General features: G+C 59.6%; 57 protein-coding genes and 1 pseudogene (2 of these 58 only partly in view). 34 read left to right on the top strand and 24 right to left on the bottom strand.

What is annotated here, in order from left to right; all coding sequences use genetic code 11:
* Together ACN0X0_RS04270 and trxB are read right to left on the bottom strand one after the other, a co-directional pair.
* On the bottom strand, positions 1-1,171 hold the 5' portion of the coding sequence (locus ACN0X0_RS04270; RefSeq protein ID WP_417278146.1) for a bifunctional sulfate adenylyltransferase/adenylylsulfate kinase. 542 nt of this gene lie to the left of the window's left edge; the window shows 1,171 of its 1,713 coding nt (coding positions 1-1,171); the start codon lies at positions 1,169-1,171; its stop codon lies off the left edge, out of view.
* Positions 1,172-1,391: 220 nt separating this feature from the next.
* Positions 1,392-2,336 carry a thioredoxin-disulfide reductase gene (gene trxB, locus ACN0X0_RS04265; protein ID WP_226549020.1) on the bottom strand — a complete coding sequence of 315 codons (945 nt, stop codon included), beginning with the start codon at positions 2,334-2,336 and terminating at the stop codon, positions 1,392-1,394.
* A gap of 248 nt (positions 2,337-2,584) precedes the next feature.
* Here trxB and ACN0X0_RS04260 point away from each other — a divergent pair, with 248 nt between their 5' ends.
* Positions 2,585-3,085 carry an Lrp/AsnC family transcriptional regulator gene (locus ACN0X0_RS04260; RefSeq protein WP_417262587.1) on the top strand — a complete coding sequence of 167 codons (501 nt, stop codon included), beginning with the start codon at positions 2,585-2,587 and terminating at the stop codon, positions 3,083-3,085.
* 105 nt (positions 3,086-3,190) lie between these two features.
* Here ACN0X0_RS04260 and ACN0X0_RS04255 read toward each other — a convergent pair whose 3' ends face one another.
* The 5 genes from ACN0X0_RS04255 to lgt form a co-directional block, all read right to left on the bottom strand.
* Positions 3,191-4,042, bottom strand: coding sequence for a Hint domain-containing protein (locus ACN0X0_RS04255; RefSeq protein WP_417278145.1), 852 nt, complete (start codon positions 4,040-4,042; stop codon positions 3,191-3,193).
* A 208-nt stretch (positions 4,043-4,250) separates the two neighbouring features.
* Positions 4,251-4,400 carry a hypothetical protein gene (locus ACN0X0_RS04250; protein ID WP_417278144.1) on the bottom strand — a complete coding sequence of 50 codons (150 nt, stop codon included), beginning with the start codon at positions 4,398-4,400 and terminating at the stop codon, positions 4,251-4,253.
* A 305-nt stretch (positions 4,401-4,705) separates the two neighbouring features.
* Positions 4,706-5,464 (bottom strand): peptidoglycan editing factor PgeF, encoded by a 759-nt coding sequence (gene pgeF, locus ACN0X0_RS04245; RefSeq protein ID WP_417278143.1) that lies wholly within the window; start codon positions 5,462-5,464, stop codon positions 4,706-4,708.
* A 5-nt stretch (positions 5,465-5,469) separates the two neighbouring features.
* The gene (locus ACN0X0_RS04240; RefSeq protein WP_417278142.1) at positions 5,470-6,543 is read right to left on the bottom strand and encodes a class I SAM-dependent methyltransferase; all 1,074 of its coding nucleotides are present in this window, start codon (positions 6,541-6,543) and stop codon (positions 5,470-5,472) included.
* The gene (lgt, locus tag ACN0X0_RS04235) at positions 6,540-7,421 is read right to left on the bottom strand and encodes a prolipoprotein diacylglyceryl transferase (RefSeq protein ID WP_417278228.1); all 882 of its coding nucleotides are present in this window, start codon (positions 7,419-7,421) and stop codon (positions 6,540-6,542) included. Before lgt ends, ACN0X0_RS04240 begins: the two co-directional genes overlap by 4 nt.
* Before the next feature lie 101 nt (positions 7,422-7,522).
* Between lgt and ACN0X0_RS04230 the strand changes: the two genes are divergently transcribed.
* The 4 genes from ACN0X0_RS04230 (at position 7,523) to ACN0X0_RS04215 (ending at position 9,820) form a co-directional block, all read left to right on the top strand.
* On the top strand, positions 7,523-7,771 hold the full coding sequence (locus ACN0X0_RS04230; protein WP_417278141.1) for an accessory factor UbiK family protein: 249 nt from the start codon (positions 7,523-7,525) through the stop codon (positions 7,769-7,771).
* A gap of 304 nt (positions 7,772-8,075) precedes the next feature.
* Positions 8,076-8,576, top strand: coding sequence for a YbjN domain-containing protein (locus ACN0X0_RS04225; protein WP_226549033.1), 501 nt, complete (start codon positions 8,076-8,078; stop codon positions 8,574-8,576).
* 84 nt (positions 8,577-8,660) lie between these two features.
* Positions 8,661-9,470 carry a pyrroline-5-carboxylate reductase gene (gene proC, locus ACN0X0_RS04220; protein ID WP_417278227.1) on the top strand — a complete coding sequence of 270 codons (810 nt, stop codon included), beginning with the start codon at positions 8,661-8,663 and terminating at the stop codon, positions 9,468-9,470.
* Entirely contained in the window at positions 9,467-9,820 is a 354-nt protein-coding gene (locus tag ACN0X0_RS04215) for a tRNA-binding protein (RefSeq protein ID WP_417278140.1), read from the top strand. Before proC ends, ACN0X0_RS04215 begins: the two co-directional genes overlap by 4 nt.
* Positions 9,821-9,835: 15 nt before the next feature.
* Here ACN0X0_RS04215 and ACN0X0_RS04210 read toward each other — a convergent pair whose 3' ends face one another.
* Entirely contained in the window at positions 9,836-10,417 is a 582-nt protein-coding gene (locus ACN0X0_RS04210) for a thymidine kinase (RefSeq protein WP_226549037.1), read from the bottom strand.
* A gap of 371 nt (positions 10,418-10,788) precedes the next feature.
* Between ACN0X0_RS04210 and ACN0X0_RS04205 the strand changes: the two genes are divergently transcribed.
* On the top strand, positions 10,789-11,247 hold the full coding sequence (locus tag ACN0X0_RS04205; RefSeq protein WP_417262644.1) for a hypothetical protein: 459 nt from the start codon (positions 10,789-10,791) through the stop codon (positions 11,245-11,247).
* A gap of 62 nt (positions 11,248-11,309) precedes the next feature.
* Here ACN0X0_RS04205 and ACN0X0_RS04200 read toward each other — a convergent pair whose 3' ends face one another.
* From ACN0X0_RS04200 to ACN0X0_RS04190, 3 genes are all read right to left on the bottom strand, one after another.
* Complete coding sequence (locus tag ACN0X0_RS04200; protein WP_417278139.1) at positions 11,310-12,629, bottom strand: DEAD/DEAH box helicase; 1,320 nt, start codon at positions 12,627-12,629, stop codon at positions 11,310-11,312.
* 329 nt (positions 12,630-12,958) lie between these two features.
* A complete protein-coding gene (gene carB, locus ACN0X0_RS04195; RefSeq protein WP_417278138.1) occupies positions 12,959-16,318 on the bottom strand; it encodes a carbamoyl-phosphate synthase large subunit in 3,360 nt (1,119 codons plus the stop codon).
* 133 nt (positions 16,319-16,451) lie between these two features.
* Complete coding sequence (locus ACN0X0_RS04190) at positions 16,452-17,756, bottom strand: glycosyltransferase family 87 protein (protein ID WP_417278137.1); 1,305 nt, start codon at positions 17,754-17,756, stop codon at positions 16,452-16,454.
* Between the two features lie 198 nt (positions 17,757-17,954).
* Between ACN0X0_RS04190 and aspS the strand changes: the two genes are divergently transcribed.
* Positions 17,955-19,748, top strand: a complete 1,794-nt coding sequence (aspS, locus tag ACN0X0_RS04185; RefSeq protein WP_417278136.1) for an aspartate--tRNA ligase — start codon at positions 17,955-17,957, stop codon at positions 19,746-19,748.
* Positions 19,749-19,830: 82 nt separating this feature from the next.
* Here the strand turns inward: aspS and ACN0X0_RS04180 are convergent, their stop codons facing one another.
* Positions 19,831-20,550, bottom strand: a complete 720-nt coding sequence (locus tag ACN0X0_RS04180) for a response regulator (protein ID WP_417278135.1) — start codon at positions 20,548-20,550, stop codon at positions 19,831-19,833.
* A gap of 167 nt (positions 20,551-20,717) precedes the next feature.
* Here ACN0X0_RS04180 and mce point away from each other — a divergent pair, with 167 nt between their 5' ends.
* Both mce and ACN0X0_RS04170 read left to right on the top strand, forming a co-directional pair.
* Positions 20,718-21,122 carry a methylmalonyl-CoA epimerase gene (mce, locus tag ACN0X0_RS04175; protein WP_417278134.1) on the top strand — a complete coding sequence of 135 codons (405 nt, stop codon included), beginning with the start codon at positions 20,718-20,720 and terminating at the stop codon, positions 21,120-21,122.
* A 1-nt stretch (position 21,123) separates the two neighbouring features.
* Positions 21,124-21,420: a DUF1467 family protein gene (locus ACN0X0_RS04170; RefSeq protein ID WP_417278133.1), complete on the top strand. Its 297-nt coding sequence runs from the start codon at positions 21,124-21,126 to the stop codon at positions 21,418-21,420.
* On the opposite strand, the gene ACN0X0_RS04165 is transcribed toward ACN0X0_RS04170, so the two are convergent.
* A complete protein-coding gene (locus ACN0X0_RS04165; RefSeq protein WP_417278132.1) occupies positions 21,403-22,119 on the bottom strand; it encodes an EI24 domain-containing protein in 717 nt (238 codons plus the stop codon). The two genes, ACN0X0_RS04170 and ACN0X0_RS04165, sit on opposite strands and share 18 nt — an antisense overlap.
* Positions 22,119-22,697 carry a nitroreductase gene (locus ACN0X0_RS04160; RefSeq protein WP_417278131.1) on the bottom strand — a complete coding sequence of 193 codons (579 nt, stop codon included), beginning with the start codon at positions 22,695-22,697 and terminating at the stop codon, positions 22,119-22,121. The genes ACN0X0_RS04165 and ACN0X0_RS04160 overlap by 1 nt, the downstream gene beginning before the upstream one ends.
* Before the next feature lie 81 nt (positions 22,698-22,778).
* Here ACN0X0_RS04160 and ACN0X0_RS04155 point away from each other — a divergent pair, with 81 nt between their 5' ends.
* Both ACN0X0_RS04155 and ACN0X0_RS04150 read left to right on the top strand, forming a co-directional pair.
* Positions 22,779-23,045, top strand: a complete 267-nt coding sequence (locus ACN0X0_RS04155) for a DUF167 domain-containing protein (RefSeq protein WP_417278130.1) — start codon at positions 22,779-22,781, stop codon at positions 23,043-23,045.
* 150 nt (positions 23,046-23,195) lie between these two features.
* Positions 23,196-23,555, top strand: coding sequence for a hypothetical protein (locus ACN0X0_RS04150; RefSeq protein WP_417278129.1), 360 nt, complete (start codon positions 23,196-23,198; stop codon positions 23,553-23,555).
* 103 nt (positions 23,556-23,658) lie between these two features.
* On the opposite strand, the gene ACN0X0_RS04145 is transcribed toward ACN0X0_RS04150, so the two are convergent.
* Complete coding sequence (locus ACN0X0_RS04145; RefSeq protein WP_417278128.1) at positions 23,659-23,898, bottom strand: hypothetical protein; 240 nt, start codon at positions 23,896-23,898, stop codon at positions 23,659-23,661.
* Positions 23,899-24,229: 331 nt separating this feature from the next.
* Here ACN0X0_RS04145 and ACN0X0_RS04140 point away from each other — a divergent pair, with 331 nt between their 5' ends.
* The 5 genes from ACN0X0_RS04140 to ACN0X0_RS04120 all read left to right on the top strand — a co-directional run bounded on the left by ACN0X0_RS04140 (position 24,230) and on the right by ACN0X0_RS04120 (position 29,025).
* Positions 24,230-26,269 (top strand): TonB-dependent receptor domain-containing protein, encoded by a 2,040-nt coding sequence (locus ACN0X0_RS04140; protein ID WP_417278127.1) that lies wholly within the window; start codon positions 24,230-24,232, stop codon positions 26,267-26,269.
* A 131-nt stretch (positions 26,270-26,400) separates the two neighbouring features.
* Positions 26,401-27,102, top strand: coding sequence for a M48 family metalloprotease (locus ACN0X0_RS04135; RefSeq protein ID WP_417278126.1), 702 nt, complete (start codon positions 26,401-26,403; stop codon positions 27,100-27,102).
* Between the two features lie 152 nt (positions 27,103-27,254).
* Positions 27,255-28,253 carry a Hint domain-containing protein gene (locus ACN0X0_RS04130; RefSeq protein ID WP_417278125.1) on the top strand — a complete coding sequence of 333 codons (999 nt, stop codon included), beginning with the start codon at positions 27,255-27,257 and terminating at the stop codon, positions 28,251-28,253.
* Positions 28,254-28,418: 165 nt separating this feature from the next.
* A complete protein-coding gene (locus ACN0X0_RS04125) occupies positions 28,419-28,688 on the top strand; it encodes a DUF6455 family protein (RefSeq protein ID WP_417278124.1) in 270 nt (89 codons plus the stop codon).
* Between the two features lie 49 nt (positions 28,689-28,737).
* Entirely contained in the window at positions 28,738-29,025 is a 288-nt protein-coding gene (locus ACN0X0_RS04120; RefSeq protein WP_417278123.1) for a DUF6455 family protein, read from the top strand.
* Positions 29,026-29,091: 66 nt separating this feature from the next.
* On the opposite strand, the gene ACN0X0_RS04115 is transcribed toward ACN0X0_RS04120, so the two are convergent.
* Positions 29,092-29,631: a DUF4405 domain-containing protein gene (locus ACN0X0_RS04115; protein ID WP_417278122.1), complete on the bottom strand. Its 540-nt coding sequence runs from the start codon at positions 29,629-29,631 to the stop codon at positions 29,092-29,094.
* 105 nt (positions 29,632-29,736) lie between these two features.
* On the opposite strand from ACN0X0_RS04115, the gene ACN0X0_RS04110 reads away from it, so the two are divergent.
* Both ACN0X0_RS04110 and ACN0X0_RS04105 read left to right on the top strand, forming a co-directional pair.
* Positions 29,737-30,099, top strand: a complete 363-nt coding sequence (locus ACN0X0_RS04110; RefSeq protein ID WP_417278121.1) for a diacylglycerol kinase — start codon at positions 29,737-29,739, stop codon at positions 30,097-30,099.
* Between the two features lie 15 nt (positions 30,100-30,114).
* Complete coding sequence (locus ACN0X0_RS04105) at positions 30,115-30,465, top strand: YigZ family protein (protein ID WP_417278120.1); 351 nt, start codon at positions 30,115-30,117, stop codon at positions 30,463-30,465.
* Here ACN0X0_RS04105 and ACN0X0_RS04100 read toward each other — a convergent pair.
* Entirely contained in the window at positions 30,462-30,854 is a 393-nt protein-coding gene (locus tag ACN0X0_RS04100) for a rhodanese-like domain-containing protein (protein ID WP_417278119.1), read from the bottom strand. The genes ACN0X0_RS04105 and ACN0X0_RS04100 overlap by 4 nt on opposite strands.
* 147 nt (positions 30,855-31,001) lie before the next feature.
* Between ACN0X0_RS04100 and ACN0X0_RS04095 the strand changes: the two genes are divergently transcribed.
* A complete protein-coding gene (locus ACN0X0_RS04095) occupies positions 31,002-31,757 on the top strand; it encodes a hypothetical protein (protein ID WP_417278118.1) in 756 nt (251 codons plus the stop codon).
* Between the two features lie 110 nt (positions 31,758-31,867).
* Here the strand turns inward: ACN0X0_RS04095 and rimO are convergent, their stop codons facing one another.
* Complete coding sequence (gene rimO / locus ACN0X0_RS04090) at positions 31,868-33,292, bottom strand: 30S ribosomal protein S12 methylthiotransferase RimO (RefSeq protein ID WP_417278117.1); 1,425 nt, start codon at positions 33,290-33,292, stop codon at positions 31,868-31,870.
* 279 nt (positions 33,293-33,571) lie between these two features.
* Between rimO and ACN0X0_RS04085 the strand changes: the two genes are divergently transcribed.
* Complete coding sequence (locus ACN0X0_RS04085) at positions 33,572-34,765, top strand: cytochrome b/b6 domain-containing protein (protein WP_417278116.1); 1,194 nt, start codon at positions 33,572-33,574, stop codon at positions 34,763-34,765.
* Between the two features lie 81 nt (positions 34,766-34,846).
* Here the strand turns inward: ACN0X0_RS04085 and ACN0X0_RS04080 are convergent, their stop codons facing one another.
* Positions 34,847-35,422 (bottom strand): YceI family protein, encoded by a 576-nt coding sequence (locus ACN0X0_RS04080; protein ID WP_417262668.1) that lies wholly within the window; start codon positions 35,420-35,422, stop codon positions 34,847-34,849.
* Positions 35,423-35,678: 256 nt separating this feature from the next.
* Positions 35,679-36,260 carry a GcrA family cell cycle regulator gene (locus ACN0X0_RS04075; protein ID WP_417278115.1) on the bottom strand — a complete coding sequence of 194 codons (582 nt, stop codon included), beginning with the start codon at positions 36,258-36,260 and terminating at the stop codon, positions 35,679-35,681.
* Between the two features lie 249 nt (positions 36,261-36,509).
* Here ACN0X0_RS04075 and ACN0X0_RS04070 point away from each other — a divergent pair, with 249 nt between their 5' ends.
* From ACN0X0_RS04070 to ACN0X0_RS04040, 7 genes and pseudogenes are all read left to right on the top strand, one after another.
* Positions 36,510-37,322 carry an ABC transporter permease gene (locus tag ACN0X0_RS04070; protein ID WP_417262670.1) on the top strand — a complete coding sequence of 271 codons (813 nt, stop codon included), beginning with the start codon at positions 36,510-36,512 and terminating at the stop codon, positions 37,320-37,322.
* 268 nt (positions 37,323-37,590) lie between these two features.
* Positions 37,591-38,628, top strand: a complete 1,038-nt coding sequence (locus tag ACN0X0_RS04065; RefSeq protein ID WP_417278114.1) for a Hint domain-containing protein — start codon at positions 37,591-37,593, stop codon at positions 38,626-38,628.
* Between the two features lie 87 nt (positions 38,629-38,715).
* On the top strand, positions 38,716-39,555 hold the full coding sequence (locus tag ACN0X0_RS04060; RefSeq protein ID WP_417278113.1) for a trypsin-like serine peptidase: 840 nt from the start codon (positions 38,716-38,718) through the stop codon (positions 39,553-39,555).
* Between the two features lie 273 nt (positions 39,556-39,828).
* Positions 39,829-40,995: an aspartate aminotransferase family protein gene (locus ACN0X0_RS04055; protein ID WP_417278112.1), complete on the top strand. Its 1,167-nt coding sequence runs from the start codon at positions 39,829-39,831 to the stop codon at positions 40,993-40,995.
* Between the two features lie 20 nt (positions 40,996-41,015).
* Positions 41,016-41,945 (top strand): ornithine carbamoyltransferase, encoded by a 930-nt coding sequence (argF, locus tag ACN0X0_RS04050; protein WP_417278111.1) that lies wholly within the window; start codon positions 41,016-41,018, stop codon positions 41,943-41,945.
* Positions 41,946-41,991: 46 nt separating this feature from the next.
* Positions 41,992-42,201 (top strand): annotated as a pseudogene (locus tag ACN0X0_RS04045) (hypothetical protein); the annotation flags it as partial.
* 140 nt (positions 42,202-42,341) lie between these two features.
* On the top strand, positions 42,342-42,623 hold the full coding sequence (locus ACN0X0_RS04040) for a hypothetical protein (protein ID WP_417278230.1): 282 nt from the start codon (positions 42,342-42,344) through the stop codon (positions 42,621-42,623).
* 5 nt (positions 42,624-42,628) lie between these two features.
* Here the strand turns inward: ACN0X0_RS04040 and ACN0X0_RS04035 are convergent, their stop codons facing one another.
* Together ACN0X0_RS04035 and ACN0X0_RS04030 are read right to left on the bottom strand one after the other, a co-directional pair.
* Positions 42,629-44,110 (bottom strand): inorganic phosphate transporter, encoded by a 1,482-nt coding sequence (locus ACN0X0_RS04035; protein ID WP_417262676.1) that lies wholly within the window; start codon positions 44,108-44,110, stop codon positions 42,629-42,631.
* A 104-nt stretch (positions 44,111-44,214) separates the two neighbouring features.
* On the bottom strand, positions 44,215-44,673 hold the full coding sequence (locus tag ACN0X0_RS04030) for an NUDIX hydrolase (RefSeq protein ID WP_417262677.1): 459 nt from the start codon (positions 44,671-44,673) through the stop codon (positions 44,215-44,217).
* 249 nt (positions 44,674-44,922) lie between these two features.
* Between ACN0X0_RS04030 and gndA the strand changes: the two genes are divergently transcribed.
* Both gndA and ACN0X0_RS04020 read left to right on the top strand, forming a co-directional pair.
* Positions 44,923-46,341, top strand: coding sequence for an NADP-dependent phosphogluconate dehydrogenase (gene gndA, locus ACN0X0_RS04025; protein WP_417278110.1), 1,419 nt, complete (start codon positions 44,923-44,925; stop codon positions 46,339-46,341).
* 123 nt (positions 46,342-46,464) lie between these two features.
* Positions 46,465-47,892, top strand: a complete 1,428-nt coding sequence (locus ACN0X0_RS04020; protein ID WP_417278109.1) for a TrkH family potassium uptake protein — start codon at positions 46,465-46,467, stop codon at positions 47,890-47,892.
* A gap of 149 nt (positions 47,893-48,041) precedes the next feature.
* On the opposite strand, the gene hrpB is transcribed toward ACN0X0_RS04020, so the two are convergent.
* On the bottom strand, positions 48,042-50,456 hold the full coding sequence (hrpB, locus tag ACN0X0_RS04015) for an ATP-dependent helicase HrpB (RefSeq protein WP_417278108.1): 2,415 nt from the start codon (positions 50,454-50,456) through the stop codon (positions 48,042-48,044).
* Positions 50,457-50,563: 107 nt separating this feature from the next.
* Between hrpB and meaB the strand changes: the two genes are divergently transcribed.
* The 5 genes from meaB to ACN0X0_RS03990 all read left to right on the top strand — a co-directional run bounded on the left by meaB (position 50,564) and on the right by ACN0X0_RS03990 (position 53,758).
* Complete coding sequence (meaB, locus tag ACN0X0_RS04010) at positions 50,564-51,541, top strand: methylmalonyl Co-A mutase-associated GTPase MeaB (RefSeq protein WP_417278107.1); 978 nt, start codon at positions 50,564-50,566, stop codon at positions 51,539-51,541.
* Positions 51,542-51,778: 237 nt separating this feature from the next.
* Entirely contained in the window at positions 51,779-52,066 is a 288-nt protein-coding gene (gene rpmB, locus ACN0X0_RS04005) for a 50S ribosomal protein L28 (RefSeq protein ID WP_167599784.1), read from the top strand.
* Between the two features lie 122 nt (positions 52,067-52,188).
* Positions 52,189-52,536 carry a hypothetical protein gene (locus ACN0X0_RS04000; protein WP_417278106.1) on the top strand — a complete coding sequence of 116 codons (348 nt, stop codon included), beginning with the start codon at positions 52,189-52,191 and terminating at the stop codon, positions 52,534-52,536.
* Between the two features lie 45 nt (positions 52,537-52,581).
* Positions 52,582-53,058, top strand: coding sequence for a copper chaperone PCu(A)C (locus ACN0X0_RS03995; RefSeq protein WP_417278105.1), 477 nt, complete (start codon positions 52,582-52,584; stop codon positions 53,056-53,058).
* A gap of 148 nt (positions 53,059-53,206) precedes the next feature.
* Positions 53,207-53,758, top strand: a complete 552-nt coding sequence (locus tag ACN0X0_RS03990) for a 2OG-Fe(II) oxygenase (RefSeq protein WP_417278104.1) — start codon at positions 53,207-53,209, stop codon at positions 53,756-53,758.
* Between the two features lie 202 nt (positions 53,759-53,960).
* On the opposite strand, the gene ACN0X0_RS03985 is transcribed toward ACN0X0_RS03990, so the two are convergent.
* Positions 53,961-54,071, bottom strand: partial view of an NAD-dependent deacylase gene (locus tag ACN0X0_RS03985; protein WP_417278103.1) — the 3' end only. The gene runs 579 nt beyond the window's last position; only the last 111 of its 690 coding nucleotides appear in the window; the start codon falls outside the window, past its right edge; it ends in the stop codon at positions 53,961-53,963.

The raw sequence follows: 54,071 nt of genomic DNA, 5'->3' as shown, positions 1-54,071 counted from the left end.
TCGAACGCGGCGGCTTGGTCTTGCGCAGCTCTTTCACCACCTCGGGGAAAGAGAACCATTCGGGGATCTCAAGACCTTCGGCCAGACGACGGCGCAGCTCGGTGCCGGAGATGTTGAGGATGGTGATTTTATCCTTGTCCTCGATCTCATCGATGGCTTCGTATTGCGCCCGTTCCTGAACCCAAACCATGTGTTTGAAGTCCACCATTTCGATGCCCATTTCGTCTTGGTGCTTGCGGAAGAGATCCTGCGCATCATAGGGGCCGTAGAAATCTTCGCCCTTGGAATTGGACCCCGGACCAGCGTGGTCGCGGCCAACGATGAAGTGGGAGCAGCCGTAGTTTTTACGGATCAGACCGTGCCACACGGCCTCACGCGGGCCCGCCATCCGCATGGCGAGCGGCAGGAGCGACATGGTGGTCGTGGACTGCGGGTATTTGTCGAGCACGGCCTCGTAGCAGCGCACGCGGGTGAAGTGGTCCACATCGCCCGGTTTGGTCATGCCGACGACCGGATGGATCAAGAGGTTGGCCTGAGCTTCTTTCGCGGCGCGGAAGGTCAGTTCCTGGTGCGCACGGTGCAGCGGGTTGCGGGTCTGGAAGGCCACAACGCGGCGCCAGCCGAGTTTGCGGAAATAGGCGCGCAGCTCATTGGGCGTGTCGCGACGGGCGCGGAAATCGTAGTGCACCGGCTGTTGGATGCCGGTGATCGGACCGCCGAGGTACACTTTGCCCGCCGTGTTGTGCAGGTAGTTGACCGCCGGGTGCTTGTCGTCATCGGCGCCAAATACTTTTTCGGCTTCGAGCGCTTTGTTCGGCACCCAATTGTCGGTGACGGTCATGGTGGCGAGGATCACGCCCTCTTGGTCGCGCAGTGCGATGTCCTGGCCCTCTTTGAGGGAGGCGGCGAAGTCTTCGGAGACATCGAGCGTGATCGGCATCGGCCAGAGCGAGCCGTCGGCGAGGCGCATCTCATTCACGACGCCATTGTAATCGGCCTCGGACAGGAAGCCTTTGAGCGGGTTGAACCCACCGTTCATCAGCAATTCAAGATCGCAAATCTGACGCGGGGAGAGGTCCCAGCTCACGAGGTCCGCCGCCTCGACCTTGAGTTTCTGGGCGCTTTCGTAGGAGACGTAAAGCTCGGGGATCGGGGCTAGATTTTCGGCCATGCAAATCGCCTTTTTGTGGCTGGAACGGTTCAACGGTGTAATCACGATGCTGCAAGGCGGCATCGCACTTACGCCGGAGTAGCCTTTTTTCACGGGCCAATTCAACACTGGTGGCGCTGACGAAACAAAAATGAGGCCCGTGGGCCTCACTTTTGATCGGTATCAGGAACTCTGTTCGTCCAATCGCGACGAAACCGGTCCTTTGTTTCGCCATATGGGCTTATTCTTGAGCCGCCAGCCAATGTTCCGCATCCAAAGCTGCCATACAGCCCATGCCCGCCGAGGTCACCGCCTGACGATATTTGTGATCCGTCAGATCGCCCGCGGCGAAAATGCCGGGAATGGAGGTCTCGGTGGTGCCGGGATTGACCTTGACGTAGCCGCCGTGGTGCATCTCCACCTTGTCTTTCACCAACTCGGTCGCCGGCGCATGGCCGATGGCGATGAACACGCCTTTGGCGGCAATATCGGTGATCTCGCCGGTCTTGACGTTTTTCACCTTCACGCCGTTCACGCCCTTCAGCGGCGCCTCGTCGCCGTAGACCTCGACCAACTCGCTGTCCCAGAGCGGGTGGATTTTCTCGTTCTTCATCAGACGGTCGATCAGGATCTTCTCAGCCCGCAGCTCGTCGCGGCGGTGGATCAGCGTCACTTTCGAGGCAAAGTTGGTCAGGAACAAAGCTTCTTCGACCGCCGTGTTGCCACCGCCGACCACAACGATCTCCATGTTGCGATAGAAGAACCCGTCACAGGTCGCACAGGCCGACACGCCATAGCCCTTGAAGGCTTCCTCGGTCGGCAGGTTCAGCCATTTCGCCCGCGCACCCGTGGCAAGGATCACCGCATCGGCCGTGTAGATCGTGCCGCTGTCGCCTTTGGCCACAAAGGGACGGCTGTCGGTGTCCAACTCGACGATCAGGTCAGAGATGATCTCGGTGCCCATCGCGCGGGCGTGCTCTTCCATCTTCACCATCAACTCGGGGCCCTGCACCTCGGTGAAGCCCGGAAAGTTTTCGACCTCGGTCGTGGTGGTCAATTGCCCGCCCGGCTCCATGCCCTGCACGAGGATCGGAGACAGCATCGCGCGCGCCGCATAGACGCCCGCCGTGTAGCCCGCAGGACCTGAGCCGATGATCAGAACTTTGGTGTGTTTCGTGTCCGCCATGATCCGGGACCCTTTTCATGTTGTCTTTTATGTCGGCACCGATATAGACACGCGGCTCGCGCTTATCAAACCCCCCTGTGCCGCACAGCGGTGGTGAAAAAATGAGCGCGGATTGGCGTAGGGCACCTGACCCGTGCGAAATGCTCTTGAAACTTTCTTGCTAAAATGAGAAAGAATGTTGCGCGCAGAGACCGCTTTGCGCATTTGTTGGAATTTACGCCGTTTCGGCCAAGGCTTCGGGAAAACAGATGCCCTCTCATAAACTCGACGAGATTGATCGCAAAATTTTGGCCGAATTGCAGGCAGACGGTCGCATGACCAACGTGGAGCTGGCGAAACGCGTCGGCATTTCCGCGCCGCCCTGTTTGCGTCGGGTGCGCACCTTGGAAGAGAGCGGCTATATCAAGGGCTATCACGCCGTGGTCGATGCCCGCGCGCTGAACTTTGAAGTGCAGGTCTTCGCCATGGTCGGTCTGCAAAGTCAGGCCGAGGTCGATCTGTCGAAATTCGAGGCGAAATGCCAGGAATGGCCGCTTGTGCGCGAATGCCACATGCTGAATGGCGAGGTGGATTTCATCCTCAAATGCGTGGCGCCGGACCTCTCGACCTTCCAAAGCTTTCTGACCGGCGAGTTGCTGTCGACGGAAAATGTCGCGAGTGTGAAGACCTCTCTGGTGATCCGCGGCGCGAAAGACGAACCCGGCGTGCCCTTCGAGGTGCTCGAAGCGCGGCTGGCGCAAAACGCCTGAACTGAGTGGCTAAAATCATCTCGCAGATATAAAAACGGCCCGCCTTCAGGGCCGTTTTTTTGTGGATGCCCGATGGAGGGACATCTCATCGGTCGGCTGAACAGGTTAGCGGAACGTCAGTTCCAGCATATCCGTGGGCGTCAGGCGCAGCTGCGCCATCGCGCCGAAATCGCCCAGAGTTTCGAGATGCGGGAACATCTCCATGAACCGCCCACGCAGATCGCCATGCAACTGACCGGCGGCCGCGGTGCCCGGATGATAGCTCTCAAGCTCGACGCCATTGACGCGCATAAGGCTGTGGCGGGCAAGGCCGATGTGATAGCTGCGCACAGACGAAATCGGCGTCACCTCGATCACGGACATGCCATCGACGAGGCTTGGCACCGGGGCCATGGCTTGAGAGGTGCCATAGGTAGATTTCAACGCATCCGCCCGCAGCAAAGATCGCGCACCGGCCCCAAGCATCAGATCGGGGGCAGGGCGGCCCAGCCCGAAGGCATCCGCCATGATCCGATAGAGCCGCTCGGGCTTGGCCTCCGGGCTGCGCGTGCCTTTCGGGTCCAACATCATCGCGCCGATCCACTCGACACATTGCACCCCATTGTCCACGGTTTCGATCAGGTCGCCCGGCAACAAATCTTCAATGGCAACAGGCCCTTGCGGCGTCGGGATCAGCGCGCCACGGGCAAAGGCGTTGAACGCCGCCTCGAACAATGGCAGGGCCGGCGCGTTCAACGTGTCGTCGCGAATGTCGCCATTGGGCGCGCGCCAGAGGATTTCATAGCGGCGCAGCGCGTGGTTCTGACGTTCGTGAAGATGATCCTGAGGGCGCGCCCGGCGCACGGTCCATGCCGTTTGAACGGAGGGGCTGGGCTGAAGATAGCCTTGCCCTGTTCTGGGCAGGCCTGCAGCGGCGTTGTTGACGTGCGCGTGCGGGCCGGAAAGGGGCTGCGACATGGAAAAGCCTCGTGACTGTGTCGGCCCCCACCGAAAAACAGTGGATCTTTGATCACAGGAAACGAGGTGGATTGTCAAAAATTTTATCGAATTACGGTTAAGGGCGGAACCAGTCGACCTGTCCGCTCTTGCTTTGTTTCCGGCCTGCGGCGGAATGTGCCGCTATTGTGGCGCTCTCACGTCACGAAGCCTACCAGCTTCGAATCGTTCAGGCCGAGGCGCGCAGTTGGAATTTGGCGGCCGGAGCAGATTTCTTTGCGATGAAGGCGGCACGACGGGCGCCACGGCTCCAAGGCATCTCGACCTCGGTCTTTTTCGCTTCAGAGATCATGGATGTCATCCAACGGCGTTTTTTCATGCTGGCTTTCATGGCGCGGCTCTCACATTTCCTGCACTGTTTCGGTGCCTGTTTCTGACTTGAGAACAATATGCCCCGGGCCTTCGGCGAAAATGCGGCGACTGGGGTGAAAAATCGACGGAGGACGCGTCCGATTTTGTGGGCACCTGTGGGGAGGGCTCTCGGGCACATTAACCTTAAGAAAATTAAGGTTAATTTCTGTTTTCGAAAAACAATGGTGCGCAAGTCGCAGGATTGTTTCTGGCGAAAATGGGGCAGGTTTGCGCCGCATTCCTGCCCAAAACAGCAAGTGCTGCAAACTGGCCTCAGAGGCGGATCAGAGAAATGAGTCGCCCGTAATCGGCCTCTTTGCGATGCACCGAACGACGGTAGGAATAGAACCGCTCCGGGTCGGAATAGGTGCAATGCCGGGTCCATTCAGCCTGACCGACACCCGCCTGACGCAAACGGTGCAGACCGTAAGCCGGCAGGTCGAACTGATAGCGATCCCCCTCACCATTGGCAAAGAAGCGGGCGTTGTCGGGCGTATCCGCGATGAAATCCTCAAGGAATTCAGGCCCCACCTCATAGGCGCGTTGCGAAATCGACGGGCCGATGATGGCGGTGATGTCCGCGCGATGGGCGCCCAAGGCTTCCATCTCTTCAATCGTCGCCTCAAGAACCCCGCCAATCGCACCTTTCCAGCCGGCATGCGCCGCGCCGATGACTCCGGCTTTCGGATCGGCGAAGAGCACCGGCTGGCAATCGGCGGTCAGGATCACAAGCGCCAACCCCGGCTGATCGGTGACCAGCGCGTCGCATTTCGGCGCTGCTCCGTCTTGCGGTCCGGTGACACGGGCGACATCGGCGGAATGCACCTGATGCGCGGCGCAGAGATCGTCATATGTCAGCCCGAGCGCGCTTGCGGCCCGGCTGCGATTGATCTTGACGATGTCGGCTTGATCCGTCGATCCAAGCCCACAGTTGAGCCCGCCAAACACCCCCGACGAGGCGCCGCCCTTGCGGGTGAAGAACCCGTGCTGAATGCCGTCCAGCGCGTCAGAGGTGATGATTTCGAGGTTCATATGTCTTATCCCGCGTCGAATCCTGGGGGCATTTTATCCGGGCTGGGGGCGAGGGCCAGCGCTTTGAAAAGGGTTCCCATTTCTGCGGGCGAGGTCAACCGGTCAAATGCGCGGGCGTGGCTTTCCAAAGCTTCGCCGCTCAGTTTTGTGGCAAGTGCCTCTGCGCGTTCTGAGATGCCCAAGCGCGCCAAAAGCATCCCTTGCGGGATCATCTGAGACGGGACGGCGCCTGCGGTTTGTGCGGTCTGCGCCAGCGCCTCGAAATCCACATGCGCAGTCAGATCGGCCTGACCGGGGCGGGCGAGGGGGTCGACCATCTCATGGGCCTCGAGCGCTTGGAACGTATCGCCCAAAGAGCGCCAGTCACCATAATCGACAAAGATCGCAGCGCCGCCGTGGTCGGCGATCCGCTGGGCGATCTCGGTGACGACGGGCGCTGCACTGGGGCAGGTTTCGACCACATCGCCGTCTGTCGTGTCGTCGAGTCGAGGCGCCAGTTCGGCCAGCGGCGTGGGCGCCGAGAGGCCCAGCGTCAGCGCACCGTCTTTCAGCCCGACCTGCGTTTCGGCCCAGCCCTCCCCCTTGCGGGTGAATTGCCGGATCGGCAGCGCGTCGAAAAACTCGTTGGCGATTACCCACAATGGCGTATCGGGCAGCTCCGCCATATGATCGCACCATGTGACCTCATAACCCGCAAGACGCTCCTTTTGCGCGGCGCGCAGCGTGGGGGAGGCCTCAATCAGATGCACCCGCATCGCATCATGAAACCCCGGCACACGCCTAGTGGCGCGCAGAATGTCGGCCATCAAGGTGCCGCGACCGGGGCCAATCTCGGCCAGCGTAAAGGGCGCGGGCGCGCCTAGGGCCAGCCAGCTTTGCGCCAGACACAGCCCCAAAAGCTCGCCGAACATCTGACTGATTTCCGGCGCGGTGGTGAAATCCCCCGCCGCGCCTAGAGGATCGCGCGTGGTGTAATAGCCGTACTCCGGGTGCAGCAGGCACTCCGACATATAATCGGCAAGCGAGATCGGCCCGGTTTGAGCGATCCGGCGGGTGAGAATGTCTTTGAGCGCGGTCATGCTTTCTTGGCTCTGAGCATGAAGAACAGGCCCAAGAGGATCATCGGCAGGGACAGAAGCTGACCCATCTGCATCCCGAGGAAAACGGATCCGGTGGGGTTGGAGGCGGTGATGAATTGCGCATCCGCTTGGCGAAAGAACTCAACGATGAAACGCGACAGGCCGTAGCCCGCAAAGAACAGCCCCATGACGAAGCCGGGGCGTTTCAAGATGCCGGTGAACCAGACGAGGGCGAGGATCAGCGCGCCGAGAATCAGCCCCTCCATCCCCGCTTCATAAAGCTGCGAGGGGTGGCGGGCGCAGACCGGACCGACATTGGCGCAGGCCTGCGCGTCCATGCCCGGAAAAATCACCGCCCAAGGCCCATCCCAAGGCTTGCCCCAAAGCTCGGCATTGACGAAATTCGCGAGCCGCCCGAGCAAAAGCCCCGGAGGCGTGGCCATCGCCAAGAGATCACCCAGCGACAACAAGGGCTTATTGTGTTTGCGCCCCCAGATCAGAGCCGCAATCACAACGCCCAAGAACCCACCATGAAAGGCCATGCCGCCTTTCCACACCATCGGGATTTCCCACGGGTGGCTGAGATAATAGCCGGGATTATAGAGCAGCACGGAGCCAAGCCGCCCGCCGACAATGACGCCCAGAATGAGCCATGTCAGCAGGTCTTCGAACTCTGCCTTGCTCATCGGCGCGGTGCCATCGGCCCAAAGCCGGGTGGCCTTGAGCGCGCGCAGGATCAGGAACCACCCGACCAGAAAGCCGCCGATATAAGCGAGCGCATACCAATGCAGCGCAAAGTTGATCGGCCCCAGATTGATCTCGAAGATCACCGGGGAGAGGTCGGGAAAATTCAGCACGGCAGGGGTCAAATTCAACATGCGCGCAACTGTCGTCAGGGCGCGGCGGAAGTCAACCTTGCGATTTGCGCTTTCCCGCCCCATATAGATCACAGACATTCACGACTGCGCCGGAGGCCGCCATGCAGACCCGCAACAAGATCCTTGATGACTTCTCGCAACTCATGACCAACGCCATGGGTGTGGCCCAAGGCGCCAAGGACGAGGCGGAAACCGCGATGAAAAGCCTTGTCGACCGCTGGTTGGCGGATCGCGATTTCGTCACCCGCGAAGAATTCGACGCCGTGCGCGGCATGGCGCAAAAGGCGCGCGAAGAGAACGAAGAGCTGAAAAAGCGCCTTGAGGCGCTTGAGGCCAAGATAAAAGCCTGATCGGTCAAGCCGTTTCAAAAGTGCCCGAAAAGCTCCCGTTCAGGGGGCTTTTTTTCTGTCCACAGCTGGCTTTGTGAGGATGTGGAAAAGACAGGCATCCTGTGGATGGCTGTCGATTGATGGGGATAACATAAATATTTCGCTTTACAGATTCGGTGCTTTCGTCACACCATATCTAGTAAGGGAAGGTGCTGCACACGCCGACCCTTAGAGCAGGCACCAAGTCTTAGTGGAAGCCACCGTGATGTCACAAAGGGGGGATGTCGCTGCGCCACGACAGACGCAAAACAGACGAGGCCCGTGTATGTCGCTTATTGAGCAGAGCTTTTCTACCGAAATTCACCCGATCGATCTGTGTGAGCATCTTTGCGAGCACAATGACTGGGAATTCGACCGTGTCGCCGACGATCAGATCGCCATGGCGGTCGAAGGTCAGTGGCGCACCTATTCGATCACGCTGGCCTGGTCCGATTTCGACGAGACCCTGCGGCTGATCTGCACCTTCGAGATGGAACCGCCGGCTGAAAAGTTGCCGCAGATCTACGAAATCCTGAACCGCGCCAACGACCAAATCTGGACCGGCGCTTTCACCTTCTGGCCCGAACAACAGCTCATGGTCTACCGTTACGGCCTCGTGCTGTCGGGCGGTCAAATCGCAGGCGCGGAACAGGTGGATCGCCTGATCGGCTCCGCGGTGGGGGCCGCCGAGCGGTTCTACCCGGCCTTCCAACTGGCTGCCTGGTCTGATCGTTCGCCCGAAGAGGCGATGGATGTTGCGATCCGCGAGGCCTATGGGCGCGCATAATTGCAAGACGCCGCCGCGTTGCACGCAGATGGATGATTGATAAAGTGCCCTCTGATTCAGAGGGCATTTTTCGTGACGAAAGGGATGAGCATGGATGATCTGAAAACACGTGGTCTGGTGCTGTTGGGCTGTGGGAAAATGGGCTCAGCAATGCTCAAGGGCTGGCTCGACGGCGGTCTGCCGCCCAGCTCGGTGACCGTGCTCGATCCGACGCCGTCAGAGTGGCTGCAAGGCACCGGCGTGAATCTGAACGCGGCACTGCCGGACAATCCGGCGATCGTTCTCGTCGCGGTCAAGCCGCAGATGATGGGCGATGCGCTGCCGTCGCTGCAAAAGCTCGGCAATGGCACGACCGTGTTCCTGACCGTCGCCGCCGGGATCACCATGGCGCGCTATGAAGAGATGCTGGGCGATAAAACCCCCATCGTGCGCGCCATGCCCAACACGCCGGCCGCCATCGGGCGCGGCATCACCGGGATCGTCGGCAATGCCATGGCGAGCGAAGCCGATGTCGATTTGGCCGACAGCCTGTTGCAAGCGGTGGGGCAGGTGGTGCGCCTCGAAACGGAGGCGCAAATCCGGCCTCTCATGGCGATCTCCGGCTGCGGTCCGGCCTATGTGTTCCACCTGATCGAGGCGATGGCCGTGGCAGGCGAAAAGGCCGGTTTGACACCAGAGATGGCGATGCAACTGGCCAAGGCCACTGTCGGCGGCGCAGGTCAGCTGGCGGAAACCTCCGATGAAAGCCCGGCACAGCTGCGCATCAATGTGACCTCGCCGGGCGGCGTGACCGCCGAGGCGCTGCGCGTGTTGATGGATGAGGAAACTGGCTTCCCTGTGCTCTTGGAGCGCGCCGTCGAGGCCGCGATCAAGCGTGACGAGGAGTTGGCATGAGCGGTGAGAAAACCGCCGAGATCGGGTTTGACGACTTTTTGAAAGTCGATATTCGCGCGGGCACAGTGGTCCGCGCGGAACCCTATCCGGAGGCCCGCAAACCGGCGATCAAGCTCTGGATCGATTTCGGCCCGGAGATCGGCGAAAAGAAATCCTCGGCCCAGATCACCGTGCATTACACGCCTGAAACCTTGGTCGGGCAACAGGTCATGGCCGTGGTGAATTTCCCGCCACGTCAGATCGGGCGGTTCATGTCGGAGGTGCTGGTTTTGGGCTTCCCTGATGCCGAGGGGGCGATTGTTCTGGCGCAGCCGGGTCTCTCGGTGCCGAATGGCGGGCGAATGCATTAAGGCCTGATTGGGGGCTTAGCAGCCCCCAGTCGCCTCGCGCCAATGCTTGCGGCAAAGTGACACATAACGCTCATTGCCACCAATATCGACCTGCGCGCCCTCGGTCAGCACCATGCCGTTCTCCGACATACGCACCACCATGGTGGCCTTTTTTCCGCAATGACAAATCGTGCGCACTTCGCGCATCTCATCGGCCAGCGCCAAAAGCGCGGCGGATCCCGGGAAGAGGTTGCCCTGAAAATCGACGCGCAACCCGTAGGCCATCACCGGCACCTTCAGATCATCGACCACGCGCGCCAACTGCCAAACCTGGTCCTTGGTCAGAAACTGCGCTTCGTCGATGAAAATACAGGCCAGAGGGCCGTCTTTGAGACGTGCCTCGATCTTGGCGAACATATCTTCGTTTTCTTCAAACGTGTCTGCCTCATCGCCGATGCCAATCCGGCTGGCGATGCGCCCCGCGCCTGCGCGGTCATCAAGTTTCGCGGTAATGAGATAGGTGTCCATCCCGCGTTCACGGTAGTTGTAAGACGCCTGAAGCAGCAGAGTCGATTTGCCCGCGTTCATGGTCGAGTATTGAAAATAGAGCTTTGCCATGCGCCGTTCTGTGCCAGATCACATAGGCTGGGATCAAGCGGGCAATGCGTGCGAAACTCCAGGAATACGAAAAACGTGCCGCTCAGCGGCTGTGTTGCGGGAAACTAACGGGTGGAAGCCTGAGAAAAACTCGTGACCATGGCCGGCGTTTGCCTGACGGCAAAGGGGATGAGGGTGCCGGGACCAAACTATAAACCTGTTTTCTCGAAAAACGCTCCCACCCGACCCGATGCGTGTTTGCATCGAATACTCTCTAACGCCCGCAACAACAGGTATATGCTTGTATGTCATGCGAAAATCGGGAATTTAATGGGAAATGGTTTATGGAATTCCCCATGGGATGGACGACGTAAGGGGTTGGGACACGAATAATGGATGCTGCAGGGAACTATCTTAAGAAACACACCGAAGCGCTGGTGAAAGATGTCGGTTTGGAGGCAGCCTGCGCTCTGACCGGTAAGTCCAAGGCCACGCTCGGGCGCTATTATTCGACGGCGGATGAGCATTCCGACCGCTTTATTCCGGTCGATGCCGTCGCCCAACTGGAAGCGGCGGCGGGCTATCCGCATGTGACCTCTGCTTTGGGAGAATTGAAAGGCATCGCGCTGTCTTATGACGCGACCCGCAACGAGCATCCGAAACAGGGTGGGGTGAACACCGATGTGGTTGCCCTCTCGCAACGTTTCGCCATGCTGATGGCCGAATACACAGATGCGATCGAGGATGGGATCATCACCATCAACGAGGCCAAGCGCTTGCTGCGAGAGACGCTCGAACTGCAACAGGTGCTGATCAACATGAAGCTGCACCTTGAGCAGGAAGCCACCTGATAAGTGATTGATCCAAAAATAGAAAAGGCGGCCTTTAGAGCCGCCTTTTTTATGCTTTCACTTTAGCCGCGGCGTCTTTGCCGGGAGGGGCGGCCTTTTGCGCCACCCGGCTTTCCGGCTGGGTTTCCGCCCTGTTTCGCGCGCGGTTTGCCGCCCGCATTGGCGCCACGCGGAGCGCCGCCACCATTTCCGCCGCCACGACGACGACCGCCTTGCGGTTTGGGTTTCGGCTCCGCCTTCATTCCGTCGGCGGCCCAAGAGGCCGGAGTCGCAATCGGAATACGAATCTTCATCACCTTCTCGATGGCGCGAAAATCATCCAATTCGGTCGGCGAACAGAAGGCCACAGCCTTGCCGTCGCGGCCTGCGCGCGCCGTGCGTCCGATACGGTGCACAAAGTTCTCCGGCACATTCGGTAGCTCGTAGTTATAGACGTGACGCACCGCCGGAATGTCGATCCCGCGTGCGGCCACATCGGTCGCCACCAGCACTTTGATCTTACCGGATTTCGCTTCCGCCAGGGTGCGCTCGCGCTGACCTTGCGATTTGTTGCCGTGAATCGCGCCCGCTTCGAATCCGTCACGCACGAGGTTCTTTGCCATCCGCTCCGCCCCGTGTTTGGTGCGGGAAAACACCAGAGCCAATTCGTCGGCATGGTCACAGAGCAGCTCTTTCAACAGCTCGTATTTGTCCGGCTGCGGGATGAAGTGTACTTCCTGGTCGATCTTGTCGGCCGCCTTGCCCGGAGGCGACACCTCGATGCGGATCGGCGAGGTCAGGTAGCTTTTCGCGATCTCGTTCATGTCCTTCGACATGGTGGCGGAGAACAGCATGGTCTGGCGTTCTTTCGCCAGCATCGGCACCAGTTTTCTGAGCGCATGGATGAACCCCATGTCGAGCATCTGGTCGGCCTCGTCCAGCACGAGGAAGGTCGTCTCATCCAAACGCACCGCCTTGCGGTCGATCAGGTCCATCAAACGGCCCGGCGTGGCGACGAGAATATCGGTGCCGCGATCAAGACGGTTGATCTGGGCATTGATCGACACACCGCCGACGACGCGGTTGAGCTTGAGATGCGAACCTTTGATGAAGGGGAACAGCCCGTCGGCGATCTGGTTCACCAACTCGCGGGTCGGCGCCAGAATCAGCGCGCGCACGGTTTTCGGCGCGGGTTTCGAGCCATCGCTGTAACACATGTGCATGAGCGGCAGGCCAAAGGCGAGCGTCTTGCCCGTCCCGGTCTGCGCCAGACCCATCACATCGCGACCCTGCATCACTTCGGGAATGGCGCGGGCTTGAATGGGGGTCGGGGTCTCGATGCCGATCTCTTTCAAAACATCGAGCAGCTTCGGCTTGAGGCCGAGCATGGAAAAATCAGTCATATCTGTCCTTTGGTGGGAAACCCACACGCTAGACGCACCCGCATCCCGCGGGCACTTGGTTGGTCGCGGAAAAGGTCTCCGGAGCGTGCCATATGCCCACCCCGTCTTTCCGCCGGACCCCTTGCGTGATGTTGGGAACCTTTGGGCGGCTCAGAGCACACCCGATCTTCCACCCGGCGCGTCAAACGCGGCTGCTCACGCGGCAGCACGGGGTAGGAATGTCGCTCACATGGGGCAGAGCGGCGGAGAAGTCAAGGGATTTGCCGCGCTGCAACAAAAAACGCCCCGCAATCACGGGGCGTTTCTTAAGTCTTTTAAGGCTCCGACGCTCAAACGTCCTGAAGGCTCAACACCTCGATCTCACCCTCTTCGCGCGCCTTGATCGCCATGGCGGCGGCATGAGAGGCGGCGGCGGTGGTGAAATAGGGGATCTTGTCGTAGAGCGCGACGGAGCGAATTTCACGCGAATCTTCAACGGCTTGATTGCCTTCGGTCGTGTTCAGAACCAATGCGATCTCGCCGTTTTTCATCATGTCGACGATGTTCGGACGGCCCTCGTAAACCTTGTTCACAATCTGGCTTTCGATGTCATGTTCTTTCAGGAACTTCGCCGTGCCACGGGTCGCGACGATCTCAAAACCCAGATCGACAAGCGTTTGCATCGCTTCGACCATCTTCGGTTTCTTGTCGTAGTTTTTCACCGACAAAAACACCTTGCCCGAGCGCGGCAGATCGGTGCCGGCGCCCATTTGCGCCTTCAAAAACGCGCGCGCAAAGCTCTTGTCCGCGCCCATGACCTCGCCGGTCGAACGCATTTCCGGGCCAAGGATCGTGTCCACACCCGGGAAACGGGCAAAGGGCAGGACGGCCTCTTTCACGGCGAAACGCCCCGTGCCCTCAGGCGCGACCAGATCGAAGGTGTCGAGCTTTTCACCCGCCATGACGCGCGCGGCGATGGAGGCGATGGGGCTGTTCACGGCCTTTGCGACGAACGGCACGGTCCGGGAGGCACGCGGGTTGACCTCGATGAGGAAGATCACGTCGTCCTTGACCGCGAATTGCACGTTCATGAGACCCACGACGTTGAGTTCAAGCGCCAGTGCTTCGGTCTGACGTTTCAGCTCTTCGATGATCTCGGGCTTGAGCGAGTAGGGCGGCAGGGAACAGGCGCTGTCGCCGGAGTGGACGCCCGCTTCCTCGATGTGCTGCATAATGCCCGCGACGTGGACTTTCTCACCATCGCAAAGCGCATCGACGTCAATCTCGGTGGCGCCGGAGAGGTAGTGGTCCAAAAGAACCGGGCTGTCGCCAGAGACGACCACGGCAGAGGAGATGTAGCGCTTGAGCTGCTCCATATCGCGGACGATTTCCATCGCACGACCACCCAACACGTAGGACGGGCGGATCACCAGCGGGAAGCCGATACCTGCCGCGATTTCAATGGCTTCCGCGTCGGTGGAAGCGATGCCGTTGGTCGGCTGTTTCAGCTCCAGACGGTTGACGAGGTCCTGGAACCGCTCGCGGTCTTCGGCCAGATCAATCGCGTCCGGCGTGGTGCCGAGGATCGGAATGCCTTCGGCCTCAAGCGCGTTCGCGAGCTTCAGCGGCGTTTGACCGCCGAACTGAACGATGACGCCGTGGAGCGTGCCGTTTTCTTGTTCGACACGCAGGATTTCCATGACGTGTTCAAAGGTCAGCGGCTCGAAATACAGACGATCGGAGGTGTCGTAGTCGGTCGACACGGTCTCCGGGTTACAGTTGATCATGATCGTCTCGTAGCCCTGTTCGGTCAGCGAGAAACAGGCATGACAGCAGCAGTAATCGAACTCGATGCCCTGGCCGATCCGGTTCGGACCACCGCCCAGAATGACGACTTTCTTGCGATCCGAAGGCCGCGCCTCGCATTCCACGTCGCCCATCATCGGGGCCTCGTAGGTGGAATACATATAGGGCGTTTGCGCCTCGAATTCGGCGGCACAGGTGTCGATGCGTTTGAACACGGCGGTGACGCCAAGGTTGCGGCGCGCGCGGCGCACATTGGCCTCGTCGCGGCCTGTCAGTTTCGCCAGACGCGCGTCGGTGAAGCCCATCATCTTGAGCTTGCGCAGGCCTTCTTCGGTAACCGGCAGGCCATCGCGTTTGACCTCGGCCTCGGCCACGAGAATTTCGCGGATACGGGCGAGGAACCACGGATCGAAGCTGTTGATCTCCTGGATTTCCTCGTCAGAGAAGCCAAAGCGCATGGCTTGGGCAATCACACGGAGACGATCCGGCGTGGCTTTGGCCAGCTCACGGGTGACGGATTTGTCGATCTTCTGCTGCGCGGCCTCATCGGCGCCCAAAAGGATGCGCGGCAGGGTCGTCGCGGAGCCGTCGGCCTCGACAATATCGGAGGTCTTCGGCATTTCCGGCAGCTCGATCTCGTCAAAGCCGGTGAGGCCCGATTCCATCGAGGACAGCGCTTTTTGCATCGACTCGTGGAAGGTCCGGCCAATCGCCATGACCTCGCCCACGGATTTCATCGCGGTGGTGAGGTTCGGCTCGGAGCCGGGGAATTTCTCAAACGCGAATTTCGGAATTTTCGTGACGACATAGTCGATGGTCGGCTCGAAAGAGGCCGGCGTCACCTTGGTGATGTCGTTGTCCAGCTCGTCGAGCGTATAGCCCACGGCGAGTTTCGCGGCGATTTTTGCAATCGGGAAACCTGTGGCTTTCGACGCCAGAGCGGAAGAGCGCGACACGCGCGGGTTCATCTCGATCACAACCATACGGCCATCGACCGGATTCACAGCCCATTGCACGTTGGAGCCGCCGGTTTCGACGCCGATCTCGCGCAGCACGTTGATCGAATGCGTCCGCATGATCTGATATTCTTTGTCGGTGAGCGTGAGCGCAGGGGCCACGGTGACCGAGTCGCCGGTGTGCACACCCATCGGATCGACGTTCTCGATGGAACAGACGATGATGGCGTTGTCGGCGGTGTCGCGCACCACCTCCATCTCATATTCTTTCCAACCCAGAAGCGATTCATCGACGAGGATCTGCGCCACAGGAGAGGCCTCAAGACCCGAGCGACAGATTTTCTCATAGTCGTCGCGGTTGTAAGCCACGCCACCACCGGTGCCACCAAGCGTAAAGGCCGGGCGGATGATCGCCGGAAGGCCGATGTGCTCCAGCGCATCCATCGCGATCTTCATGCCCGCACCGATGTCGTATTTGCCGCTTTCAAGCTTCGGCGCGGCGACGATGTCGGCTTTCGGGTTCTCGATGCCGAGACGGTCCATCGCCTCGCGGAACAGTTTGCGATCTTCTGCCATTTCAATGGCTTCGCGTTTCGCGCCAATGAGTTCGACGTTGAATTTCTCGAGAACACCCATGTCGGCGAGCGCTAGCGAGGTGTTGAGACCGGTCTGGCCGCCCATGGTGGGCAAAAGCGCATCGGGACGCTCTTTCTCGATGATCTTGGCGACGACTTCCGGCGTGATCGGCTCGATATAGGTCGCATCCGCCATGTCCGGATCGGTCATGATCGTCGCCGGGTTGGAGTTCACCAGAATGACCCGGTAGCCCTCTTCCTTGAGCGCTTTACAGGCCTGCGCACCGGAATAGTCGAATTCACAGGCTTGCCCGATGATGATCGGCCCCGCACCAATGATCATGATGGAGGAAATATCGGTTCTCTTCGGCATGGCAGACCCCGGAATATGTTTGAGCAGCTTTCGCGCGCTCTTTAGCAGGGCGCGCGCAAATTGTCGTGGGTTATAGTCATGACGGGCGGGGGTGCAAGGGCGGATTTCCAAAAAACGCACCAAGCCGTCTGGCTCAGTGGCGATGATAGACGCAATAGCCAAACGAGGCGACCATCGCGGTCATCACCAGCGTGCCCCAGACCTGAAACGACACCAAGGGCCAATGCAGCCGATCCTGAACCCAATAGGACATCTGAGGCGCGAAATTCGAACTGAGAATCGCGATGAATGCGATCCAGACCACGCCGCGCAGGAGACCGATCCGGAACACAAAGAGCGGGGCAAAGGCGGCGATGGCGATATAGTGGTAGCTCCAGCTCAACGGATTGGCGAGCGCGAAGAGCCCCATGACAAAGGCCCAGACCCAGCCGCTGTCCGCGCCCTGACGTTCGGCGAGGCGGATCAGCATGGCCCCCAGCGCCATGGTGGCGAGCATGGCACCACTCGACAGGGCTTTCCAAAGCGCGGGTTTGGCCATGAAGAAAAAGCCTTCGCCCGGTTTCATGTCGATGCCGTAGAGGGCTGTCCACTCGGGGATCGGGCGGTTGCGTAGGGTGTCTTCGAAAAACATCTGTCCGATCATCGGGTCGAAGGACCACGAAACGGGCGTCACGAGAACCGTGCCGGAAATGGTCGAGACCGTGTGCAGGAACAGCGCGTGCAGCGGCCAGCCGGTCAATGCGATGGACAAAAGACCAAGCGCGAGGCCGAAGCCGACAAAAGACACCGCAGTGCGTCGATGCCCGCCCGCCAGAAACAGGATGACGAAAATCGCTGGGTAAAGCTTGATTGCCGCCGCCAGTGCCAAGGCCGCGCCGCCCGCGATCTCATGACCGTTGCGGCTCCGTTCGATGCTCAGAAGCGTCAGGAAAGCCACGAGAATCTGGAACTGGTTCTGCATCAGGGCGATCTGGCCGATGGCGCTGAGCGAAAAGAACACCATGCCGATGAGGAGCGCGGGGATCACTGGAATAGGCCGCCGCGTGATGCGCAGCGCCAAAAGCGCGCAAGAGGCCAACAGCACCGGGTTCACATAGGAGGCGAAGGTGCGGATGGTCTCATAATCGACGATCTGGCTCAGCTTGCCCGCGAGAAAGACCCAGATCGGCGGATAGATGAAGGGAAAGACTTCTTGTGTCTCGCCATCCACGGTCAGCGCCTCATACCAGTCGCGTGGCGAATAGAGGTCGAACATGCCATTCTCAAGCGGCGGGTAGATGTTATGCGTCTCACCCGCGACCCAAAACTTGCCCGCCATCCAGGATGCTAGAAAGTCGGGCGAGGGCACATTTGCGTAAATCGTCACGCACAAGAGGGTGAAGCCGAACATCAGACAGGCGATGGCGACCCACTCGGAGCGTTTGAACGGTGGCGTCATGATGTTTCCCGCATAAAAGGGTGCTGCACGGCGTGTCCTCAAATCTACTCGTTAAATTTTTCGGGCAGTTTCTGTCATTCGACGGCCTCACGCAAGGGCGCAGGCCCCGCCTTAGGCTTGACTTTCCGCTCTGGGCCTTGTGTATCAGCGCGAGCGTTTTCGAAACGATTGCCCACATCTCCTAAAGGGATCCGATCCATGCATGTCTACCGCAGCCATACCTGCGCCGAATTGAACAACTCCAACGTGGGCGACACCGTGCGCCTCTCCGGCTGGGTGCACCGCATCCGGGATCATGGCGGCATTCTTTTCGTCGATCTGCGCGACCACTACGGTATGACGCAGGTGCTCTGCGACCCGGACAGCCCGGTGTTTTCCGCGATGGAAAAGGTGCGTTCCGAATGGTGTATCCGCATCGACGGCACGGTGAAGGCGCGTGATGCGGAGCTGGTGAACCCGAAACTGCCCACCGGCGAGATCGAGGTGTTCGTGCGCGATCTCGAAATCTTGGGCGCCTCCGCCGAGCTGCCGCTGATGGTCTTTGGCGATCAGGAATACCCGGAAGAGACCCGTCTGAAATACCGTTACCTCGATCTGCGTCGTGAGCAGATGCAGAAGAACATGGTGATGCGCTCTCAGGTCGTTCAGGACCTGCGTCAGCGCATGTGGGGCAATGGATTCAACGAATTCCAGACGCCGATCATCACGGCCTCGTCGCCGGAAGGCGCGCGTGACTTTTTGGTGCCGTCTCGCCTTCACCCGGGCAAATTCTACGCCCTGCCGCAGGCGCCGCAGCAGTTCAAACAGCTTCTGATGGTCTCGGGCTTTGACAAATATTTCCAGATCGCGCCCTGTTTCCGCGACGAAGACCCGCGTGCGGATCGTAGCCCGACGGATTTCTACCAGCTCGACATGGAAATGTCCTTTGTCACGCAGCAGGACATTTTTGACGTGATGGAGCCGGTGATCGCCGACATGTTCGACAAATTCGGCAAGGGCCGGAAAGCGAACCGCGATTGGCCGCAGATTTCGTACAAAGACTCGGCACTTTGGTATGGCACCGACAAGCCGGATCTCCGGAACCCGATCAAGATGCAGGATGTCTCCGAGCATTTCCGTGGCTCTGGCTTTGCGATCTTCGCCAAGCTTCTCGAACAAGAGGGCAACGAAGTGCGCGCCATTCCGGCGCCGAAAGGCGGCTCGCGCAAATTCTGCGACCGGATGAACAAATTCGCCCAGCAAGAGGGCTTGCCGGGGATGGGGTATATCTTCTGGCGCGATCAGGGCGAAGGCATGGAAGCCGCCGGTCCGCTGGCGAAAAACATCGGACCTGAGCGCACCGAGGCAATCCGTCAGCAGCTTGGCCTTGAAGTGGGCGATGCGGCCTTTTTCTTGGGTGGCAAGCCGAAGTCCTTTGAGCGTGTGGCTGGCAAGGCCCGCACGGTGATCTGGGAAGAGACGCCGAAAGCGCCGGAGGACGAAAACTGGCGCGATGCGTTCAAATTCGCCTGGATCGTCGATTTCCCGATCTATGAACAGGACGAAGAGAGCGGCAAAATCGACTTTGAACACAACCCCTTCTCCATGCCGCAGGGCGGGATGGACGCGCTCTTGGGTGATCCGCTCAAGGTGCTGGGCAACCAATATGACCTGGCCTGTAACGGTTATGAGTTGGTGTCGGGCGCGATCCGGAACCACAAACCGGAGATCATGTTCAAAGCCTTCGAGATCGCGGGCTATGGCAAGGATGAGGTCGAGAAACGCTTTGGCGGCATGGTCAATGCCTTCCAATATGGCGCCCCGCCGCACGGCGGCTGTGCCCTTGGCATCGACCGCGCGGTGATGATCCTCGCCGATCAGGACAACATCCGCGAAGTGATGCTCTTCCCGATGAACCAACGCGCTGAAGACCTGATGATGGGTGCGCCGTCGGAGCCTACGAATGAACAGCTTCGCGAGTTGAACCTGCGGGTCATTCCCCAAGAAGACTAAGCCGCTTCGGCACGGCAGAAACAGATATCAAAAAAGGGCGCGGAACTTCCGGCGCCCTTTTTCTATGGATGGACCGAAGATGTTACACGACTTTGCGCGGCTCGATCCGGGATTGCACAAGCCCCGCGATCCGCGCCACGTCGGAGCCATAGGGCAGGCCTTTTTCGCGGTGATAGACCAAAGCCTGCGCCGCCACTTCCATCTCCGCATCGCCCGCCGTGCGCGCGACACCGGAGAGAAATTGCGCGATGTAATCCAAAAGATCTTCGCCGCCATCGGTGGTCAGAAGATCGGCGATATGGACGAAATCATCCTGAAGCGCGATGGGATCTGGGCTGATCATATCGTCGCTGACGGCATGAAGCCCCTCGGGACGCACGTCTTCGGGCAAACAGGAGAGAACGCATTCCTGAAAGGCACCCAGAGAAGAGATCGGTTTTTCAATGAACCCGTCGGCACCGGCCGCAATCGCCAGAGCTTCGGCCCCGCTGTCACCCGACATGCCCAGCACCACATCGACCCGCGGACGGGCATGCGTCAGCTCGTCGATCAACTCCGCCCCGGAGCCGTCCGGCAGGCCGAGATCGACGATCACCACATTCGGGCGATAAACGCGCAGATGCTTGCGTGCAGAACTCAGGCTGTCGGCCCGTCGGATGCGCGCGCCAGAGCGCAGGCACAAAAGCCGCATCGCCTCAGAAGCAAATCGGCTGTCCTCGACAACCAAAACGGTCAGTCCAAGGAGCGGGCGCTCCGCGGTCGGGGCCTGTATCGTTAACAGGCGTTCAAGTTCATCACTCATTGTTCAGCTCCATCCAGTGCGACTCGGAGTAAACCTCAGAACTGGTGAATGACTGGTTAACCTTGAGACGGGACGGTCAATGTGAGCGGTATCTGTACCCTAAATGCCTTGCGGGAACCCCGGTCTCGGGCGATAAACGGGCGGATATTTCATGGAGGAAGAGAAATATGATCGGTCGCCTGAATCACGTCGCCATTGCCGTGCCGGACCTCGAAGCCGCATCTGCGCAATATGCCAACACGCTGGGCGCCAAGGTGAACCCGCCGCAGGACGAGCCGGATCATGGCGTGACCGTGGTCTTCATCGAGCTGCCGAACACCAAGATCGAGCTGCTCTATCCTCTGGGGGACGACTCCCCGATCCAAGGCTTTCTCGACAAGAACCCTTCGGGGGGCATTCACCACATTTGTTACGAGGTCGACGACATCCTCGCCGCGCGCGACAAGTTGAAGGAAGAGGGTGCGCGTGTGCTTGGCTCTGGCGAGCCGAAAATCGGCGCCCATGGCAAGCCGGTGCTGTTCCTGCATCCGAAAGATTTCAACGGCTGTCTGGTCGAGTTGGAACAGGTCTGAGATGGGGATCACCTCAGCCATCGTGCTCTATGCGGTGACATGGTTCATGACCATGCTCGTCGCCCTGCCGATCGGGCTTAAGACCCAGGGCGATCTGCGTCATGAGAATGGCATCGACAAGGTCGAAGGCACCCATGACGGCGCGCCCGCCAATTACAACCCAAGGCGCAAGGCGCTTTGGGTCACGGGCTTTGCGACGGTGATCTGGGCCATTTTGGTGGCGATCATTTCTTCGGGTTGGATCACGTGGCACGATCTCGACTGGACCGCGAAGCTGCCGTCAGTGGCGGACAGCTGAGCCGGATGAAACGGTGCCGCCTTCGAGCCGCATGAACATATGCGTGAAGGTGGCAGCCCCCAGAACCGGGATCAGCAGGTTGACCAAAGGAATGGTGAGCGGGATGGCCATCAAGGCCCCCGCCAACCAAATCTCCGGCATATGCCTTTTGCGCGCCGCTTTGGCACCTTCGCGCCCCAGACGCCGCATGGCGACCATCTGGAAATATTCGCGGCCCAACAGGAAGCCGTTCAAGGCCCAGAAAATCACCGGAGCGGCGATGTTGAGGATCAGGTACAGCACCAAGGCGATCAGGTTCGCGAGGACAATCACCCCCAAAAAGCCCAAGGAATCCATGACGATGTCCGACAGGCTCTGGTGCGGCACCTCGGACAATCCGGGGTAATGTACGTCCTCAACCGCCTCTGAGACCTCTTCGAGGAAAATGCCGGTAAAGGCCGAGGCGACCGGCACCATCAGGAACACCGAAAGTCCGATCATCAGGAAGAACGAGCCGATGGAGAGCGCGTTGTCGACCCATGTGATTTCGCCGATGAAGGGCAGGGTGAAGGTGTCGGGCACGAAAACGCCGATCACCCAGACAAAGGCCAGATAGATCGCGATCAAAAGCGCGACGGTGAGGCCGAGACCTTTGAACAGCACGGATTGAAATCGCTTGTCGCCCAATTGGCCGAGCGCCTTGGAAAAATCGCCGAACATCACGCAGAGACCCAGTCGACGATCTGATTGAGATCAGGGCGGGGACGTTCCGGCGGCGCGATGGTCTCAGTCCCGATGTGGATGAAACCGGCGATGCTTTCATGTGCTGCGAGGCCAAGGCCCTCTTCGCAGAAAGAGCGGTCATGCGAGGCCCAGCCCGAGAGCCAATTCGCGCCCCAGCCCGCTGCCAAGGCCGCGTTCAACAGCGACAGGCAAACGGCGCCCGCGGAGTAAAGCTGTTCGGAATGGGGGACTTTTGCGCTGTCCTTCGGCGAGAACACCACGGCGATGGCGAGATCGGCGTCGGCATATTGACGCTTGGCTTTCTCGACCTTGTCGGGGTCAATTCCGAGGGTTTCGGCCAGTGGCGCAATGCGTTCCGCCAGCCGGGTAAGGGCAGCTTTTTCCAAGACGATGAACCGCCAGGGCTCAAGTTTGCCATGGTCCGGCGTGCGCGCGGCGGCGGTCAACAGCGTCACGAGCGTGTCGCGATCCGGCACCGGCGTGGTGAGCGTCTTGGCCGGACGGGACCGACGGGTCAAAAGGAAATCGAGTGCGGCGGGGTTGGGCGCGGGCATGAGAGGCCTTTCATCTGCGTTTCCTGCAACATGTCGGCGTTTTTGTCGGTGTTTTCAACCGCGCAGATGGTAAAGGGAGGCATGGATAAGATGGAATTGAAAGCAGCCCTTGAGGCATGCGTGATCGACGGGATGCTGTCGGTGCGCGTGACGCCCAAGGCCTCGCGCAATGCGGTGGTTGTCGAAGAGGAGCAGGTCGTGCGGGTTTACGTCACCACTGTGCCCGAAGGCGGCAAGGCGACGAAAGATGTGATTAAGATTTTGGCCAAAGCCATGGGCCGGGCGAAATCGACGCTAACGCTGGTGCGCGGCGAGACCTCTCGGGACAAGGTGTTTCGGGTGGAGTAATGCTGGGGTGGGGTGAATGTTCAGGTTGAGCCCATAGTTACCGGCATTTCGACCGCCAAGACTCAAAAGGAAGTCTTATCTCTTCCAACACAATGGGTTTGCATTTATCTATCTGGATCTACTGCCGTGCTTTGGAAAGATTGAGGAAAGATGTTCAGAGAGAAACAAAAAGCCGAGCCATTCAAGTCAGACCGAATGATAATTGGTTTTGTTTTGATGATGGCAAGTTTTGTCTGGGCTATAGTAAGCTTCTTGATCGAATTCAATCAAGCATGTGATTTTAGTTGGTTTTCGGCATCAGGGGCCGTAATGGTGACCGGAACAATTTTATTTGAAAGACTGAAACCGGGATCGGGTTTAGATGGAGGCATGAACCTCGGTTCTTTGCCTAGGCACGGTCAACCTAAAAGAAAATTTGACGAATGGCTTATTAAGAACGGCGGTAGGGTAAGTATTTTTACGCTGATCCTAGGTACGCTTATTTGGGCGTACGGAGAAAAACTTCTATAGCCCTGCCTCCGCGTGGCTTTGGCTGACTGAGAAGACTTCCTCCCGCACAACGAACATCAACTCTACGCCTTCCCATACGCCGCCTTAGGACAAGCCAGCCCTGTCACTCCTCCACCGGCGACAGCCGATAGGCGCCCTCAGGCAAATCAAGCGCCGCGCCCAGATCACGCAGCTGTTGCAGCGAGAGCGTGATCTTGTGGGTGCTATCTGTGCGCGGGTCGTGTTGTTCGACCGTCACGCATTCCGCGAAGGCCGAGATGATGACATCTTCGAGAAGAGGGGCCTCGCCCTCATCCACTATGGTGACGACCGTCGCGTCGAAATCGTGTTCGATGGTAAACATGGTTTGATGCTGCACCTGCGGCCCGGCAAAAGCAAGAGGCTCTGACGGTGGCAATCTGTGATCTTGGGGCAACGAGATCGGATGATCTTTTATTCCGACTAAAATAATAAGTTAAGCCCCTTGCATCTCCCGCTGATTTTTGTGCTTTGACAGGCAGCCAGTTTACGCGAGCTATCCATATCCGGGATCACGTTTGTGTCGATTGGGCTGTCTCATCCCATGATCGACCGTTTTTATACGTCGCGCGCACCACCGAGGCGCGTCTTGATATGCCGCCAGCTTTGCGCGGGCCCGGAGGGATCCATTTCGAAACATCTTTTGGAGACGCACCATGCCCCCCCTTCCTCCCCGTTCCGCGTCGCTGTCGCGCGGGCTTTTGATGACCACGGCTCTGACGCTTTTGCCCTCTGTCGCTCTGGCGCAGGACGATTTGATCGTTCTCGACGAGATCGTCGTGTCGACCGCCTCTGGCCTTGAAACCACCGTGCAGGACGCGCCCGCTTCGATCACCGTGATTGATCAGGACACGATTGCCCAAGAGGGCGCGCGCGATCTCAATGACCTGTTGCGGCGCGTGCCGGGCCTCAACCTGACGCGGGGGAATGACGGGATTTCCAAAGTGTCTTTCCGCGGCATTTCCTCGAACCGGACGCTCACTTTGGTCGATGGCAAACGCATCAGCACTGGCAAAAGTTTTGCGCGCCATTATCAGGGTGATCTGAACGCCGTGCCTCTGGATGCGATCGAGCGGATCGAAGTTGTGCGCGGGCCGATGTCCACGCTCTACGGGTCTGACGCCATGGGCGGGGTGGTGAACATCATCACCAAGGAACCTACGGGCGTTTGGGGCGGTTCGATCACCACCGATTTCGGCTTTGGCGAATCGTCGACCACGGCGGACAGCCGCCAAATCTCCGGCTACGTCAGCGGCGCCCTGAGCGAGACGGTGGATGTCGAGCTTTGGAGCAAACTGTCTGAGCGCGACGCGCCGGAGGGCTTTGTCTGGACCGATGACACCGGCACGGAACAGACGACCTATGGTTCCGACGGCTCGAACGCCCGCGAGCTGGGCGCACGGTTCACCTGGCGGCCCAGCGGTACGGTCGAATGGGGCTTTGAGGCCACCACGGGGCAGGAGAAATACCTTGCCTCAGAGGGCGAACATGACACCAACAAGATCGACCGCGAGGGCTATGCCATCACCAACGAGTGGATGGTCGGGGCGGGGACCCTGTCGAGCTACCTGCGCTATGAGGATTCGTCCAACGCGTCTTGGGTCGATCCGGCCTGGGGCGATCCGATCACCTATGAAACGACCACCTTCGAGACCCGCTATGCGGCGGAAACCTTCCTTGCGGGCAAAGCGTTTGGCTACACGGTGGGCGGAACGATTGCGAAAGACAAACTGAGCGATCCGGCGACGAACCGCGATGGTGCCGTGATCGAAGGCGATGTGGTGACCGGCGCGCTCTATGCCGAGGGGCGCTTTGACGTGACCGAGGCTCTGACCCTGACCGGCGGGCTGCGCTATGATCACCATGAGGACTACGGCGAACACATCACGCCGCGGCTCTACGCCAATTACGACTTCGGCGGTGGCTTGATGCTCAAGGCCGGCTATGCGCAAGCCTTCGTGGCGCCCGATCTGCGGTCGCTCAACCCGAACTACAAAATGTCGTCGCGTGGCAATGGCTGTAAACCCTACACCGGGCCTTGCATCATCTACGGCAACCCGGATCTGGAACCGGAAACCTCCGACAACTACGAGATCGGGCTGAACTATCAGGGCAGCGTGGTCAATTGGGAACTGACGGCGTTTTACAATGACATCACCGACATGATCGGCGCGCGCAAAACCGGCGAGATCGACCCGGACACCGGCTATGACGTGTTTGAGCGGACCAATATCGAAAGCGGCAAAACCGCCGGGATCGAAGGTGGTTTCGCTTGGGATGTGACCGAGGATGTGATCTGGAGCAGCTCGTTTACCTATCTGGCGAAATCCGAGTTCAAATACGAAGAGCTCGATCATGCTTTCCCGATGGCCACGACACCGAAATGGAACGTCACCACTGGGGCAAGCTGGCGGGCGAATGATCGTCTGACGCTTTCCGGCGACATCACCTATGTCGGCAAACAGGTCGGCTATGTGACCGAAGACGAGCTGAGCGAAGATGAGGCCCGCGCGGTGCCTGCGGGGCAGAACAAGAACCCGTATGTCCTGGTCGACGTGGCGCTGGGCTACGATCTGACCGATGCGACCACACTGAACCTCGGGATCGACAACCTGTTCGATGAACAGCCCGCCGATGAGACCTCTTATCGCGAAAACGGGCGTCTGTTCAAAATTGGTCTGACGACGCGGTTCTGAGGAACCTCTTTGAACCGGGGTGGGGAACTGCCCCGGTTTTTTACGCTCAAGGGGAGAGCACTGCGATGTGACTGGTCAGCGAGGGCACTTGCGGTTATTTTCGCAAAAAAATGCGTGTCGGAGACCGAAGAATGTATCGTGCAGGCCTTTCCCTTTTGGTCGCAGTCGCCCTCGCGGGCTGTGTCGAAACCACAACCGTGCCAAGCGCCCCCGCAGCTGCTCCCGTGAGCCGGGCCTCGGGGCCGGGCCTTTCCGTGGCCGATTTTAACCGGACCGTCTCCCGGGTCGAGCCGGTGGCCGAACGGCAATGCCGTACGCGCACCCAAGGCGCGAATTGCGATTTCAAGATCGTCTTGGAAACCGATCCGCGTGCGCCTTCCAACGCCTGGCAATCGCAGGACAAATCGGGGCGCCCGGTTCTGACCTTTACGTCTGCACTCTTGAAAGATGTGCAAAACGATGACGAGCTGGCCTTTATCATGGGGCATGAGGCGGCGCATCACATCTCCGGCCATATCGCTCGGACCCAACAAACGGCGATGACCGGCGCGCTTTTGGGCGGCGTTCTGATTGCTGCGATCGGGGGCGACGCCAGTGCCGTGTCCAGCGCACAGGATATCGGCGCCACAGTGGGCGCGCGTCGGTACTCCAAGGATTACGAGCTGGAGGCGGACAAACTGGGCACGGTGATCGCTTATCATTCCGGCTACGATCCGGTGCGGGGTGCGGCCTATTTCACCCGCATCCCCGATCCGGGCGACAGGTTCCTTGGCTCTCACCCGCCGAACGGCCAACGGATCGAAACCGTGCGCCGCACCATGGCGAAATTGTAGGCATTTGCACAGACAGATCACACGATTGAGTGAGGAGCCTCCTTGTGGCCTTTCCTGCGTCTGAATTGTGCCGTACCCCTCAAAAAACCGTGTCTGATGTAAGCTAACCTTACGTCATGATTGGGAAATTTGACAAAATGGTATGGTGCGAGATGGCGATTCAAATCAAAGGCAATATGATCGGCACCTATGGTTCTGCCTCTTTGAATGGCACCAATCCGCCCAATCTCGAACTTACCGTTTCCGGCATCACCCCCCTCGGCACCTCTGAGGATATCTATTACCTCGAGGTCTACCAAAACCCGTCGGACACCTTCACCAATGGTCAGTTTTGGCGGCTGACTGATGCCGATGGCAATGTCATCATGGAGGGGCTGAACCCCGACAACAACAATTACCAGAACATGGGCGCGGGCGACGAACATGTTCTGTTCCAGAACGGCTATATCCTCGACATCTCCGGGTTGGATGGCGCCACGATGGTCTATACCTCGGCGGATGAAATCGCCGATCCCGACAGTGGCAATAACGATGGTGAGTTGCAGATATCGGAGGTCGAGGATGCGATCTGTTTCGCGGCGGGCTCCGTCTTGCGTACGGGCCTCGGGCCGAAACCGATCGAAGACATCGCCGTCGGCGATCTGGTCTGGACTGCGGATCATGGGCTTCAACCCGTGCGCTGGGTTGGGACGTCTAGGATCGACCTGACCCGCGCCCCGGATTTGGCGCCGATCGAGATTTTGCGCGGGGCGCTGAATCGCCATGTGCCGCGTCGCCCCGTTTTGGTCTCACCGCAGCACCGCGTGCTTGTCACCGGGCATCGGGTGCAGCTTTACGTGGGGCTCGAAGAGGCTTTGGTGCCGGCGCGGTGGTTGGTCAACGGTGAGACCATTCGTCAGCGCGCGGACCTGACCGAAGTCACCTATGTGCATCTGATGTTCGATGGCCATGAGCTTTTGGACAGCGGCGGGCTGATCTCGGAGAGCTTCTTTCCGGGAGCCATGGCTTTGGACACTCTGGAAGAGGCCACCCGTGCAGAATTGTACCGGATTTTCCCGGTGCTGCGTCTCTTTGGCGAGGGCGCCGCCGTGCCTTTGGCGCGTCCCGAGATTCGGGGCAGGGTGGCCGCTCTTTTCGGGCGCGCGGCGTGATGGTTTCGGAAAATCCGTAAACAATGCCTTAATTCTTCGCGGTTTTGCAAGAAAACCTGCGGAAACCTGCCCCAGATCCCGCAGTTGATCAGGATCAAAGAGGCGCTTCCCCCGCCATGGTTTTTTCCTCTTGGGATGTGAGAACGCATATCATCGGAGGCTGTCATGACCAAATTCGGGACATTTGAAACCCACGCGCGCCTTGTGGAGCGTATGGCGGGCGCCTTGGGCGTCGATCTGGAAGAGCGCGCGCAACGGGGCGAAGAGGCCTCCGAAGTTGAGGCCACGGACCGGGTCTATCGCTGCCTGAGCTGCACGGCGCCGGATATGTGCGTCAAGTTTCTCGATGCGCAGGCCGAGCTGGCTGTCCCGGCCGTGGCGGCGCCGCGCTATTGCCGCAACAAATCCGAGCTTGAACGTCTCGCGGCCACTTGAGCCGCCTCATGGGCGCAAAACGCGTCCCAAAACCACAATGGAGGACGATATGACGACAGACATCCTTCCACGCCTGAAACCGGGAACCGCCTGCCTCATGCATGGCATGGCCGACCGGCTTGGCGCAGATGTGGTGCGTGCCGCCGCATCCGGTGAAATCTCGACGCAGGAGCTTTCCAATATGGAAAGGCGTTGTGGGGAATGCACGAAACATGACGCCTGTATCCTGTGGCTGCTCGACCATCAGGGCCGACAAGAGGCGACCCCGGAGTATTGCCTAAATTCTCAGGAGTTGAACTACGTTCGTGCCGTGCAAAACCAGCTTGCGGCGGAGTAATCAGACCATCGAGGGATGAAAAAAAGGGGCCTCTTGTGGCCCCTTTTTGTTGTCTGAGTTGCTGTTTTAGTTGCGTGCGGCAGCGCCCTGACCCTGACCGCCCGGAGAGGCCCCGTCAGCGGCCAACACGGAAAACGCCTGCATCTGCGCCCGCACATTGTCGCCCGCCAGATCGGCGATGGTGCTCTCGGGCGAGGCGCCGCGATAGCCTGCGTCTTCCAGCCGGGTCACCAAAATCTCGCCCGTCGTGTCAAAGATCGGCCCCAAGGTGGTCAGGCTCTCATCCGCGAATTTCGAGAATGCCGCGAATTGCGGCGGGCCGCCACGCGCCTGCGTCTGATCCGGCACCAGATAGGCGCCGACGGTCAACACCACGCCCAATGCAATGATCCCGATCGCCAGAGGACGTTTGAAATAAGTCTTGAACGCGCGCCAGTTCAACACGACGTGCAGCCCGACCACGATCATCATCGCCAGCCCGATGATCTCATGCATCCAACGCCCGGCGGAGGTGATGAAATGGAAATACCAAAGCACGCCCGTGACGCCGACAATGGTGAATGTGGCGATGGTCAGCGGCGTGGCGAATTTACGTAACGTGGACATGGTGAACACCTTTCTTGTCTCTGCCCTTTTTTACGGGCGCGCGCATCGCTTCCGTCGCTTGCCTTGGCCTTTTTCCTCGCCCATGCTCGGGCAGGGAGGAGACCTATGAGAGACAAAGCGATTTACACCGCGAAACGGCTGGTCCTGCGCACCGTCTGGAGCGTCGCGGGGCTGCGCTATGCGTGGCGCTCGGAGCATTCGTTCCGCACTTGGGTCTGGGCCAATCTTATCGCCGGGTGTTTGGCTTTTGTCCTTGATCTGAGTGCTTTGGAGCGTGGGCTTGTGATCGCGCTGGGGCTTTTGATCTTGGCCGCCGAGCTGTTGAACACGGCGATTGAGGATGCGGTGGATTACATCTCGGATCGCGAACACCCTCTGGCCAAAACCGCCAAGGACGCGGGCTCCGCCGCTGTGACGGTGACCGCGATTGCCGCCGCTGTGGCGTGGCTGGCGGTTCTGATCTCATGACCCTATAAGCGACCCATGCAGATTTATGACGGCATCATATCCGACCGCGGCTCGAAATATGCGGTCTCCGGCGGCGCCTGCGCGTCGGAGGCGGAGGCCAAGGCCTTTCTCAAAGAGCTCTGCCGCAAAAAGAAATTCGCCAAGGCGACGCATAACACATGGGGCGTTGTGCTGCCTGATGGCACGCCTCTCAAGAATGACGACGGCGAAAGCGGCGCGGGGATGGTGATCCTGCGGATGTTGGAGCGCGAGGGCGTCACCGGCCAGATCGTGGTGGTGACGCGCTGGTATGGCGGCAAACATCTGGGCGGCGACCGGTTTCGTCATGTGCAGGACGCGGTGCGCTATTACCTCGACCGGGTTTAGGGCTTTTCGACCTCTTCGACCGGCCCGCCATGCATTTTCCACGCGGTAAACCCGCCCGCGACATGGGCCACATTGGTGAACCCCATCTCTATACAGGTCTGGGTGGCAAGCGCGGAGCGCCAGGCGGAAGCGCAGTAAAAGACGAACTTCTTGTCCTCGCCGAATTTGGGTTTGTAATAGGGGCTTTCCGGGTCGATCCAAAACTCCAACATCCCGCGCGGACAATGGAAGGCGCCGGGAATACGCCCCTCGCGTTCAAGCTCGCGCCGGTCTCTGAGATCGACGAAGACGATGCCCTCGTCGCGCATGAGGCGGATGGCGTCTTGCGTCGGGATGGTCTCGATCACTTCGTGGGCAGCTGCGAGCAGGTCTTTGTAGTTTTTGAGCATGGGGGTCTCCTCTTGGGGGAGAGTTAACCGGTTCGGGGTTTGGAGGGCAATGGTCTCAATGGGAAACCAAGCGATGACACAGTCATCGCTCTGCGCCAGCCTCGCCCCACAGGGCGGGTGCTGGACTTTCTGCTGGAGATCGTGCTCATGTTTCTCAAATTCGGGGGATTGAGAATGGATTTTATTAAAGAATTTCTGGACGAAGGACGTTCACGGATCAAAAGCCGTTTTTTCGCGTCCTTTGCTTTTGCTTTTTTCGCGATCAACTGGCGCGAAATATTTTACCTCGCCTTCTCTGAAACTTCGGCTGAGGACAGGATCAGATACTTCGATACGCACACCGACTTTGGTGGCTATGTGCTTGGCCCGCTCATTCTAGGTGCTGTCATTGCCGCTGGGTTGCCCTTCGTGAATAATTTTTTCCATGAAATCGTGAGTGGGCAGGTGAGTGCGGTGCGCAGCCGGGATGATGAGCGCGCGCATGAACGCTTAAAACGAAGAAATGAGTGGGAAGCTGAACGAACACGCGCCTTGGCGCTTATGGTAGATAATGCGGAACTCGCTGATCGTGCTGAGAGAATTCAGGACGAAGATGTTCGAGAGGAGCTTAAGTCAAAATTGGAAGAGGGTGGGAAGGATAAGCAATTTGGTAGCATATCAACGGGACCTCTTCGGCAAGCCTTTGTGCGTGCAAAGGCGCTTCTAGATGCAAAAGAGGCCAATATCGCGCAGGCACAAGTCAAGCTTCATGACTATCAAGAAGCTCGACGCCACACACTTGGGGGCGGGCGAGACGATGAGCAACGCCGCCTGTCAAAAGAAATTTCTGATCTGCGTAATGAGAAGGCAGAGTTAGAATTACAGATTGAGGATATCCGGGCTGAACTCAGCAGACGTAAATAGTCGTTTTATGTGCCCCCGAACATAATTTTACTTACTGATTGTCAAATGCTCCCCAGCGCTCCGCGTCTCCGACGCTCCCGCGCGTTGCCTCCGAGAAATGCTCCCCCGGATCATGTCTTTGGGAGGCAACCCCACAAATCATACTCCCCAGCCTCATCAACCTCCACAGTCACCAAATCCCCAACACTCAACCCCTCGGTCCCCTCATCAATAAACAGGTTCCCGTCGATCTCCGGCGCGTCGGCCTTGGTGCGGCAGGTGGCGATGCCGTCTTCGTCAATGTCGTCCACGATGACCTGCTGAACCGTGCCGACCTTGGCTTCCAGTTTGGCCTCGGAGATCGCCTGCGCCTTCTCCATGAACCGTTCCCAGCGCTCTTGTTTCAGCTCGGGCGCGACGTGATCGGCCAGCGCGTTCGAGCGCGCGCCATCGACGTTTTCGTATTGGAAACAGCCCACACGGTCGAGCTGCGCTTCGTCCATCCAATCCAGCAGGTATTGGAATTCTTCCTCCGTCTCGCCCGGATAGCCGACGATGAACGTCGAGCGCAGCGTGATGTCCGGCGCCATCGCACGCCAGGCGGCGATTTCGTCCAAGACCTTTGCCGACGCCGCAGGCCGCGCCATACGTTTGAGCGTGTCCGGATGGGCGTGTTGGAAGGGGATGTCGAGGTAGGGCAGCACCGCATTGCCCGCATCCGCCATCAGCGGGATCAGCTCGCGCACATGGGGGTAGGGGTAGACGTAGTGCAGCCGCACCCAGAGGTCATCCGTCGTGCCCAGTTGGCCCAACTCGCGCGCCAGATCGGTGATGTGGCTCCGGACGTCGCGGTCTTTCCACGGAAAGGCCTCGTAACGGCGATCAAGCCCATAGGCGGAGGTGTCCTGCGAGATGACGAGCAATTCCTTGACGCCAGCTTCCACAAGTTTCTCCGCCTCGCGCAGCACTGCATGGACGGGGCGCGACTGAAGTTTGCCACGCATGTCCGGGATGATGCAGAATTTGCAGGCGTGGTTGCAGCCCTCAGAGATTTTCAGATAGCTGAAATGCCGGGGCGTGAGGCTCACGCCGGTTGCGGGCAGGAGGTCCACAAAGGGATCGGGCGAGGGCGGCACGGCGGCATGCACGGCGTCCAAGACCTGTTCGTATTGATGCGGGCCGGTGACGGCCAGAACCTTTGGATGCACGCCAGTGATATACTCGGGATCGGCGCCGAGACAGCCGGTGACCAACACCTTGCCGTTTTCCTGCAAGGCCTCGCCAATGGCCTCAAGGCTTTCGGCCTTGGCGCTGTCGAGAAAGCCACAGGTGTTGACGATCACGGCATCTGCGCCGGAATAATCCGCGCTGATCTGATAGCCCTCGGCGCGCAGCCGCGTCAGGATGCGCTCGCTGTCGACCAAGGCTTTCGGACAGCCCAAAGAGACCATGCCGATGGTCGGCTGGCCGTCGCGGCCTTGAATGTTACGACGGGACCCGTCGAACAAAGGCTTCGGGGCAAGATCGGGGCGGAGGGCTGGAGGATTCTGGCTCATATGGCGCGATATACTCCGAAAGCGGCCCGCCTGAGAAGCCCTGTTGCGCGCTCGGACAATCCGTCCGATGTTGGCGCCCCATGCCAGCAGCCTCATCAAAGCCGGAGATGTGTCACATATCCGTCTCTGTGGGATGGACGCGCAGCTTCTGACGTAATCTGTTCGAAATCGCACGTCGCGCGCACAGCGACTGTGCGGACGGCGCTAGTGTTTGGGGCACCGCCTTCGGTTAACCTCGCGTCAAACTCACACGAAAATCCATTCGCACACAGGTCGCCCATGCTCTCCAACACAGCCACCCGATACGGCGCCGCCGCGCGCTTTTTCCATTGGTCCATCGCGCTTTTGATCCTGGCGGACATTGCGCTTGGCCTCATTGGCGAGAACACGCCGCGCACGGCGGAGACCGCTGAGCGGCTCCAAACCCTCTATTCCGTGCATAAAACCATCGGCGTCACCGTGCTTGGCCTCGCGGTGCTGCGCATCCTCTGGGCCTTTGTCCAACCGAAACCCGTGCCGGTGCATCCGGAGCGCAAGGCGGAGACCATGCTGGCTGAGGTGATCCACTGGATGCTCTACGGCGCGATCCTCATCATGCCGCTGTCGGGCTGGGTGATGCATGCGGCAGAGAGCGGCTTTGCCCCGATCCTCTGGCCCTTTGGTCAGACCCTGCCTTTCGTGCCAAAATCCGAAGATGTCGCCCATATGGCGGGCGCGGTGCATGGGCTGTCGGCTTGGGTGATTTACATCACCGTGGCGCTGCACATTCTGGGTGCGCTCAAACATGCGGTGATCGAAAAAGACGGCGTGCTGTCGCGGATGTTGCGCGGAACGGAGGCGGGGGTCGAGGGCGCGCCCCACGCCTCCGCGCTTCCTCCCGTTTTGGCCGCCGTGCTCTGGATTGCCGTCGTGGCCTTTCCCTTTGTCGCTCCTCTGGAACAACATGAAGAGGTCGCCAGCGCCGCGCCAATGGAGCAGGCGGAGATCACATCCGAGCTTCCCGTCTGGGAGGTGGAGCAGGGCGGCCTGACGATCACCGTGACCCAGATGGGCGCACCGGTTGAGGGCAGCTTTGCCAATTGGAACGCCGCCATCGCCTATGACGACGAGACCGGCGCGGGCGAGGTGACGGTCACCATCGACACCACCTCTTTGTCGCTCGGCACTGTCACGCAACAGGCGCAGGGGCCGGAGTTTTTTGACACCGAAACCTATGCGACCGCGACTTTCACAGGTGAGATCACGCGCCTTGAGGGCACATCGCATGAGGCCGCGGGAACGCTCACGCTGGTCGGCCAGACCGTGCCTGTGACGCTGGCTTTCGATCTTACACTCGACGGTGACCGCGCCACGATGTCCGGCACCACCGCTTTGGATCGCCGCGACTTCGGCATGGGCGCGGGCTACGAGGATGAGGGCACGGTGGGCTTTGGGGTTGAGGTTGCGACCGAACTGACGGCGGTGCGGCAGTAAGCCCGCCGCGTCCCTCAATCGAGCAAATAAAAAGGCCGCCGGATCGCTCCGGCGGCCTTCTTCATTCGGGTCGGGCGAGAGTTACTCAGCCGGGGTGGCTTCGATGGAGATCTCGATCTCGACCTCGTCGGAGACGTAGGGGGCGAATTGGCCCATGTCGAAGTCGGAACGCAGCACGGTCAGATCGCCGTCAAAACCAACCCAAGGCTTGTTCGCCATCGGGTGATCGCCTTTTTGGGTCATCTCGGCTTCGATCACGACGGATTTGGTGATGCCGTTGATGGTCAGGTCGCCGGTGATGTCGGCTTCGTCTTCGTCGGTCACGGTGATGCCGGTGGACACGAAAGAGATCGTCGGGTTCTCTTCAGCGCCGAAGAAGTCGCCGGTCAGGAAGTGCGCGGTGCGCTCGGCCCAGCCGGTGTAGAGGCTGTCGGTCGGGAAGGACACGGAGACGGAAGAGGCGGCCGGATCGGCTTCGTCGAACATGATCTCACCGTCGAACCCGGAGAACATGCCGGTGGTGGTGGAGTAGCCGAGGTGCTCGTAAGAGAACACGATCTGGCTGTGCGACGGATCAAGCACGTATTTCACCGGCTCAGCGTTGGCAGCAGCAGCGGCGCCCAGAAGAACGGCGGTGGAGAGAAGCAGGTTTTTCATGATGTCAAAGCTTTCTTTGGCATGGATGTTTAAGATGCGACAAAGCTAACGGCTGTCCGGCCCCTCTCATATTCCGCAGTCTCAAACAGATTTTGTGCGTGGGTAAACACATCTCTGCGGAAAAACGCTAAAGATGTGCGATTTATGTTCATTTTTGCGCAGTTTAGGCCTGAAAAAGGCCGCCCCTCTCTCCAGAAGGGCGGCCTGTTCACATGGGTTCACGAGAGCGTCAGGGGCTCACGAGAGCGCTAGAGGCTCAGCGGCGGCGGTCGCGACGCGAGGACATCGGCTGGAAGGCCACGCCCACATGGGCCTCGCAATAGGGCTTGCCGGCTTGCGACGGCAGACCGCAGAACCAGAAATCTTCGGTCGCGGGATCGCCCACCGGCCACTTGCAGGTCTTCTCGGTCAGTTCCATCACCGACAGCTTTTTGGCCTTTTTCTCGATCTCATTGACCTTCGCCAGAGCTTCGGCGGGGATCTCATTGGTCGAGGGCTGCGGCGGCAGCGGTTGCCCTGCCGGAATAATCGCGCGGCGCGCCGGGCTGACCGGTTTCGGGGCGGCCTCAGAGGCAACAGGGGCCTCCGCCGGTTTCGCGGCGGGTTTCGGCTTGGCCTCGGTTTTGGGTTTGGGCGCGGCTGCGGGTTTTGCCTTGGGCGCAGCGGCGGGTTTCGCGGCGGCACCCGATCCGGCGCGGTTCGACAGGCCCAGACGGTGCACCTTGCCGATCACCGCATTGCGCGTCACACCGCCAAGCTCCTTGGCGATCTGCGAGGCGGATTGACCCTCGCCCCACATTTTCTTCAACAGTTCGACGCGCTCATCGGTCCAGGACATCGTGTTTCCTTCGGTTGTCTGCTGATCCGGGCAGGGCCCGCACCATGATCACCCTTGCACAAGACATTTGCGGTCCAAATTGGCCTAAGTCCGGCAAGGCGTGCTTGAGAATTTCTTCTAACCCCTATTTTAAGCACCACGCTTGCGGTTACAAGCGGGCTTGCGGGAAAACATAAGGTTCTTCCGCTTGGCACGTCTCTTGAGGGGCGCGTGCCTATATAGCAAGGCGGATGTGGGATGAACAAGGGGATGAACATGGCTGAATCTGAAATTCAGATGGGGGTGCGGCGCTTTGGTCGCGTCAATTGGCTTGGGCTTTACACGCTGATGATGCGCGAGATCCGCCGGTTTCTGGCGGTCTGGACGCAAACGCTTCTGGCGCCTCTGGTGACGGCGGGGTTGTTCCTGACGATTTTCACGCTCGCCATCGGTCCCTCGCGCGGCGACGTGATGGGCGTACCCTTCGTGCATTTCCTCGCGCCCGGCATCCTGACCATGACGGTGATCCAGAACGCTTTTGCGAACACGTCGTCCTCGATCATGATTTCTAAGGTACAGGGCAATATCGTTGATACGCTGATGCCGCCGCTGTCGCCCTCTGAGTTGGTCATCGGCTACTTGTCGGGCGGTGTGGCGCGCGGGATGGTCGTGGCTTTCGCGATCTGGGCTGTGATGGCCATCTTTGTCGGTCTGCCCCTGCATCACCCGCTTTTTGCGATTGCTTTTATCCTTCTGGGCGCTCTGTTCATCGGCGGTTTGGGCGTCTTGGCGGGTATTGTGAGCCAGAAATTCGACCACATGGCCGCGATCACCAATTTCATCATCACGCCGCTGTCGTTTCTGTCGGGCACCTTCTACTCCGTCGAGACCCTGCCGCAGTGGTTTAAGGTGCTGACCCATCTGAACCCTGTGTTCTATCTGATCGACGGTGTGCGCTATGGCATCATCGGCACCTCCGACAGCTCGCCTTGGTTGGGTCTTGCGGTGATGACGGCGGTGACGGCCGTGGTGGTTTTCGTCGATTGGACCTTCTTCAAACGCGGCACCAAGCTGAAATCCTGACACCGTGGCGTCGGGGTGACCGATTCGCCAAAGAGTGCCTGAAACAATATCTACCCTTAGCTTTTATTGCTCCCGATGTGGAAACAGCCCCCTTCGCAGTTCGCTCTGCGGAGGGGTTTTTCGATGCATTTTTCAGCAACATTCTGAGGCTTGTCGATCTTGGGGTGAGCATAAAAGGATGGGCTGTTGTAAACTTATTGATGTTATGGTGTATTTATTATGCACGCTAAAGTTGATTGGGGTAATACTTAGTACTTTAGGATATATTATGGTACAGCGCACGCTCGACAATGTTTACATGTACAACGGCTCGCTTTTGAATGCCGAAGGTCTGTTGGACACGATGCTGCTCAACTCATTCTCGGGGCCGCAAACCGGCACTCTGGATGTGAGTGACACCGACGGAGACCTGAATTGGGACAGCACGGAAAATGCGACCTGGAATGACACCAATGCCACCTTCATCGGCAGCGGTGAAGCGAGCGTCAGCGTCACGATCCTGGGGATAAAGCTGTCGCTGTCCTCCTCCGTGCCTTTCAATGCCTGGGAGGTCGATGGTCAGACGTATATCGAGTATCCGGAGGATGGTCCGGCGGCGCTTTTGGATGGGCTGTTGTCTGAGGCGCTCGACATTCCTTTGTTGAACCTCCTCGGGGTTTCACAGTTGATCAGAAGGATCGAGCGGAATGCGATCTTGGATTTTGATCTCACCAACCCAAATGAAATCGACTTGCCGGTCTGTTTCGCCAAAGGCACGCGGATCAAGACCCTTGGCGGTTGGGAGGTGATCGAAAATATCAAGGCGGGCGATCTGGTGATGACACAGGATCACGGTGCGCAGCCTGTGCGCTGGATCGGGCATGCGACGGCCAAAGCACAAGGCGCGTTTGCGCCGGTGGAAATCGATCAGGGCGTCTTGGGCAATGATCGACCGCTGGTGGTGTCGCAGCAGCACCGTGTGCTCCACCGCAGTGTCGCGGCTGAACTCTTGCTCGACGCTCATGAGGTGCTCATGGCGGCCAAGCATCTTGTGAATGGCACCACAATTCGCCTGCGCGAAACTGGATCTGTGACCTATTATCACATGCTGTTCGATCAACACGAGTTGGTGTTCTCGGAAGGCGTTGTTTCGGAGAGCTTTCATCCGGGCGCCATGGCGCATCATGCCTTGCGGCGTGCGGAATGTGATGAGTTGTTCGGTCTCTTTCCGGAGCTGCAAACTGATTTCAACAACTACGGGCAAGCCGCGCGCAAAGTTGCGAAAAGCTATGAGGCCGAATTGTTGGCAGCCAATACCGGTATGTGACGTCCGAGCCGACACTCGGCAGCGGCATCAAAGTTTTGCCAGATTTAATCATTAAGCCATTGCGATATCTTGTCATAAAGGCTCGCAATGGTTTTGAGGAAATGCGCAACGACAGTCTTTGCCTGTCTGTTTATGGTAGGGGCTGCACTGGCCGCCGACAGCCTGCCGTCCGAATTGGACAGCGCCGACCGGCGTGCCGAGTTGATCGGCTGGGAGGGTGTTGGGCGGCTCGATATTGCCGGGCAAAGCACCTGTTCCGGGGCCTTGATCGCTGCCGATCTCGTGCTGACGGCGGCGCATTGTGTGGTGGCCGAGGATAATACGCCGTTTCCTGCCGGGCATATTCTGTTTCGTGCGGGGCTCAGGAATGGCGACTATATCGCCGCCTCTCGTGGCTATGCCGTGGCGGTCTCGCCGGGCTATGAGGCGCAGCGTGAGGTGACCGCCGCGAACATCCGCAACGATGTAGCTCTGATCAAACTGGCCTCTCCGATCCCGACGGCGTTGGCGCGGCCCTTCGCGGTGCATCGCAGCTCTAAACCCCGTGGCGAGCTGATGGTCGCCTCCTACGGGCGCGGGCGCAACGCGGCGCTCTCTATTCAGCGCGAATGTCATGTGCTGGACTATTCCGACGACATCTACAGCTTTGATTGCGACATTACCTATGGCTCCTCCGGCGCGCCGGTCTTTGCCTATGACGGGGTGCGGCCCGCGATCGTCTCTGTCGTCTCCTCCCTCGGCACGCGAGGTGACCGCAAGGTCGGATTTGGCATGTCTCTGATCGACCAAGTGTCTGCGCTCAAGCGCCAAATTGCGCTTGGTGCGCCGCAAGTGGCTGCCAAACCTGCGGTGACAAAACGCATTACTGTCGGCGGGAGCTCATCCTCGCGCGCGGTCGGCAATTCCAAATTCCTCTCGGCAGACTGAGCACTTCCCCAAATATCCTTTGACAGCGCCCGCGCTTTGCCCGTAAAGCGCATCTCATGAACATGATCCGCACATATGCCCGTATCATCCGACGTCGACGCCGTACCGCGTAAGACGTCCGTTCAACTGTGCCAAGACGTGATGTCCACGGCACAAAACGCGCCAAACTGGCGCAAAGCTTGCAAAATACCGCAAAATCCCCGTCCAAACCGTTGACAGGCCCGCTGGCTTTCGCCACCCATGAGGCCTCTCATTTTCAGAGGAATAAGACCGATGATCACACCCGTTCTGCCGACCTACAACCGGGCTCCCTTGTCCTTCGTCAAAGGCGAAGGCTCCTGGCTTTTCGAGGCGGACGGGCGACGTTTCCTCGATCTGGGCGCGGGCATCGCGGTGAACACGCTAGGCCACGCCAACCCGGAACTGGCCGAGACGCTGAAAGCACAGGCTGACACGCTCTGGCACGTCTCGAACCTCTACAAAATCCCGGCGCAGGAGGCGCTTGCGGACAAGCTGGTCGAGACCACCTTTGCCGACACCTGTTTCTTCACCAACTCGGGCACCGAGGCCGCCGAGCTGGCGATCAAGATGGCGCGTAAATATTGGTATGAAAAAGGCCAGCCGGAAAAGATCGAGATCATCACCTTTGAGGGCTGTTTCCATGGCCGCTCCACCGGCGCGATTGCCGCCTCCGGCACCGAGAAAATGGTCAAGGGCTTTGGCCCCTTGATGCCGGGGTTTGTGCATCTGCCGTTTGGTGAGTGGGACGCTGTCGCGGATCACGTCACAGACAAAACCGCGGCGATCCTGATCGAGCCGGTGCAGGGCGAGGGCGGCATTCGTGTCGTCCCCGACGAGGCGTTGAAACGGCTGCGCGAGATTGCGGAGACCAAAGGCTGCTTGTTGATTTTCGACGAGGTGCAATGTGGTGTTGCGCGCACCGGCAAGCTTTTCGCCCATGAATATGCCGGCGTGACGCCCGACATCATGATGGTTGCCAAAGGCATCGGTGGGGGCTTTCCTCTGGGGGCTGTTCTGGCGACCGAAGAAGCGGCGTCGGGCATGACTGCGGGCACCCATGGCTCCACCTATGGTGGCAACCCGCTGGGCTGTGCCATCGGGCTCAAGGTCATGGAGATCGTGTCCGATCCCGCTTTCCTCGCTGAGGTGAACCGCAAGGCGGGGCTGATGCGTCAGAAGCTCGAAGGTCTCGTGGCCGATCACCCGGATGTCTTTGAGGGCGTCCGTGGCGAAGGCCTCATGCTGGGCCTCAAATGCAAAATCGCGCCTGCCGATCTGGTGGGCAAAGGCTATGAGCAAGGTGTTCTGACCGTGCCCGCCGCCGACAATGTGGTGCGGCTTTTGCCCGCGCTCAATATCACCGACGAAGAGATTGCCGAGGCCGTGTCGCGGATTGATGCCGCCGCCAGCGCGCTCTGACAGACGAAGAGAATAGACCTATGAACCACTTCCTCGACATTCACAAAACCTCTGCGCAGGATCTGCACCGGATCATCGAAACCGCGAAGCTCACCAAGAACGCGCGTTACGACAAACCGAAAGCTGCGCTCGATGCGGAACAGCCGCTCAAAGACAAAATGGTCGCGCTTATTTTCGAGAAACCCTCGACCCGGACGCGTGTGTCGTTCGACGTCGGCGTGCGCCAGATGGGCGGCCAGACCATGGTGCTTTCGGGCGCCGATATGCAACTGGGCCACGGTGAAACCATCGCCGACACCGCGCGGGTTTTGTCGCGTTACGTCGACATGATCATGATCCGCACCTTCGAGGAGCAGACGCTTTTGGAGATGGCGGAATATGCTTCCGTGCCGGTGATCAACGGGCTGACGAACCGCACCCATCCCTGCCAGATCATGGCCGACATTCTGACTTATGAAGAGCATCGCGGCTCGATCAAAGGCAAGAAAGTCGTCTGGCTCGGCGACGGCAACAATGTCTGCGCGTCGTTTATCCATGCCGCCGGTCAGTTCGGGTTCGACATGACCTTTGCGGGTCCTGAACCGCTCGATCCCGAGATGGGGTTTGTCGAAGAGGCGCGTGCCAAAGGATCGAACATCGAGATCACTCGCAACGCCGAAGAGGCTGTCGCAGGCGCCGATCTCGTGGTCACCGACACTTGGGTCTCGATGCACGATCCGGCCTCCGCGCGCGAACGTCGCCACAACCAGCTTCGGCCCTACCGGGTGGACCGCAAGCTGATGTCCTTTGCGCATCCAGACGCTTTGTTCATGCACTGCTTGCCCGCGCACCGTGGCGATGAGGTGACGAACAACGTGATGGACGGCCCGCAATCGGTGATTTTCGACGAGGCGGAAAACCGTCTCCACGCGCAAAAATCCATCATGCGCTGGTGTGTCGAGAGCAAATAAGAAAGCTTTCAACGATTTAGACGGGGTGCGATGACGCGCCCCGTTTATGCGACGAGATGATCGATCAGTGCGCGCAATCGGCGGGGCAGGACACTCCGAGCCGCCGCCTTGCCTCTGCAAAGGAGCCTGCGCGGGCGGGGCCATTGCCACACCGGATTTGGGGCGCAGTTTCGGCCAAACCGGCCCGGTGCTGAGCTGGGTGGTCAATGCTTTCATGCTGGTTTTCGGGGCCCTGCCATTGGTGACGGGAACGCTGGCGGACCGCATCGGGCGGCGCAAAGTGTTTCGCATTAGCCTTGTGGGTTCGTCTTCAGCGGGTTCGGCTGATCCTCGCGCCCTCGCTTTTGGTGATCGACATTTTGCGCGGCACGCAGGGGCTTTTTGCCTCGGCGTTCTTTGCGATCACGGTCTGAGTCATTCTTTTGCCGACGCGCCGCGCAACCGATCCTGTCGTACTGGCGCTGGTCAGCGCTTCAGGCCCGGCTGATCGTGGGCGTTGGCGGGCTTTCAGAAGCGGATGCCCTCTCCATCGTCGCGGGCGGGCCGTTGCAGGACACGATGCAGACCCCGGTCGCGGAGGCTTCTCGTATCCTGTTTTTGCTGCTGGCTGCCTTGACGGTCATCGTCAGCCTGTCGATCCCTAAGGCCTTGTCGCTCTTGGACACCCCCCGTGTTTGACCGGCTTACCCGGCCAGATGCGAGAGCACCCAGAACACGATGGCCGACAATAGGGCTGCGGCCGGAACCGTGATCACCCAGGCGGCGACGATGGTCATGAAATGGCTGCGGCGGACCAGTTTGCGGCGGCGGCGTTCCTCGGCGGCGATGCGCAGGTCTTTTTTCTTGCGCATCGTCTCGTCGAGGCGTTTCTCGTGATACCATTCGCGGAAAAAGCCGACGCCAAATACGCCGCCCACGGCGATATGGGTCGAGGAGACCGGCAGGCCCAGCCAGCTTGCGACGATGACGGTGATCGCGGCGGAAAGCGCCACGCAATAGGCCCGCATCGGGTTGAGTTTGGTGATCTGGCTGCCAACCATTTTGATCAGTTTCGGGCCGAACAGGATGAGGCCGAAAGAGATGCCGAAGGCGCCGATCACCATGACCCAATGGGGGATGGTGACGCTTCCGGCGAATTCACCGGAGGCATTGGCGTGCACGATGGCGGCCAGCGGGCCGACCGCATTGGCGACGTCATTGGCGCCATGGGCAAAGGACAAAAGCGCGGCCGAAATGACCAGCGGCAGGCCAAAGAGCGCCTTGAGAGACTTGTTGCGGTTTTCCAGACCTTCGGACTGGCGGCGCACCAGAGGCGCGGAGGCCACATAGGACAGCGCGCCTACGGCCAGTCCGATCAGCACTGCCGACAAAAGATCGATTTGGATGATTTTCTTGAGACCCTTGACGGCGAGATAGGTCGCGAATGTGCCCATCATAATGCCGATCAGCACCGGAACCCAACGGCGCGCGGCTTCGATCTTGTCGGGCTGATACATGATCCGGGCCTTGATGAACCATAGGAACCCTGCGGCGACCACGCCACCCAAGAGGGGCGAGATCACCCAGCTCAATGCGATCAGCCCCATCGAACCCCAGTTCACCGTGGCAAAGCCCGCAGCCGCAATGCCTGCGCCCATGACGCCGCCGACAACGGAGTGCGTGGTGGAGACCGGCGCGCCGATCCAAGTGGCGAGGTTGACCCAAAGTGCCGAGGACAACAGCGCGGCCATCATCGCCCAGATGAAGACCTGCGTGTTGGCCACCGCGCTTGGGTCGATGATGCCTTTGGAGATGGTCGAAACCACATCGCCGCCCGCCAAAAGCGCGCCCGCACTTTCGCAAAGCGCGGCAATCACGATCGCCCCGCCCATGGTCAGCGCATTGGCGCCGACGGCAGGACCCATGTTGTTGGCGACATCGTTGGCGCCGATGTTGATCGCCATATAGGCGCCCAGAGCGGCGGCGGCGATCACCACGGCAGAGCCGGGTTGCCCACCAAAGACCAAGGCGGCAAACAGCCCCGCGACGATGATAAAGGCCAAGGCGACCCCAAGTCCCACCATGGGGCGCGCGATGTGAAACGTGGCCAACTCGATCTGACTGATCCGGTTAAGATCCTTATCGAGGGTTTTCCACTGTTTTCCGTGCTCTTCGCTCTCAGACATCGTGGCTTCGATCCGTTGTCAATCTGTTACAAACGGCGAAGCGCTAACGCGCCCGGCCTTGCAATGCAAGCCTTTCGCGTCTCTTGAGCGCAGGGTAAATCGTTTCAGAAGTCGAGAAGCAACTCACGCAGCTCCGGCTCATCGACCAGAGCGGCTGCCTGTTTCGGCGACATCCAGCTGCGTTTGCGCTGGCTTTTTTCCGGGAAATCATCCTCGAGATGATCGACCTCGATCAAGTAGACCGTGGCCTCAACCGGCGCAGGCAAACCGTTGTCGAGCTTTTTGATGTAGTGATAAAGGCCCAGCGGCTTGGTCTTGCTCGTGACAGGTTTTACGCCGGCTTCTTCCCAGGCTTCCTGTGCCGCGGTGCCAGCCCCATCAAGCCCCCGGATCGGCCAGCCCTTTGGGATGATCCAACGCCCGCTGTCACGCGAGGTGATCATCAGAACTTCCTTACCTTTCTTGCCGTTACGCCAACAAAGCGCCGCAGATTGCACGCGGTCGGGACGACGAAGGAGGGGGTCGAAAACGCCCGTCCAAGCGGATTTGAGTAGGGGAACCATGAACTGAACTTGTGCCTGTTTTTGTCTATATTGCGTATATACATAGGGCGGGGGCTGGAAAATTGCAAGCCATTCGCAGGAAACTTCCGGTTTCGGCTATCTTTGGGGGGGGCAAAAGCGGCTTTTTTAGGCGCTCTTGTCAGACGCGGTTTTTGCCATAAGTTGAACCGCGACAGGCACCGATGATCCCCCCCGTGGATCCCCCCTGTGCCTCTATCCGTCCCAAAGCCCGCGATCAAGGAGCGCCCCATGTCTCAAATCACCACCAAAGCCCGCATCGGTCTCGTCGGATTGGGCGTCATGGGGGCGAACCTCTCGCTCAATATCGCGGAAAAGGGCTTTCCCATTGCCGTGTTCAACCGCACCGGTTCCGTGACCGATGACTTCATTGCGCAGAGCGGCGATCTGCGAGACGGTTTGATGCCGACCAAAACCTACGAGGAGCTTGTTGCGGCCCTCGCCAGCCCCCGCGCCGTGATCATCATGGTCAAGGCCGGCGGTCCGGTCGATGCGGTGATCGAAGCGCTCACGCCCCTTTTGGAAGAGGGCGACATGATCATCGACGCAGGCAATGCCGATTTCCACGACACCCGGCGTCGCGAGTCCGCTCTGCGTGAACAGGGGCTGAACTTCATCGGCATGGGTGTGTCGGGCGGCGAAGAAGGTGCCCGTCACGGGCCGTCGATCATGGTGGGGGGCAACCCTGCGTCCTATGAGACGATCCGCGACATCATCGAGGCAATTGCCGCGAAACATGACGGCGATCCCTGTGCTGCGCATTTCGGTCCGGACGGGGCGGGGCATTTCGTCAAGACCGTGCATAACGGTATCGAATATGCCGATATGCAGATGATCGCCGAGATTTACGGCCTTCTGCGTGATGGTGCCCACAAGGCCCCTGAGGAAATCGGTGCCCTTTTCGAGCACTGGGACAAAGGCCCGCTCAACTCCTATCTCGTGGAAATCTCCGGCAAGGTGCTTCAAACCTCTGATCCTGCGACCGGCAAGCCGATGGTCGAGGTCATCGTCGACAAGGCCGGGCAAAAGGGCACCGGGCGCTGGACCGCGATTGAGGCGCTCACTTTGGGCCAATCGCCTTCGACCATTGAGGCCGCTGTGGCGGCGCGTTCCTGGTCTTCGGAAAAGGAGACGCGTCTGGCGGGGGCGGAAATTTTTGGCATCGAGCCGGAACATCACCTGACCTTGCCAAAGGAAACGGACTTCGAACAGGCGCTTTTGGTGGCCAAACTCGTGGCCTATGATCAGGGGTTCAAGCTTTTGAAAGCTGCCTCTGATCACTATGACTGGGGTATCGATTTGGCCCGTGCAGCCGAGGTCTGGCGCGAGGGCTGCATCATCCGCTCTGCGCTTTTGGACGATATGGCCGCCGCCATCCGCAACGGTCTGCCGCAGGATCAACTCATCTTTAGCGCGGACTTCATCGCCCATATGAAAACCGGACTTCCCGCCCTGCGCCGTGTGGTCTCCTACGCCACTTCCACAGGTCTTCCGATCCCGGCTCTTGCCAACGCACTGGCCTATTTCGACACCATGCGCCAAGGTCGCGGCACCACCGATCTCATTCAGGCACAACGCGATTTCTTCGGGGCCCATGGATTTGAACGCATGGATGGCGGCGAAGGGCAACACGGACCGTGGCATGGGTGAGCCGACAGGTTTGTCTTGCCTGTTTTATCTGGCCTATTTTGTCTTGCCTGTGCCCCTGAAATTGTGATTTCCCAGAACTGACGCGCCGCAGTATTGGTGCGCCGCGTGACAAGGTGGGCGGGAATGAGCTTCGTCATCTTCATCAATGGTTTGGTCATGGTGTTTTTCGCCGCTCTCATGGGGGTGGTGGCCGTGGCCTTTCCCGACACGGCCTCGGTGTTCGAGGAATCCGCCTTTTTCTTCGGGTTTCTGGGCGGCGCTCTGGCGCTGGCCTCCTCGCCGCGCACCGAAGACCTGCGCCCTCTGCACACGTTTCTCCTGACCTCCTCGGTCTGGATGGTGGCCGCTTTGTGCGGCGCGGGGCCTTTGCACCTTTACAATCTCTCGCTCACCGATGCGTTTTTCGAGGCCATGTCGGGGATCACCACCACCGGCTCTACCGTGATGTCCGGCCTCGACGACACCCCTCGCGGCATCATTCTCTGGCGCGCGATATTACAGGCGGTCGGCGGTGTCGGATTTATCGTCACAGGGATCGCGCTCTTGCCGATCCTCAAGGTGGGCGGGATGCAGCTTTTCCGCTCGGAAAGTTCCGAGACCGGCGAGCGGGAACTGCGCAACGCAACCATGTTCGCCTCCGCCACCTTGCAGATCTATTTCGCGCTCATCGTCCTCTGTGGACTTCTCTATCTCTTGGGGGGCATGTCGCCCTTCGATGCGCTGACCCATGCTTTGACCACGCTTTCGACCGGCGGCTACTCGGGCTATGACGCCTCTTTCGGCCATTTCCAAAGCGGTTTTCTGCAATGGACTTGTACCCTCTTCATGCTGGCGGGCGCTTTGCCTTTTTCGTGGTATATCAGAGGGGTACGTCATGGAAACTGGCGCTCTGAACAGGTCGTGGCGATGCTGAAATCTCTCGGCGTGTCGATTGCAGTTCTCGCCGTCTGGCTGATGTATGCGCGTGATGAAACGCTACCTGATGCGCTGCGCCTCGTGGCGTTCAACGTTGTCTCCGTGGTCACGACCACGGGCTATGCGACGACGGATTACACGCTTTGGGGGCCGTTTGCGGTCGCCGCTTTTTTCGCTCTGACAGCCGTCGGAGGGGCCACCGGATCGACGGCAGGGGGCGCGAAAGCCATGCGCTGGCTCGTGGCTTTTCGCGCCCTTCTGGCGCAAATCCGCATGAGTTTCGCGCCGCATCGGATCACTTTCGTCAAATACGAAGGCCGCGCCGTCGCCCCCGATGCGCTCTCCGGTGTGATCGCGTTTTTCGTGCTCTACGCTGCCACGTTCGGCGTGTTGGCCTCGCTCCTGAGCTTTTTCGGCGCCGATATGTCGACCGCCCTCTCGGGCGCTTTGACCGCTCTGGCAAATGTCGGACCGGGGGTGGGTGATGTCATCGGACCTGCGGGCAATTTCGCCAGTTTGGACACGGCCTCCAAGCTTGTCCTGAGCTTCGGCATGTATCTCGGGCGGCTCGAAATGGCGACGGTCTACGCGCTTATGGCGCCGCTGTTTTGGCGGGAGCTGGTGGCCAACCGCTAAGGCTGTTCCTTCCCTTTCTCACGCGTTAACCTTAATCAGATTAACCTTAACGCCCTGTCATAAATCACGGCTCAAAGGTTAAAATCCTGTCACATTTCTCGCGGGCGGACTGTCACAGTCTTTAAAAATCCGTAAATGCCAAAGCCCATTTATGTGCCCCGCCGCTTGGCGCGCAGCGTCGGATCGGCCTCCGTCGGGTCCTCGGGCCAAGGGTGTTTCGGATAGCGCCCACGCATATCCTTGCGCACATCGGCATAGGAGGTCGTCCAGAAATTCGGCAAATTCATTGTCACCTGAACCGGACGATGCGCCGGAGAGGTCAGCACCACTTTCAAAGGCACATGGTTCGGTCCCACGGTCGGATGCCGCGTGGTGCCGAAAAATTCCTGAATCCTGCCCGTGACTTCCGGGTGCTCGCCGGAATAATCAATCGGCAATTTGCGCCCGACCGGGCTTTCGAAATGCCCCGGAACCTCTCGATCGAGCTGTTGCATCTGGTCCCAATCCAACATGGCCCGCAGCGCGTCGGTGATGTCCAGCGCCCGCAGCGCCGCTTCGGTTTTGGCTCCTTTGAGATAGGGCAAAAGCCAGTCTTCCAGCGCGGCGAGTAGCGCCTCCTCCGACATATCGGGATAGCTGTCGCCCATGAGCCGTACGCGCGCAGCAAAGCGTTTCGCCGCGTCACTCCACGGCAGGCCGATCTGACGCAGGCCCACCAAGGCGCCGCGGGCCAGTGCCTCTTTCGGGGCATCTTTCCACTGTCGATCATCCAGTACCAAGGCGCCAAACAACTCGCGCCGTCGCGCCACCACGCGTTTCTCGCGTTTGTCCCAATCACAGACATCGTGCCAAGCGATTTGATCGCCATAAAGGCCGCGCAGTTCGCTTTCGCTGATCTGAACGGCCTGCCGAATGCGCGCATCCCGTGCGGCGCCGTCAGTGTCCGTCACCACGATCAGCCGGGCAGAGGCAAGATCATCCGTCTCCGGCATCACGGCGCCTTTTCCGCCGGACAAAAGATAGCGTGGCTGGTCGCCCGCCCGCCGCAGGCCGACGCGATCCGGATAGGCCAGTGCGGCCATTTCGCCGAGGCTCATTGGTTCCGCGTCCGGCAGGCCCCGTCGCAGGCGTTTGGCCTCTTGCTTGACCCTTTCAAGCACGCCGCGATCAGCGTTGCCGGGGGAGGAGAGCGCGCGCATGCGCAAGGACAGGTCAGCACCCGCGCCGCGCAAAGGATCGCGTTCGTTCAACATTGCGGCCAAATCCGCCGCCTGTTGGCCTGCGATTTGTAGCATATGTGCAAGTCTGGGATGCAGCGGTTTGGTTGAGAGCGCCTTGCCGTGCTCCGAGATCCGCCCCTCTGCGTCGAGCGCACCGAGGCTATGAAGGAGGGCTCTTGCCTCGCTCAACGGCCCCGGAGGGGGCGGCGTGAGAAAGGCCAAATCCCCCTCGGAGGCGCCCCAAAGCGCGAGTTCCAAAGCCAGCCCGGTGAGGTCCGCTGTTTCAATCTCGGCAGGCGCAAAGCCGGACAGCGCGCCTTCTTCTCCCTTGGTCCAAAGCCTGTAACACACCCCTTCGGAGACGCGGCCCGCGCGACCGCGACGTTGTTCTGCCTCGGCTTTCGAGACCCGCTCCGTGACCAATCGCGACATGCCTGAGGCCGGATCGAACCGCGCACGGCGCGCGCGTCCTGCGTCCACGACAATGCGCACGTCTTCGATGGTGAGAGAGGTCTCGGCGATTGAGGTCGCCAACACGATCTTGCGCCCATCTTTTGTGGGGGCGATGGCGGCGCGTTGGTCAGCAAATTTCATCGCGCCAAACAAAGGGCGCAGGGTGCAATCCGGCGGCACGCGGCCTTCCAACAGGCTCTGAACGCGACGGATTTCACCTTCGCCGGGCAGAAACACGAGCGCCGAGCCCTCTGCCTCTGCGACCGCTTTGAGCGTGAGATCGGCAACGGCTTGTTCCAGGCGCTGGGTCTTTGAGAGGGGGGCGTCGAGCCAGCGGGTTTCGACCGGATAGGCGCGGCCTTCGGAGCGGATCACGGGGGCGTCGTCCAGAAGTGCGGCGACGGGGGCCGCGTCCAAAGTCGCGGACATGACCACGAGCGCGAGATCATCCCGCAGCGCCTGCCGCACTTCCCAAGTGAGCGCGAGACCGAGATCGGCGTTCAGGCTGCGTTCGTGGAATTCGTCAAAGATTATAGCGCCAACCCCGGTCAATTCCGGATCAGTTTGTAGCATTCGTGTAAGTATGCCCTCGGTCACCACTTCGATCCGGGTGGTTTGTGAGACTTTCGCTTCGCCCCGGATGCGATAGCCGACGGTCTCGCCCGCGCGTTCTCCCAAGGTCTCCGCCATACGTTCCGCCGCCGTGCGCGCCGCCAAGCGGCGGGGTTCGAGCATGACGATTTTGCCCTCAATAAGAGGCAGCAATGCCAAAGGCACGCGGGTGGTTTTCCCGGCCCCCGGCGGTGCCATGAGCACTGCGCGACCGTGTGCCCCGAGGGCGTCGGTCAGGTCGTCGAGAACGTCATCAATCGGCAGGCGGGGTGTGAACATGCCTCCTTATGGTCGAAAGCTGAGAGGCCGAAAAGAGGGCAGGGGTGGACAAAGCGGCAAGGCTGCGGGAAAAACTGCATCAACGCTCCGCAACCCGGAAGGTCATCATGGACATCAAAGAGCTTGCCGAACAGGTCATCGCAGGGAACCGCCGGGCGTTGGCGCGGGCGATCACATTGGTCGAAAGCGCGCGGGCGGATCACCGGGCACAGGCGATCGAGCTGATGGAACTGATCGGAAAAAGCGGGCGTCAGGCGCTGCGACTTGGGCTGTCGGGCACACCGGGGGTGGGAAAATCCACCTTTATCGAGAGCTTTGGCATGATGCTGATCAAAGAAGGGTTGAAGGTCGCTGTGCTGGCGGTGGACCCGTCTTCTTCGCGCTCGGGTGGCTCCATTTTGGGTGACAAAACGCGAATGGAGATGCTTTCGCGGGAACGCGATGCTTTTATTCGGCCCTCACCCTCGCAATCCGAACTGGGCGGCGTGGCGCGACGCACGCGGGAGGCTGTCGCGCTCTGCGAGGCGGCTGGATATGATCTGATCCTGATCGAGACGGTGGGCGTGGGGCAGTCCGAGACCGTGGTCTCTGAGATGTCCGATCTGTTTTTGCTGTTGCTTGCGCCTGCGGGTGGCGATGAATTGCAGGGCGTCAAACGTGGCATCATGGAGATGGCCGACCTGATCTTGGTGAACAAGGCCGATGGCGATTTGAAGCCCGCCGCCCAACGCACCTGCGCCGATTACGCCGGTGCGCTGCGGCTCATTCGTAAACGCCCGCAAGACCCGCAGGAGTTCCCAAAGGCGATGACCGTGTCGGCGATTGAGGAAAAGGGCCTGCAAGAGGCCTGGGGGGAAATGACTGCGCTGGCGAATTGGCGGCGTGAGAATGGGTTCTTTGACAAACGCCGCTCCGAGCAGGCGGAATATTGGTTCGGACAGGACATCCGTTTCGGGCTTTTGTCGCAGCTGGAAAAAGAGCCGCTCAAAGCGATGATTTCGGGGCTCGCGCATAAAGTGGCCAAAGGCGAGATCACGCCGGGCCATGCGGCGGCGGATGTTTTGGCGGCCCTTCAGCACGGCTGAGCGTAGAGGGGACTTGACGATTCTCCCGGGATCGCCTATGCACCGCGAACTGAATTTCGGGCACGGCTCTCAGGCGGTGTCCTTTTCTGTTGGAAATCGGTGTTTTCCCGTGTTTCTCATTGCTTTTCGGACTTGCGTCCGGGGCGAGGGCGCGTAAAAGAGGGCCGAATAAGACAGAAACGAGTCTTTTAAACTGCGAGAGCTAAAGCTTTCGAAAGTAGAAACGAGGATGAACCCATGTCGCGTCGTTGCGAACTGACCGGTAAAGGCCCGATGACTGGCAACAATGTCAGCCACGCCAAAAACAGAACCCGCCGCCGTTTCCTTCCGAACCTCAACGATGTGACGCTGATTTCGGAAGCCCTCGGCCGTTCTTTCAAACTGCGGATTTCCGCCGCTGCTCTGCGTTCCGTTGACCACCGCGGTGGTCTGGACGCCTTCCTTGCAAAAGCCAAGGATGAAGAGCTGTCGGATAACGCTCTGAAAATCAAGAAAGACATCGCGAAAGCCCAGGCTGCCGCGTAATCCTTTCGGATTTGACAGATTGAACCCCGCGAAGGTTAAGCTTTCGCGGGGTTTTCTGTGTGACATGATGTGTCATTTGGTCTCTTTCCTTTCGCGCAATCTTCGCTAGAGTGCCCGATACCATGCGTCTACCTCGCACGATAAAGGCCGTTCTGGTCGCGCTTTTGCTCATCGTCACGTCCCAATCCATGGCCGTGGCGCGGGGCACCATGCGTGATGCGACAGGCTCCGTGGTGCTCTGCACCGGCACGGGGCCGATCATGGTTTTGACCGATGCGGATGGGCAGCCGATCGGACCGACGCACATTTGTCCCGACTGTGCCCTGTCGGTGATCGCGGGGCTGGCGGAGGCATTCGACCTGCCGACGCCCGTGCAAAACGAACTGCGCTTTACCCCGCCGAGCCTGTCCTATCATGCGCATGATACGGTGCCACCGCGGCCCCGCGCCCGTGCGCCGCCGCTGGTCTGAGTTCTTCCCTTCGAGATTCTCAATAGACCACAAGGACCTGACAACATGTTCAAAACGACCTTTCTGGCTGGGCTCGCCTGTGCCTTCGCCCTGCCTGCCTTTGCCGATATCACCATCAATGACGCATATGCGCGCTCCTCCGGGATGATGGCCAAAGCCGGCGCCGCCTTCTTTGTCATCGAAAATACCGGCGACGAAGACGATCAACTGATCGACGCCAAGGCCGACATTTCCAAAATCACCGAGCTGCACACCCACAAAGACATGGGTGATGGCATCATGAAAATGCTGCACGTGCCCGAGGGCTTTGCCATTCCTGCCCACGGCAAACACGCCCTCGCGCGGGGCGGTGATCACGTGATGTTCATGGGCCTTCTCAAACCGATGACCCAAGGCGACATCGTCAACGTGACCCTGACCTTTGAGAAGGCGGGCGACATCACCGTTGAAATTCCTGTCGATCTGGAGCGCACGGAAATGGAGATGCCAATGGAACATAACCATGGTGCCATGAGCAACTGATGTTCATGGGGTTGAAATTTCAAAGGCACGCCGAGCGCGTGCCTTTTTTCTTGCGCGAATTTCAAAATGGCTTAGAGGACGCATTTGAGCGAGGCGGGATATTACCGACCCGAGTCGCGCCCTTTCTGGACAATTGAAGAGACCGATCATGCTGAACGTCTATGCGTTCCCGGAGGCGTTTTCGCCGGCCGAATGTGATGCGATTGTGATGCTCGCGCGCGAAGAAGAGCTCGCGGATGCCGGGCTGGTGAAAAACCGTTCCGATCATAACCTGCGGCGCGCCGATTTGGCCTGGCTCGATGAGCGCACCGGCGGGGACTGGATCATGGAGCGGATCATGACCCTTGTAGCCGAAGCCAACCGCACGCATTTCGATTTTGCTCTGACCGAGTTCGGCGAAAGCCCGCAGGTCGCTCGCTATGGCGCCGAGCGTCAGGGGCATTTCACATGGCACTCCGACATCGGCGAGGGGGCTTTGGCCGCGCGGCGCAAACTGACCATGGTGGTGCAGCTTTCCGAGCCCGCAGAATACCAAGGTGGTGCACTCGAATTGCAGCCCGACGCCAACATCCGCGAAGCCGATCGCGCCAAGGGCTCTGCGGTTCTCTTTCCGTCCTTCGTGTTGCATCGGGTGACCCCCGTGACCGAGGGCGAGCGCTTTTCCCTGTCGACCTGGGTCCATGGACCGGCGTTTCGCTGAGTATTTTTCCAACAAAGGAAACGGCACATTAACCTTAACCCGATTAAACTGATTGCGCGGTACAGGCGGGAGCGCCGATGACCGTCAGCGAAGGAGACGCTCCGGCCCGTGTGGCCGAAACCCCTTCCGGAGACGCGACAGTGCTATGAACCGGCGGCCGGGGCGCATTTGTTTCCTTTGCTGTGCAAATACTCAACCTCGCTCAGCGGCCAAGAACCTCGTCCACCCACTGTGGCACAACTGCGCTGGCCAATCCCTCGCGCACTTCGTCAAACCGCCCGCCGGATGCCTCGAGGTTCAATTCCATGGTCCT

Source organism: Celeribacter sp. (assembly GCF_048270365.1).
In the GTDB taxonomy this organism is placed as follows: Bacteria; Pseudomonadota; Alphaproteobacteria; order Rhodobacterales; family Rhodobacteraceae; genus Celeribacter.
The sequence above is the reverse complement of the archived record's forward strand: the minus strand, read 5'-3'. Positions and strand labels throughout refer to the sequence as shown.

Excerpts from the sequence above, each read along its gene's own strand:
- ACN0X0_RS04160 (WP_417278131.1), bottom strand. The coding sequence starts at position 22,697 with ATGCCCGCGCCCAACCCCGCCGCACTCGATTTCCTTTTGACCCGTCGG.
- ACN0X0_RS04205 (WP_417262644.1), top strand. The coding sequence starts at position 10,789 with ATGGATGCTGCAGGGAACTATCTTAAGAAACACACCGAAGCGCTGGTG.
- ACN0X0_RS04055 (WP_417278112.1), top strand. The coding sequence starts at position 39,829 with ATGATCACACCCGTTCTGCCGACCTACAACCGGGCTCCCTTGTCCTTC.
- ACN0X0_RS04260 (WP_417262587.1), top strand. The coding sequence starts at position 2,585 with ATGCCCTCTCATAAACTCGACGAGATTGATCGCAAAATTTTGGCCGAA.
- ACN0X0_RS04190 (WP_417278137.1), bottom strand. The coding sequence starts at position 17,756 with ATGACGCCACCGTTCAAACGCTCCGAGTGGGTCGCCATCGCCTGTCTG.
- ACN0X0_RS04060 (WP_417278113.1), top strand. The coding sequence starts at position 38,716 with ATGGTTTTGAGGAAATGCGCAACGACAGTCTTTGCCTGTCTGTTTATG.
- ACN0X0_RS04135 (WP_417278126.1), top strand. The coding sequence starts at position 26,401 with ATGTATCGTGCAGGCCTTTCCCTTTTGGTCGCAGTCGCCCTCGCGGGC.
- ACN0X0_RS04170 (WP_417278133.1), top strand. The coding sequence starts at position 21,124 with ATGGGGATCACCTCAGCCATCGTGCTCTATGCGGTGACATGGTTCATG.
- ACN0X0_RS04230 (WP_417278141.1), top strand. The coding sequence starts at position 7,523 with ATGCAGACCCGCAACAAGATCCTTGATGACTTCTCGCAACTCATGACC.
- ACN0X0_RS04250 (WP_417278144.1), bottom strand. The coding sequence starts at position 4,400 with ATGAAAAAACGCCGTTGGATGACATCCATGATCTCTGAAGCGAAAAAG.
- ACN0X0_RS04255 (WP_417278145.1), bottom strand. The coding sequence starts at position 4,042 with ATGTCGCAGCCCCTTTCCGGCCCGCACGCGCACGTCAACAACGCCGCT.
- ACN0X0_RS04030 (WP_417262677.1), bottom strand. The coding sequence starts at position 44,673 with ATGGTTCCCCTACTCAAATCCGCTTGGACGGGCGTTTTCGACCCCCTC.
- ACN0X0_RS04095 (WP_417278118.1), top strand. The coding sequence starts at position 31,002 with ATGTTTCTCAAATTCGGGGGATTGAGAATGGATTTTATTAAAGAATTT.
- lgt (WP_417278228.1), bottom strand. The coding sequence starts at position 7,421 with ATGTTGAATTTGACCCCTGCCGTGCTGAATTTTCCCGACCTCTCCCCG.
- ACN0X0_RS04130 (WP_417278125.1), top strand. The coding sequence starts at position 27,255 with ATGGCGATTCAAATCAAAGGCAATATGATCGGCACCTATGGTTCTGCC.
- ACN0X0_RS03995 (WP_417278105.1), top strand. The coding sequence starts at position 52,582 with ATGTTCAAAACGACCTTTCTGGCTGGGCTCGCCTGTGCCTTCGCCCTG.
- ACN0X0_RS04070 (WP_417262670.1), top strand. The coding sequence starts at position 36,510 with ATGAACATGGCTGAATCTGAAATTCAGATGGGGGTGCGGCGCTTTGGT.
- ACN0X0_RS04225 (WP_226549033.1), top strand. The coding sequence starts at position 8,076 with ATGTCGCTTATTGAGCAGAGCTTTTCTACCGAAATTCACCCGATCGAT.
- ACN0X0_RS04075 (WP_417278115.1), bottom strand. The coding sequence starts at position 36,260 with ATGTCCTGGACCGATGAGCGCGTCGAACTGTTGAAGAAAATGTGGGGC.
- ACN0X0_RS04115 (WP_417278122.1), bottom strand. The coding sequence starts at position 29,631 with ATGTCCACGTTACGTAAATTCGCCACGCCGCTGACCATCGCCACATTC.
- meaB (WP_417278107.1), top strand. The coding sequence starts at position 50,564 with ATGGACATCAAAGAGCTTGCCGAACAGGTCATCGCAGGGAACCGCCGG.
- ACN0X0_RS04165 (WP_417278132.1), bottom strand. The coding sequence starts at position 22,119 with ATGTTCGGCGATTTTTCCAAGGCGCTCGGCCAATTGGGCGACAAGCGA.
- aspS (WP_417278136.1), top strand. The coding sequence starts at position 17,955 with ATGCATGTCTACCGCAGCCATACCTGCGCCGAATTGAACAACTCCAAC.
- mce (WP_417278134.1), top strand. The coding sequence starts at position 20,718 with ATGATCGGTCGCCTGAATCACGTCGCCATTGCCGTGCCGGACCTCGAA.
- hrpB (WP_417278108.1), bottom strand. The coding sequence starts at position 50,456 with ATGTTCACACCCCGCCTGCCGATTGATGACGTTCTCGACGACCTGACC.
- ACN0X0_RS04065 (WP_417278114.1), top strand. The coding sequence starts at position 37,591 with ATGGTACAGCGCACGCTCGACAATGTTTACATGTACAACGGCTCGCTT.
- ACN0X0_RS04180 (WP_417278135.1), bottom strand. The coding sequence starts at position 20,550 with ATGAGTGATGAACTTGAACGCCTGTTAACGATACAGGCCCCGACCGCG.
- ACN0X0_RS04080 (WP_417262668.1), bottom strand. The coding sequence starts at position 35,422 with ATGAAAAACCTGCTTCTCTCCACCGCCGTTCTTCTGGGCGCCGCTGCT.
- ACN0X0_RS04020 (WP_417278109.1), top strand. The coding sequence starts at position 46,465 with ATGAGCTTCGTCATCTTCATCAATGGTTTGGTCATGGTGTTTTTCGCC.
- ACN0X0_RS04215 (WP_417278140.1), top strand. The coding sequence starts at position 9,467 with ATGAGCGGTGAGAAAACCGCCGAGATCGGGTTTGACGACTTTTTGAAA.
- carB (WP_417278138.1), bottom strand. The coding sequence starts at position 16,318 with ATGCCGAAGAGAACCGATATTTCCTCCATCATGATCATTGGTGCGGGG.
- ACN0X0_RS04155 (WP_417278130.1), top strand. The coding sequence starts at position 22,779 with ATGGATAAGATGGAATTGAAAGCAGCCCTTGAGGCATGCGTGATCGAC.
- trxB (WP_226549020.1), bottom strand. The coding sequence starts at position 2,336 with ATGGCGGACACGAAACACACCAAAGTTCTGATCATCGGCTCAGGTCCT.
- ACN0X0_RS04125 (WP_417278124.1), top strand. The coding sequence starts at position 28,419 with ATGACCAAATTCGGGACATTTGAAACCCACGCGCGCCTTGTGGAGCGT.
- ACN0X0_RS04105 (WP_417278120.1), top strand. The coding sequence starts at position 30,115 with ATGCAGATTTATGACGGCATCATATCCGACCGCGGCTCGAAATATGCG.
- ACN0X0_RS04085 (WP_417278116.1), top strand. The coding sequence starts at position 33,572 with ATGCTCTCCAACACAGCCACCCGATACGGCGCCGCCGCGCGCTTTTTC.
- rpmB (WP_167599784.1), top strand. The coding sequence starts at position 51,779 with ATGTCGCGTCGTTGCGAACTGACCGGTAAAGGCCCGATGACTGGCAAC.
- gndA (WP_417278110.1), top strand. The coding sequence starts at position 44,923 with ATGTCTCAAATCACCACCAAAGCCCGCATCGGTCTCGTCGGATTGGGC.
- ACN0X0_RS04140 (WP_417278127.1), top strand. The coding sequence starts at position 24,230 with ATGCCCCCCCTTCCTCCCCGTTCCGCGTCGCTGTCGCGCGGGCTTTTG.
- proC (WP_417278227.1), top strand. The coding sequence starts at position 8,661 with ATGAGCATGGATGATCTGAAAACACGTGGTCTGGTGCTGTTGGGCTGT.
- argF (WP_417278111.1), top strand. The coding sequence starts at position 41,016 with ATGAACCACTTCCTCGACATTCACAAAACCTCTGCGCAGGATCTGCAC.
- ACN0X0_RS04110 (WP_417278121.1), top strand. The coding sequence starts at position 29,737 with ATGAGAGACAAAGCGATTTACACCGCGAAACGGCTGGTCCTGCGCACC.
- ACN0X0_RS04035 (WP_417262676.1), bottom strand. The coding sequence starts at position 44,110 with ATGTCTGAGAGCGAAGAGCACGGAAAACAGTGGAAAACCCTCGATAAG.
- ACN0X0_RS04240 (WP_417278142.1), bottom strand. The coding sequence starts at position 6,543 with ATGACCGCGCTCAAAGACATTCTCACCCGCCGGATCGCTCAAACCGGG.
- rimO (WP_417278117.1), bottom strand. The coding sequence starts at position 33,292 with ATGAGCCAGAATCCTCCAGCCCTCCGCCCCGATCTTGCCCCGAAGCCT.
- ACN0X0_RS03990 (WP_417278104.1), top strand. The coding sequence starts at position 53,207 with ATGCTGAACGTCTATGCGTTCCCGGAGGCGTTTTCGCCGGCCGAATGT.
- ACN0X0_RS04200 (WP_417278139.1), bottom strand. The coding sequence starts at position 12,629 with ATGACTGATTTTTCCATGCTCGGCCTCAAGCCGAAGCTGCTCGATGTT.
- ACN0X0_RS04150 (WP_417278129.1), top strand. The coding sequence starts at position 23,196 with ATGTTCAGAGAGAAACAAAAAGCCGAGCCATTCAAGTCAGACCGAATG.
- pgeF (WP_417278143.1), bottom strand. The coding sequence starts at position 5,464 with ATGAACCTCGAAATCATCACCTCTGACGCGCTGGACGGCATTCAGCAC.
- ACN0X0_RS04145 (WP_417278128.1), bottom strand. The coding sequence starts at position 23,898 with ATGTTTACCATCGAACACGATTTCGACGCGACGGTCGTCACCATAGTG.
- ACN0X0_RS04120 (WP_417278123.1), top strand. The coding sequence starts at position 28,738 with ATGACGACAGACATCCTTCCACGCCTGAAACCGGGAACCGCCTGCCTC.
- ACN0X0_RS04210 (WP_226549037.1), bottom strand. The coding sequence starts at position 10,417 with ATGGCAAAGCTCTATTTTCAATACTCGACCATGAACGCGGGCAAATCG.
- ACN0X0_RS04100 (WP_417278119.1), bottom strand. The coding sequence starts at position 30,854 with ATGCTCAAAAACTACAAAGACCTGCTCGCAGCTGCCCACGAAGTGATC.
- ACN0X0_RS04000 (WP_417278106.1), top strand. The coding sequence starts at position 52,189 with ATGCGTCTACCTCGCACGATAAAGGCCGTTCTGGTCGCGCTTTTGCTC.